The following is a 57,671-nucleotide window of genomic DNA, read 5'->3' as shown; positions in this document are numbered from 1 at the left end:
CGGGCCGCATCAGGCAGGCGTATTCGTCGTCCCACAGCTTGCGCTGGCGGATGTTGTTGAGCAGGTGCGGAAAGCGACCGATGGCCAGGTCGATATGGCCGCGTTCGAGCTGGGCCTCGAGCGAGCCGGGATCGATGTGCACGCTGCGCAGCTGCAGGCCGGCGGCGCCGTTCTCCAGCCTGGCCAGCCCGTCCAGCAGCTGGGGCAGGATATTCACCACCGCGCCGTCGACCATGTACAGGCCGAAGGAACGGGTGGCGCTGAGCGGATCGAAGGCGGCCGGGCCGCCTTCGAGCTGGCGCGCCGCGTCCAGCACGGCCGCCACCGGGCCGGCCAGTTCGAGGGCGCGGGAGGTGGGCTGCATGCGCTGGCCCGAGCGCACGAATAGCGGGTCGCCGAAATGGCGCCGCAGTTTCGCCAGCGCGCGGCTGACGGTGGGCTGGGTCATGCCGAGCAGTTCGGCGGTGCGGGTCAGGCTGCCCTCGCGCAGGAGGCTGTCGAGGATGAGTAAGTGGGAAAGGTCGGGGATCACGCCCGCATCATATCATTGCGGCAACTGGCATGTGATCCCCGGGGGCAGGATCAGCCGCCCAGCACCTTGCGCAGGGTGCGCGACAGGTCTTCGGCCGAGAACTTGGCCACGTAGGCGTCGGCGCGCACGTTCTTGACGTGTTCTTCGTTGGTGGTGCCCGACAGCGAAGAGTGGATGACCACCGGCAGGTTGCCGAAGCGGTTGCTCGACTTGATGTTGCGGGTGAGCGTGAAGCCGTCCATCTCGGGCATCTCGAGGTCGGTCAGCACCATGGCCACGCGGTCGTACACGGTGCGGCCTTCGGCTTCGGCCGCGGCGGCGATCGTGCCCAGCTGGTCCCAGGCTTCCTTGCCGCTCTTGGTCATGATGTAGGGCAGGCCCATCGCGTCCAGGCCCTGCTCGATCAGCGCGCGCGCCACCACCGAATCGTCGGCCGCCAGGATCACGGCGCCCGGCTTGATCGTGATCTTGGCGCCCACCGCCTGCTCCATGTTCTCGCGCTCCTGGTTCGGATTCAGGTTGCGCAGGATGGTCTCGACGTCCAGCACCTGGGCCAGGCGCGCCGGCTGGCCATCCTGCTCGGGCAGGCGCGCGATGCTGGTCACCATGCCGCTGCCGGCGCTGTGCTCGGCGGTCATGACCTGGCTCCAGTCCAGGCGCACGATCTCTTCCACGCTCTCGACGGCAAAGGCCTGGGTGGTGCGCGCGAACTCGGTCACCAGCATGATGTTCAGGCCGGTCTTGGGCTTGACGCCGGTGATGCCCGGCAGGTCGAGCACCTGGATGATCTGGCCGCGCAGGTTGACCACGCCCAGCACGTGCTGCGGCGCGCCGGCCACCGCCGTGATCTCGGGCATGGCGACGATCTCGCGGATCTTGAAGACGTTGATGCCGAACAGCTCGTTATGGTTGCCCTGCTCGTCACCGCCCAGGCGGAACAACAGCAATTCGAATTTGTTGGTGCCGGTCAGGTTGCTGCGTTCGTCGACTTCTTGCTGTACCGATTTCATGTTCCATCCTGGATTAATAGTGCTGCACGGAAACCATTGCGGAACTCATTGTAGTCGCGCGGCTCTTTCTTGGGTCAATACAAGCCATAAGCCTTGCTGATTTTGCGGGAACAGGTGCAAAAAAACCACGAATTGTCACGTGAGACCGAGGGCGTAATATACGCCGATGACAAAGAAGACAGCCGCCGTCTTGATCAGGGTGACGGCGAAGATGTCGCGGTAGGCCTCGCGGTGGGTCAGGCCGGTGACCGCCAGCAAGGTGATCACGGCGCCGTTGTGCGGCAGGGTGTCCATGCCGCCGCTGGCCATCGCCACCACCCGGTGCATCACCTCGAGCGGTATCCCGGCATTCCCGGCGCCGCGGATGAAGACGTCGGACATCGCGGCCAGGGCGATGCTCATGCCGCCCGAGGCCGAGCCGGTGATGCCGGCCAGCGCGCTGACCGAGACCGCCGCGTTCACCAGTGGATTCGGGATGCTGCGCAGCGCGTCGCTCACCACCAGAAAGCCGGGCAGCGCCGCGATCACGCCGCCGAAGCCATACTCCGACGCCGTGTTCATCGCCGCCAGCAGCGCGCCGCCCACCGCCGCCTTGCTGCCGTCGGCGAAGCGCCTCGCCACGCGCGTGAACGCGGTCGCGACCACGAACAGGATCCCCAGCAGCAGCGCCGCCTGCACCGCCCAGATCGCGGTCACGGTCTTGATCGTCGTCGTTACCGGCGTGGCGATGCCGGGCAGGATCTCGGGCGGCACCGTGTGGCTGTCGCCGCCATACCAGACCGGAATCATGCGGGTGAAGACAAAGTTGGCCACGCCCACCAGCAGCAGCGGCGCCACCGCCAGCAGCGGATGCGGCAAGCCGCCGGCGCTTGTCTCCACCCGCTCCGGTTCGTTCACCAGCGACGTGCCATAGCCCTCCCCCTTGGCGGCGGCCGCGCGCCGCCGCCACTCCAGGTAAGTCAGCCCGACCGCCAGGATGAACAGCGCTCCCAGGGTGCCCAGCACCGGCGCGGCCCACGAGGTGGTCTGGAAGAAGGTGGTCGGGATGATGTTCTGGATCTGCGGAGTGCCGGGCAAGGCATCCATCGTGAACGAAAAGGCGCCCAGCGCGATCGCCCCCGGCAACAGGCGCTTGGGGATGTCGCTTCGCCGATAGAGTTCGGCCGCGAACGGATAGACCGCGAACACCACCACGAACAGCGACACGCCGCCATAGGTGAGCAAGGCGCAGACGGCGACGATGACGGCGTTGGCGCGCGCGGCGCCGATGTAGCGGATCGCCGCCGCCACGATGGCCTCCGAAAAGCCCGACAGTTCGATCACCTTGCCGAACACCGCACCGAGCATGAACACCGGGAAGTACAGCTTGACGAAGCCGACCATCTTTTCCATGAAGATGCCGGAAAAGACCGGGGCCACCTGCGCCGGGTCGGTGAGCAGCACGGCGCCCAGGGCGGCAACCGGCGCGAACAGGATGACGCTGTAGCCGCGGTAGGCGGCGAACATCAGGAAGGCCAGAGCGGCCAGGACGATCAGGAAGGACAAGACGACTCCATGGCGATGGCGTGTAAGGACGTCATCATTATAGAAAGGGAGCGCGGCCGTGGGACAGCGTTTGCGCCGATGTCGCGTGCGTTTATGCAGGCGGCATCGGCACGCTGTGCTCAGGCGACGTTGTCCTCCACGCGCGGCGTCGTCGAGCCGTTTGCCAGCGTGATCCGGGTGCGCTTGGCCAGCGGCGCAGTCGGCGCCGCGCCATTGGCATCGAGCGGCTTGACCTTGGTGAACACGACGCTGAACGTCGCCGGCGTGACGGTTGCCACCGCATAGCCCTGGGCGTCGTGGTCGGCGTAGGCAAAGGCGGGATTGTTCATGCGCAGCACCTGGTCGAAGCCCTGCGGCGTGGCCACCAGCGGCGCCAGCGGCGTGTTGCCGGCGCCGGCGCGCAGGTACTGGTAGAACGAGGAACTGCTGATGCCGGCTGCGACGAAGTCGACCGCCACCGGCCGGCCGCTGCGCGGATCGTTGCTGTCGTAGATCACGCCGCACTGGAACGCGTGCAGGTCGCCGGTGATCGCCACCACGTTCTTGACGTCGTTGCTGGCCAGGTGGCCCAGCATCTCGGCGCGATAGGAAGGATAACCATCCCAGCCGTCGGCATTGACGATATAGAGGTTGTCGTACGGCGGCGGCGCCATGGTGCGCATGTCGAGCCACATGCGGTTGAGGGTCACTTCATTGCCCCATACCTTCCAGGTGGCCGTCGAGCCTTGCATGGTGTCCTTCCACCACTGCGTCTGCGTCGGTCCCAGCAGGCCCGGATTGCGGCCCAGCGCGGTCCTGGCGCCGGCCTCGAACCGGGCCAGCAGCGGCTGCGGCACGAAGTAGCGCGAGCCGATCGAGTCGTCACCGGCCACCGGGTCGCCCTGCAGCATGCCGGCGTAGGCCGCTTCATTGACCACGTGGTCATCGCGGTACAAACGTTGGTCGGTCATCACCAGGTGCATCAGGGCGCCGAAGCGGAAGTCACGGTAGATGCGGATATTGTCGTGGCCTGCCTTGTTCAGGTCGAACGAGACGTCGCCCCAGTCGACCGGCATGTATTCGGCCCAGGCCTGGGTCGCATTGCGGCGGCGCGACGTCTGCTGCTGGTTGGCGTTGTCGTAGGTCTGGTGGTCTTGCCAGCAATCGTCCGAGAACTCGTGGTCGTCCCAGATCACGATCATCGGGCATTTGGCGTGCAGCGCCTGCAGGCGCGCATCGCTGCGATAGGTGCGGTACAAGGTGCGATAGTCGGCCAGGGTATTGGCGTAGCGCGCGCCGCCTGCGATCGTCACGCCGTCGGGAAGGTCGATGCGCGTATGCGCCGGCTCGGCGCGTCCCGACTGGAAGTCGGCGCCGATCGTCTCGTAGACATAATCGCCCAGGTGGACGATGAAATCGAGTTCCTCGGCCGCCATCATGCCCATCGCGGCCCAGTGGTTGACGCTCCAGTCCTGGCAGGTCATCCAGGCGAAGCGCATCTGCGCCGGGGTGCTGGCGGCGGCCGGTGCGGTCCTGGCCCTTCCCACCGGGCTGAGGTCGGCGCCGGCGCGAAAGCGATAGTAATACAGGGTGGCTGGGGCGAGGCCGGTCAGCTTGGCGCGCACCGTATGGTCATAGGTCGGCAGCGCGTTCAGTTCGACCACGCCGGCGACCTGGGTGAAGGCGGCGTCCATCGCCACTTCGAGCCGCAGTTCGACCGCTTCGCTGCCGCTCTCCGGCGCGCAACGGGTCCAGAACACGACGCTGCCCTCCTTCGGATCGCCGCTGGCTACGCCCAGCGGGAAGGTGAAGCTGCCCAGCGGCGGCGTGTCGTCCGAACCGCCACAGGCGGCAAGCAAGCCGCCTGCGGCGGCGACGGTGAAGTATGCGCTGCTACGTAAAAAGCCCCGACGGTCCACGTGGTCCCCCTCCTGTTGAAAACGTGACGGCAGTCTAGCGAGCCGATGTTTCCAACGCGTGACAGGGCGACAAGAACTGCTAGAACAGCGTCTGCTGCGGGCTGGTGAGATTGGCGAAGCTGTCGCCCAGGAAGGGCAGGATGGCGTCGGCCACCGGTTCGAGCTGGCGCGTGAGGTAGTGTTCGTAGTCGATGGCGCCGTGGCGGGCTTCCATCGGCTCGGGGCCGTTCAAGGTCATCACATAGCGGATCCAGCCGCCCTTGCGGTAGAGCGCGGGGCGGCCCTGGCGCAGGTGGTGCTCGTCGGCCATGCGCGCGGCGCGCACGTGCGGTGGGACGTTGCGCTGGTACTCCTCCAGCGGCCGGCGCAGGCGCTTGCGGTAGACGAGATCGTCGTCGCATTCGCCGCGCAGCATGCGCGCGACCAGCTCGCGCACATAGTCTTCATAGGGCTGGCCCTTGAAGATGCGTTCGTAGAGCCCCTGCTGGAAGGCTTGCGCGAGCGGAGTCCAGTCGGTGCGCACCGTCTCCAGGCCCTTATAGACCATCTCTTCGCCGCCATCGGCGCTCGCGGCCAGGCCGGCGTAGCGCTTCTTGCTGCCTTCGTCCGAACCGCGCACGGTCGGCATCAGGAAGCGCCGGAAGTGCACGTCGTACTCCAGTTCGAGCGCGCTCTCGATGCCCAACTCGGCCTGCAAGTGACTGCGCCACCAGCCGTTGACGTGGTCGACCAGGGCCTGCCCGATGCGGCGCGCATCGCCTTCGGCGTGCTCGCGCCCGAGCCAGACGAAGGTCGAATCGGTGTCGCCGTAGATCACCTGGTAGCCCTGCTCCTCGATCAGCTCGCGCGTGCGGTGCATGATGTCGTGGCCGCGCATCGTGATCGACGAGGCCAGGCGCGGGTCGAAGAAGCGGCAGCCGGTGGTGCCGAGCACGCCATAGAAGGCGTTCATGATGATCTTCAGCGCCTGCGACAGCGGCGCATTGTGCTCGCGCTTGGCGGCTTCGCGGCCGGCCCAGACCTGGGTCACGATGCCGGGCAGGCAGTGCCTGGTGCGCGAGAAGCGCCCGCCGCGGTAGCCCGGCACCGTGGCGTCCTCGGGCTCGCGCAGGCCTTCGACCAGGCCGAGCGGATCGATCAGGAAGGTGCGGATGATCGAGGGATACAGGCTTTTGTAGTCCAGCACCAGCACCGAATCGTACAGGCCGGAGCGCGAATCCATCACGAAGCCGCCGGGACTGTCGGCGCCGGCGACGTCGCCGATGTTCGGCGCCACCCGTCCCTGGCGGTGCAGCAGCGGCATGTACAGGTGCTCGAAGGCCGCCACCGAACCGCCGCTGCGGTCGGCCGCCAGCCCGGTCACGCTGGCGCGCTCCAGCAGGAAGGCCATCAGCCTGGTTTTGTCGAAGATGCGCGTGACCAGCTCGCAATCCTTGAGGTTGTACCAGGCCAGCGCCGGCTTGTCCTCGGCGAACATGCGGTCGATCTCGGCCATGCGATCGTGCGGGTTGTCGATCGCCTTGCCTTCGCCCAGCAAGGCGCGCGACACGTTCTCGAGACTGAAGGACGGGAAGCTCCAGGTGGCCGAATGCAGCGCATCGATGCCGTCGATGACCAGGCGACCGGCGATGCAGATGAAGTAATGCTCCTGCTTGCCGCCATGTTCGCGCCACTCGATCGCGCTGCCGTCGCGGCCCAGGCGCAGCGGGCGGTTGAAACGATCGGCATGCTTTTGCAGCACCCGCATGTCGAACTGGATCAGGTTCCAGCCGATGATGGCGTCGGGGTCGTGGCGGATGAACCATTCTTCCAGGCGGTCGAGCAGTTCGAGCCGGGTGTCGCAGTAGTCGAGTTCAAAATCGCGTTCCCGGTCCTCGCCATTGGGCGGCCCGAGCATATAGACCTGGCGCTGGCCGCAGCCTTCGAGCGCGATCGAGCGCAGCTCGCCCTGGAAGGTGGTTTCGATGTCGAGCGACACCGTGCGGATCGCCGGCCGGTAGCCCGGCGCCGGCTTCAGGACGGCGTCGACCAGCAGCAAGGGATCGCCATCGACCGGCGTGCCGGCGAAGCCTACCTGCGCCGTGATGAAGCGCTCCATCAGGTAGCGCTCCGGCGGACGCACGTCGCCCTCGAACACGTCGAGACCATGCTGGCGCAGCTGTTTTTCGATGCGCAGCAGCTGGCGGTACTTGCGGCAGTACAGGCCGGCGACCGGCCGGTGGCGAAAATCGAGCAGGTCGAGCGGCCGTAGTTCCCATCCGCGCTCATCGACCAGCAACTGTTCGACGCTGGCGCGCTGCTCTTCCGGGATGAAAGCCACGGGCTTTTGCACCGGCAGCCGCAGGCGGCGCGGACCGGCATCGGTGGCGAGCCAGAACTCGACCTCGCAGCCGGCGGCGGTGTCGCGCCAGTGGCGCGTCAACAAGAAGCCTGTCTCCACACCAGTGTCCATCAGCGGTAGCGCTGCAGCTCGGCCTCGGTGAAGCCGGCCTGGCGCCGGCCTTCGATATTGAACGGTCCCTTGAGGACCGGCGCCTTGTAGCGCGCGGTCAGTTCGTCGTAGGTGGCGATCGGCTCCAGTCCCCGCTCATGACACAGGCTGAAGTACCAGCGGTTGCCGATCTCGACGTGCCCTACTTCGTCCACCAGCAGCCGGTCGAGGATCCGGGCCGCGGCCAGGTCGCCGGCCTGGGCGATCTTCTTGCGCAGTGGCGGAATCGCATCGAGCCCGCGCGCCTCCAGGGTGCGCGGCACCAGCGCCATGCGCGCCATGACGTCGTCGCCCGTCTTGGCCACCATCTCCCACAGGCTGTCGTGGCCGGGGAAGTCGCCGTAGGCGTGGCCAAGCGTGCCCAGGTGCGCGCTCAGCATCGTGAAGTGCAGCGCCTCTTCGTCGGCCACGCGCAGCCAGTCGAGGTAATACTGCTCCGGCATGCCATGGAAACGCCACAGCGCGTCGAGCGCCAGGTTGATGGCGTTGAATTCGATGTGCGCCAGGGCGTGGACCAGCATGGCCCGCCCCTCGGGCGTGGCCATCGAGCGGCGTCCGACCTGCAGCGGCGGCACCAGTTCGGGGCGGGCCGGGCGGCCGGGGATGCCGGCGGGCGCGGCGAGCGCGGTGGCGGTGTCGATGCGCACGGTCCCGGCCTTGCAGGCGGCGCTCAAGGCGGCGACCGCCTGGGCCTTGGTGGCAGGATCGGTTTCGAGCAGCGCGTGCAGCGCCGCGGCGCGGAGTTCCATGGTGCTATCTGTTCTGGCGAAAGACGGCATTTTACTCAATTCGTTTAGCGCCTGTGCCGCTGATTTCTGACGGTAGCGCCGGGCCAGCGTACGGATTGAGCATGACCAAGAGTGAATACGACAGAACATGAAACACTCTTACCGCCTATCATAGAAGGAAACTCATATGACAACGACGTATGCGGAACTGTTCCAGAAGCTGACGGCAAGTGAAAAAATTCATCTCGCCTTGTTTCCCGAGCAGGCGGCGGTAATCAAGCGATCCGCGCAGCGCGCACTGCTCGAAAGCGAACTGCGGTTTCCAGGAAGCCGCCGCAATACGCCGGGGGACGCGTTTCGACACTGTTTTTGGTCCGCACTTCTCGCGCGAGACATCGGGTATGCCAGCGCATTGCGGTACACGAATGCGCACGAAGCTTTTCCGGATAATCCACCGGATGAGAAGGCGATGGATCTGCATAATAACGCCGTCGGACTGAGTATCGGCCGCTACGGAGGTCCGAATCAGATACTGATCTTGCGATGCGTCGATGCACTCCGCACCGGCCGACTCAAGATCATCGAACGCTAGGATGAAACCATGCGACCCTTCCTCACCGCGCTTTCTGCAGTGCTTTTCCTCTCAGCGTGCTCGCCGGACGTAGCCCTTGATCAAGCAATCAAACTGGGAGAGCGAGAGTTCACGCGCGAATCATGGGCCACTGCATCGCGGATCGAGCGTGGCCGGATGACCGCGTCATTCTTGCGCCAGTATGATGCTACCACCCTCGACCGGCGCCAGATCGAAAAGATACTGGGTCCATCCACAGGCTACTACTACTACGATAATAATCCGGCCTATTTTGTCGGGCCAGATACCGTCACCAGTATTCATGGAAAAGGCTATTTATGGGTATTTGAGGCAAACAAGAATAATGGTCGGATCGAACGCGTTCATTTCGTTCCCGATGTGAAGTGAGGTAAATCAAATACAGTCGCACCAAAATCGGTGGCGATCCAGAAGTCGACCTCGCAACCGGCGGCGGTGTCGCGCGAAAAGGTATATTTGTTGATGTATCCCGAGCACGTGTCGTTGATCAGCGACGCCGCTGAGCAAGCTTCTAACGAGACCAAACGACGCTTCGGTAGGCACGATCATAATGGTCACGGCGATGCATTCCGGCATTGCTTATGGTCCGCCATGCTCTGCAGAGACATCGGTTATATGGGAGCCCTGCGATACACCTCGGCTCACGAGGAGTTCTCTGATAACCCACCGAATGAGAAAGCGATGGATCTGCACAATAATTCGGTTGGATTGAAGCTAGGCAGAACATTGAGCTCGAATGCAATACTCAGTAACCTTTCCGTTGCAGCTTTACGTTCGGGCCAGCTCAAAGTCATCAAACCGTGAGGCAAGAGTGCGAGCTTTATTTATATTGACACTGTTGGCAGCATCCCTCGCGAGTTGCTGGAACACTGTCGAGGACCAGGCCCGGAGGCTGGGAACGCGCGAGTTCACCCCTGAAACGTGGGCCAAGGCCACGGACCTGCAGCGCGGAGAAATGACTGCATCGCTGCTGAAAAAACACGATGTGACCTCGTACCATAGAAAAGAGATTGTAGCGCTGCTGGGTGAACCCACCGGCTACTACGACTACGATACCAACCCTGCCTATTTCGTTGGACCCACTACGGTCGAAAGTATGTATGGCAAGGGTTATCTACTGGTCTTTTTGACAGACAAGAGCAATGGTGACGTCGACAGCGTGATGTTCTTCCCGGAGGTCGAGTAGCGTCACAAGTAGCCGACATCTGCCTGAACAAATGCGCATACACCGGACTCACCCGCGGCTTGTCCGCCCGCCCGCGCAGGTTCAGGGTCACCTTGCCCATGTCATCCCGCACCGCACTCAGCACGCACGCCATATTCACCACCATGCTGCGGCTGACCTGTCGGAACCGGTCCGGATCGAGCTGCGGCAGCAAATCCTTCAGCGGCACCCGAATCAGCGCCTCGCTGTCCGCCGTCGCCACGTTCACGTACTTGTCGACCGCCTGGAAGAACACGATGTCGGCCACCGGGATCATCCGCACCACATTACCGACCGCCGCCCGCACCGTCGTCAAGCGCTCGATCGATGCTGCCGCCGGCAGCAGCGCCTGGAGCTGGCCGAGCAGTTGGCCCAGCGAGTCCGTGCCCCCCCACGCCCGCTGCCTGCTCCCGGCGCGCCTCAACCAGCGCGCGCAGGCGCTCCACCGTCTTGCCCAGTCGGCCCGCGCTGACCGGCTTGAGCACGTAGTCCACTGCGGCCCGCTCGAAAGCCTCGACCGCATAGTCAATGAGGGGGCGAGCGCCCGGCAAGCCGTCCTGCGACGAACCGGAGAAAGCACGGTGCGAAGCGGCTACGGGGGCGGCCGAAACCGCTTCGCGGCAGCGCTTAGAAGCGGTAATTGACCTTCACCGACGCCACCCGGCCGCGCGGATCGCCCTGGGTGTAGTCGAAGAAGGCGGTCGACGAATCCCATGACGGACGCTTGTCGCCCAGGTTGTGCACGATGAAGCTGACGGTGGCCGCCTGGGTCGCCTTCCAGGCCAGGTTCAGGTCGAAGGTGCCGTACGGCTTGACGCGCTCGCCCGGACGGGTGGTCTGGTCGTAGCCGTCGACATAGTTCCACACCAGCGTATTGCTCCAGTCCTGGATATCCCAGCTCAGGCCGGTCACGCCGCGCCACTTCGGAATCGAGCCGAAGTAGTTGTTGCCGGCGCCTTCCGTGAGCGGCAGGCCGACCGCCAGCGGCTGTTCGAACGACAGCACCCGGCTCAGTTGCGCGTTCAGGGTCAGCTTGCCGTAGGCGGCCAGCGGCTGCACGTGGCGCAGGTCAATGTCGAAGCCCGACACCACGCGGTTGCCCTGGTTGGCATACTGGCGGTACAGGGTCAGGATGCGGCCCTGGGCGTCGCGCACGATCTTGCCGGGCGCCGACGCTTCGTTGGCGATGATGTTGTCGGCCGATTCGGTGCCGATCACGCCCTCGGTACGGATGCGGTAGAAATCCAGGCCCAGGCTCGTGCGGTTGTTCGGGGCCAGCACGATGCCGAAGTTGGCATTGGTCGAGCGCTCAGGCGACAGGTCGGGGTTGGCGATCGTCAGGTTGGTGATGCCGCGCGCCTGGGTCGGCGAGATCGGATCGCGCGGATCGACCACGTTGCCGTAGCTGACCGAGGTCGAGTTGGTGATCTCGGGCAGCGACGGCGCGCGGAAGCCCCGCGACAGCGTGCCGCGCACCAGCAGCCACGGCGCCGCCTGCCAGCGCACGCTGGCCTTGGGCGAGAAGGCGCTGCCGAAGTCGTCGTAATGGTCGCCGCGCCCGGCCAGGTTGACGCTCAGGTCTTTCAGCACCGGCACGTTCAGCTCGGCGAACAGCGCCGCCACGTCACGGCTGCCATCGATGATGTTGATCGCCGGGCGCAGCTCGGTGCCCGACAGCACCGCGGTCGAGGTCTGCGAATCCATCTCTTCGCGCCGCCACTGGGCGCCGGCGGCGAAGCCGAGCGCCCCGGCCGGCAGCTGCACCAGTTCGCGGGTCGCGCTCAGGTCGACCGTGGTGAGCTTCGACTCGGCCGGGCGCAAGGTCGACAGGCGCAGGCGGTTGCGCACTTCCTCGCTGTTATTGGCCTGGTTGACGAAGTCATAGCTGCCGTCCGCGAGCACCTTCTCGAACTCGTAGCGGTTGACGAAGTTCTGCACGGTTTCCTTCAGCTCGCTGCCGGAGTGGCCGACCGAGGCGTCGTATTCCCAGCCGCCGGCATAGCCCTTCACGCCTGTCAACACGCGGAAGAACTCCACACGGCCCTGCTTCATGCGCGGGCCCAGGTCGAACAGGGTGGCGTTGAACGGCAGCGGCGTGGCGCCGGGATTGTTCGGATGGCCGACCGGCAGCACCACGTTGATGTTGTCGAGCTGCTGGGTGGCGTCGTTCCAGGCGCGCAGGCCGGTGCCGACGGTCAGCGGTGCGCTGAAGGTCTGGTCGGCGCGCGAGCGGCCGTACAGCACCTCGGCATAGGCCTCGTGGTCCTGGCCCAGCTTGACGGTGCCGCGCAGCGAGGCGTGGGCGCGCTGGATGCCCGGAATCAGGGTCTTGTAGGTGGCCGGGTTGTAGGCCAGGACGTTACCACTGCGGCCAGGCGTGATCTCGCCGTAGGGCTGCACCGCCAGCGGACCCGCATTCGCGCCGGATGCGCCGCCCAGCCACTGGGTCGGGTCGTTGTTGACGTAGTTGGTCGGCACCCAGGCCAGGGTCCCGTTCGGATTGCCGCGGAAGTCGCTGCCGGCGATCCAGCCCACCTGGTCCTGCTGCAGCTTGTCGCGCCACTGGGCATCAAGCGAGAACACGACGCTGTAGCCATCCTCGACCAGCGAACCGAAGCCGGACTGCAGGGTCACGCTCTTGTCGTCCTGGCCGGTTCCCTCGGTGGAGCGTCCGGCCTGGGCGCTGATCTCGGTGCCCTTGAACTCCTTGTAGAGAATGATGTTGACCACGCCGGCGACGGCGTCCGAACCGTAGACCGACGAAGCGCCGTCCTTCAGCACCTCGATGCGCTGCACCGCCGCCATCGGCAGGCTGTTCAGGTCGACGAAGACTTCCTGCAGGTTCTGGGCGGTGGCGTAGGGGCTGACGCGCTTGCCGTTCACCAGGATCAGCGTGTTCTTCTGGCCCAGGCCGCGCAGCGACAGGCCGGCGGTGCCGGCCGAAAAGCTGCCGGTGAACTGTTCGTTGTAGCTGTTGCCGCTGTTGGCCGAGATCGAACGGATCACGTCGGCGATGCTGGCCTTGCCGGTGGCGGCCAGCTCCTTGGCGGAGATGACCTGGACCGCGCTGGCGCCTTCCTTTTGCGTGGTGCGGATGTTGGAGCCGGTGACGACGACTTTTTCGATGTCCTGGGCGACGGCGTGTTGCGAGAATGCGGCGGCGAGCGCCACGACGATAGCGAGTGGTTTGTGCATGGTGTTCCTGGTAGTGGTCTTCCCGCGGCGGCGCTCCAGGCGTCGCAGCGGGCGTGCGCTTCCTGCCCCATCCTCGAGGGACGGGTGCGGAAGACGGCGGTATGGATCAGGCGATCAGTTGCGCGACATTCGACAGCACGACCCGGCCTTGCCCGGCAGGTGCGCCGTGCGGGTTCGTGAAGCAGGATGCTGCGAATGTGTCATGACCGAATAATCGTTGAATTGCTGTGGAAGACGCATAATACCCGGCGGAAATGGCATGCCAAACGAATAAATAAATACAAGCTTATGCAAATCGCCATCGAAACGCCCTGTCGACCGGGCGATTGACCGCACTAGCCCGACATGTCATATTGCCATTTTTTCCACCCAAGGAAGTCAACGCATGCGTCACCTTGTCCCTGTCCTCGGCCTCAGCCTCGCCCTCGCCGGCTGCGCGACCCAGCTTGACGCGCCCCGCGCGTCCGCCCCTGATGCGCTCACCAGCCACATCTCGGCCGACTCACTGCGCGGCCACCTGTCCTTCCTCTCGTCCGACCTGCTCGAAGGCCGCGGCACGCCGTCGCGCGGCGTCGACCTGGCGGCCGAGTACATCGCCGCCCAGTTCCGCCGCGCCGGGCTCGAGGCGGCCGGCGACGACGGCTACTACCAGACCGCCCACTGGCAGTACGCGAAGCGCGGCGAAAAGGACATCACGCTCACGGTGAAGGCTGGCGGCAAGACGATCGAGGTCCCGGTCGGCGGCGCCTCGGCCAATTTCGTCGACCCGGTCACCCTCGGGAACACGCCGGCCGTGTTCATGCCATGGCAGGCGGCGCTGGACGACAAGGGCGCGGCCGACGGCAAGGTGCTGGTCGTGCCCGCGGCGGCGATCCCGGGCGCGGCCGGCGTGCTGAAATCGAAGCTGCAGAGCAAACCCGCGCTGGTCTTGATGATCGACCGCGAACGCCGCCATGGCCGCACCCAGGGCGGCTGGTTGATCGACCCGAGCCAGCCGGTGGCCAAAAACGGCCCGCCGGTCGTGCTGCTGCACGCGGCCGACGTCGCCGCCACGCTCGAACAGGGCGGCGCCAGCATCGCGGCCAAGGTGGTGGCGCCAACCGTCAGCCCGGTCAAGCTGCGCAACGTGATCGGCGTCCTGCGCGGATCGGATCCGCAACTGAAGAACAGCTACGTCATGCTCAGCGCCCACTACGACCACCTGGGCATCCGCGACGGCGAGATCTATAACGGCGCCAACGACGACGGCAGCGGCACCGTGTCGATGATCGAGATCGCCGCCGCCATGGCCGCGCAGAAGGAACGCCCGCGCCGCAGCATCGTGTTCGTCGCCCTGTTCGGCGAAGAGCTCGGCCTGCTGGGTTCGCGCTACTATGCGAAGCACCCGGTGTTCCCGCTGAAGGACACCGTGATGAACCTGAACCTGGAGCAGCTGGGCCGCACCGACGACAGCGAGGGCCCGCAGGTCTCGTCGGCGACCATGACCGGCTTCGACTACTCCACCGTGGGCACGACGCTGCAGCGCGCCGCCGGGCGCACCGGCATCCGCTTCTGGAAGCATCCGACCAACAGCGACCGCTATTTCGCCCGCAGCGACAACCAGGCCCTGGCCGACGCCGGCGTGCCGGCGCACACGCTCGCAGTGGCCTTCGGCTTCCCCGACTACCACGGCAAGGACGACACCTGGGACAAGATCGACTACGACAATATGGCGCGCGTGAACCGCATGATCGCCCTGGCCCTGCAGGACATCGCCAACGACGCGGCCAAGCCGGCGTGGACCGACGTTCCCAACGCCGCCAAGTACCGCGAGGCGGCGCGCGCGCTGCACGCGGCGCCGTGATGTCGGCGTCCGCGTTGGCGCCGGCCCTGTGATCGCCGCCCTGTCGATCCGCCCTCCCGGCGCGCCCGCGCCGATGCGGGTCGACGGCATGCGGCTGATCGCGGGCAGCGGCGCCGAAGGCGACCGCCATCTCGATCCGCTGTCCCCGCGCCAGTTGCTGCTGGCTTCGCGTGCCGGCTATGCCGCCCTGGCGCTCGCGCCGCAGGCGCTGCGCGAAAACCTCCTGCTCGACGACGACGTCGAACGTCTGCCTTCCGGCACCGTGCTGCAGATCGGGGCCGAGGCCAAGGTGCGGCTGATGTTCGCCTGCGAAGCCTGCGGCCGGCTCGACCTGCACGCCGAGCGGCTGGCGGCCAGGATCGGCGCCCGGCGCGGCGTGCTGGCGCGCGTGGTCGAGGGCGGGGTCATCCGTCCGGGCGATCCGGTGCGCAATCTCGGTCAAGGCTTCGCGTCGTGGCCGGACGACTGGCGCCTGCGCATCGCCCAGGTGCTGGACGCCGTCCCGCCTGGCGCCGTGGTCGAGTACGCCCAGCTGGCGCGCCTGGCGGGCGTTCAGTCCAGTTATTGCCGGGCCTTTCCGCGCCTCTTGCGCGCACTGGGATCAGGCCATGCGGCCAAGGCCGTCCCGGCGCGCGCCGCCTGCCCGCTTCCGCGCTGGAACGGCGCCGGCCTGTTCGACTAGGCAGCGACCTTTTTCGGGGCCGGCTTGAGCCGGGCCACCCCGAGAATCACCAGCGCCAGCCCGCCCAACTGATATAACGACAGCGGTTCGCCCAACAGCAACCATGAAGCGAACACGGTCAGCACCGGCCCCAGGTTGCCCACCGCCGCCGCCTGCGGCGCGCCCATGCGCCCGATCGCCAGCGCCAGCCAGTAGATCGGCAGCGCGGTCGACACCAATGCCATCAGGCCGGCATTGAGCCAGACCGCGGGCGGCAGCGCCGGCAGCGCGGCCGGGTCGCCAGCCGCCACGAAGTGCCCCAGCACGAACGCGCAGGACGCGCTGCCGGCCAGGCCGGCCAGGCGCATGGAGCCGATCCGGCCCACGAGCGCCCCGGTGCCGAGATAGTACATGGCGTAGGTGACCGCGCTGGCGAACACCCAGGCCGATCCCACCATCACCTCGCGGCTCCAGCCGGTCACCTGCAGGTCGTGCACGAAGCCGATGCCCAGGCCCAGGTAGCAGATCGCGAGCGCCTGCAAGGTGCGGCCCGATGGCCGCTGGCGCGTCAGGCAGACCTGGAACAGCAAGACCAGGGTCGGGTACAGGTAAAGGATCAGCCGTTCCAGCCCCGCCGTGATGGTTTCCAGGCCATAGAAGTCGAACAGGCTGGAAAGATAGTAGCCAAGAAAACCCAGCACGGCGATGTGGAGCCCGTCCTTCACCGACAGCGGTTCGGCGGTGCGGTCGCGCGCCAGCCAGGCCAGCCACAGGAACAACGGCAGCGCGAAGCCCATGCGCAAGGCCAGCAGGGTGAGCGCATCGACCGGCGCCGCCGCATAGCCCAGCTTGACGAACACCGCCTTCATGCTGAAGCCGGCGGCGGCGAGCACCGCGTACAGGCGGCCATCCTGGGACCAGCTGCGAAGAACTGCTTGGGTTGAACTCATGATCGGATGTTGGCGGCAAAGACCTTATTCTGCCGCGAAAGCATCCGCGCTAGAATACGTCACTCCTGGACTCTGCCTTCGCGATACGAGAAACCCCATGCACGTCGACCTGACCGATCTCCGCCTCTTGCTGGCCATCGCCGACGCCGGAAGCCTCAGCAAGGCGGCCGAGCGTTTCCCGATCGCCCTGTCGGCCGCCAGCAACCGCCTGCGCGGCTTCGAGGAAGATTGCGGCATCGTGGTGTTTACCCGCTTGGCCGGCGGGATGGCGCCGACGCCGGCCGGCCGCTTCATCCTGGAGCGCGCGGCGCGCGTGGTCAGCGAGGTCGAGCAGTTGCGCGATACCGTGCGCGAGCTGCGCGGGCCGCAGCGCGGCGCGGTGCGCCTGGCCGGCACCACGGTGGCGATCAGCACCTTCCTGCCGGCCGCGCTGGGCGTGTTCCTGGGCGACCATCCAGAAGTCGACCTGCAGCTCGAGGAACGCACCAGCCGCGACATCCTGCAGGCGGTGCGCGCCCGCGAGATCGAGATCGGCATCCTGGACGGCAACGTGGCGACCGGCGACGTGATCTCGCTGCCGTTTCGCACCGACCGCCTGGTGCTGCTGGTGCCGAACGGCCACCCGCTGGGAGCGCGCCCTGCCACCCGGCTGCGCGACGCCTTCGAGTTCGCCTTCGTCTGCCTGCCCGCCGAGCGCCCGATGCAGCACTTCGTCGAGTCGCGCGCAGTGCAGAGCGGGCGCCCGCTCAAGGTGCGGGTGCGCGCGCCCAGCTTCGACGCCATCGCCCAGCTGGTGGCGCAGGACGCCGGGATCGCCATGCTGCCCGAGGCCGCCGCCAGCCGCTTCGCGCGCGAGCTGCCGGTCGGCATCGTGTCGCTCGACGACGCCTGGGCCAACCGGGAACTTCGGGTGTGCTTCGCCGATCCGAATACCCTGAGTCCGCATGCGGAAACGTTGTTACGTTATCTAGCGCACAGCGGATGAGTGTTGGAAATGTTGTAATGGCTTCGTCGCGCACGATTGCGGTCGTGGCGTGAGTCAAAAAATTAGCAGCAGGTGTAAGCTAAACGACAACATTTATTTTAAGGAGCACACCATGAAAACCACCTTCGCCCTGTCCGCCATCATGCTGTCCGTCGCCGTCCTGGCCACCGGCTGCAACAAGAACGACAATATGGGCCCAGCGCAAGAAGCCGGCGCCGCTGTCGACAATGCCGGCCGCGCCGTGGCCGAAGAAACCCGTGAAGGCGTGGCCGCTGCCGACGCCGCCGCCGAACGTGCGGGCGACCGCATCGAAGCCGCCGGCGACCGCGCCGAAGCCGCTGCCGAGCGCGCCGGCGACCGCATCGACAACGCCACCGCCGAAGTGCGCCAGGAGTCGCGTGAAGCCGCCGCCGAAGCCAAGGAAGCCGTCAGCGACACCACCGCCGCTGCTGGCCGCAGCGTCGAACGCGCCGGCGAAAAAATGCAGGACGCTTCGAAATAATCGTCCAGCGTCATCGTTTCAGACTAGCCGCGTGGCCGGGTAACCGGCTGCGCGGCTTGTTCTCGTCCGTCCAGGCGATCCGTCTCGCCTGTCTCTGCGTTATCTCCCTCGCGTCCGCGCACGCTGCCTCGCAGCTGCTCTCGCACCGTCTCGACAATGGCGTCGTCCAGGCGCGAATCGCCGAGTCGGCCGGTGGCCGGCTGCTGTCGTTCGCACTGGCAGGCAAACCCAATTTCCTGCTCGTCGACGAAACCGCCGGCGCACCCGACGCCATACCCAATGCGGCGTCCGGCCACGTGCCTTACCAGGGACACGAAGTCTGGATCGGGCCACAAAGTGAGTGGTGGGTGCATCAGGACGTCAATCCGGCGCGCGCCGCCGCGAAGGCGGCCTGGCCTCCGGACCCTTGGCTGAGCCTTGCGAAGTACACGCTGGCGGAAAGCAAGCGCGACGAAATCGTGCTCGACAGCCCGGCCAGTCCCGTGTCCGGCATCCAGCTGCGCAAGCGCTACGCCCTGGTCGCGGACAAGCCGCACAGCCTGCGGCTGGAAGCCGAAGCAACCAACCGCAGCGGCAAACAGGCGGGACGCGACATCTGGTTCAATACGCGCGTGCCGGCGCACACGATGGCCTATGTGCCGGTGGCGGCGCCGGACGATGTCCGGATCGAGCCGGCCGGTGCGTTGCGCTACACGCTCGAAGGCGGCCTGCTGTCGCTGGACCTCCCGGCGCCGGGTGACCCCGCGCGCAAAGGCAAGCTGTTCGTCCAGCCCTCGAGCGGCTGGCTGGCGGCATTCCGCGACGGCCAGCTGCTGGTGATCCAGTTCGCCCACCAGCCGCGCGCCGCGATCCACCCGGCCCAGGGCCAGGTGGAGCTGTACCAGGACATCGACGCCGCAGCCCCGGCCAAGGGCATGCTGGAGCTGGAAGTGCATGCGCCCCATGTCGAACTGGCGCCGGGCCAGGCGATGCGGGCGTCCGAGCTATGGACCATCATCCCTTACGACGGTCCCGCCACCCGCGACGGCCACCTGGAATTCCTGCGCCGGCAAGCGGCGCAGCTCGGAATATCAGGCATCCGGTGAGAACGGCGTCTCGGCCACGCCCTTGACGCCAGGGCGCAGCACCACCACGGCGCCGGCATCCCCGCCCGGGTTGCCGCCGCCTGCGGGGTCGATCGACGTCACCAGCAGCAGGTCGAGATCCGGCCCGCCGAAGGCGCACATCGACGGCTTGGCCATCGGCAGTTCGATCTCGCGATCGAGCCTGCCCGCCGGGGTGTAGCGCTGCACCACGCCGCCATCGTTGGCGCAGGTCCAGTAACAGCCGTCGGCGTCGACCGCGGCGCCATCCGGCCGGCCCTTCTGGCCGTTCAGGTCGAGGAACACCCGTTGGCCATGCGGCAAGCCCGCGTCGACGTCGTAGTCGTAGGCCCAGACCATGCGGCGCAGGGGATGGGAATCGGACAGGTACATCGTCTTCCCGTCCGGCGACCAGGCCAATCCGTTCTGGGTCAGCATGTTCGACACCACCGGCCCGTGCAGGCCGCCACGGCCGGAATAACGATACAGGCCGCCGATCGCGCGCGCGGCGCCCATGTCCATGAACATGGTGCCGCTCCAGAAACGCCCCTGGCGGTCGCAGCGGCCGTCGTTGAAGCGCATGCCCTCACCCAGCTCGCTTGCCGCCGGCGCGGCCAGCCGGCGAGCGCCGACCGAACCATCGTCGTGCAGGTCGAGGTGGAAGATCCCGCTCTCCATCCCGGCCACCAGCCCGCCGCCGCCGCTGGCCGCGATGCAGGCCACCATCTCCGGCGCCAGCCAGCGGCGCAATTCCCCGCTGGCGTGGTCACGCCGCCAGATGCGGCGGGCGGGAATGTCGACCCAGTACCAGGCCTGCTCCCCCGCATGCCACATCGGGCTCTCACCGGTCGCGCAGTGCACGCCGGCGACGATGTCCATTTCCATCGACATCCTTACAGGTCCTTGATTTCACGGTGCTGCGGCACCAGCGCCTTCATCACGCACCAGGCCACCAGATAGGCCAGCGCGCAGATCGAGAACATGATCATGTAACCGGTCGACAGCTGGCCCAGGGCGCCATAATAGTCGAACAGCCAGCCGCCGAGCTTGGTCAGCAGCACGCCGCCCAGGCCGCCGGCCATGCCGCCGATGCCGACCACCGAGCCCACGCTGTGTTTCGGGAACATGTCCGACACCGTCGTGAACAGGTTGGCCGACCAGGCCTGGTGGGCCGAGGCGCCGATGCCGATCAGGATCACCGGAATCCAGAAGCCCAGGTAGCCCAGCGGCTGCGCCAGCAGCACCACCAGCGGGCACAGGGCGATCAGGAGCATGGCGCGCATGCGGCCGTGATAGATGTCGGCGCCGCGGTTCAGGAAGTAGGTCGGCAGCCAGCCGCCGCCGATGCTGCCCACCATCGTCATGCTGTACAGGACCGCCAGCGGCAGGATCATGGCGGTGGCCGACATGCCGTATTGCGCCGACATGTATTTCGGCAGCCAGAACAGGAAGAACCACCACACGCCGTCGGTCAGGAATTTACCGGCGACGAAGGCCCAGGTCTGGCGGTAGCCGAGCAGCTTGAACCACGAGGTCCTGGCGACCCGGGTGTTGTCGATCGCGGCAGGGCTGACTCCGGCGTCGCTGTTGATATAGGCCAGTTCGGCCGCGCCGACGCGCGCCGAACGCTCCGGCACGTCGTACAGCCAGATCCAGGCGCCCATCCAGACGAAGCCGATGGCGCCGATCACGATGAAGGCAGCCTGCCAGCCCCAGAACTCGGCGATCACCGGCACCGTCAGCGGCGCCAGGATGGCGCCGACGTTGGCGCCCGAGTTGAAAATGCCGGTCGCGAACGAGCGCTCGCGCTTGGGGAAGTATTCGGCGGTGGCCTTGATCGCGGCCGGGAAGTTGCCGGCTTCGCCGATGGCGAGCACCGCGCGGCCGATCATGAAGCCGGCGATCGACACCGGCACCACGGCCAGCCCGATGGCGGTGAACACGGTGTTGACCGCCTCGCCGAGCCAGATCGCGTAGGCGTGGGCGACGGCGCCGAGCGACCAGACCACGATGGCCAGCACGTAGGCGCGCTTGGTGCCCATGCGGTCGATCACGCGGCCGGCGAACAGCATCGAGATGGCGTAGACGAACTGGAAGGTGGCCGCGATGTTGGCGTAGTCGGTGTTGGACCAGCCGAATTCGGCGGACAACATCGGCGCCAGCAGGCTGAGGACCTGGCGGTCCAGGTAATTGATGGTGGTGGCGAAGAACAGCAGTGCGCAAATCGTCCAGCGATATTTGCCCACCACCGTCTGTGCCGGTGCGAGGTCGATGACTTGCTGATTCATGGTGATCAGTTCTTTACAAGTTAAGACAGCCGGTGTCTCCCCCGGCTGGTGCTGCGACAGAAACTTACGGCGTTACGCATTCCCTCCAGCTTGCAAGGCGCCGTCCAGCAGGCGCGCGAGACCCAGCGGATTCTCGTCGCGCAACGCTTCCGGCAGCAGGTTGGCGGGCACGTTCTGGTAGCACACCGGCCGCAGGAAGCGGTCGATCGCGCTGGCGCCGACCGAGGTCGTGCGGCTGTCGCTGGTGGCCGGGAACGGGCCGCCGTGGACCATCGCGTGCGACACTTCGACGCCGGTCGGGAAGCCGTTGAACAGCACCCGGCCCGCCTTGCGTTCCAGGATGGTCAAGAGCGCGCCGGCCAGGCCGTGGTCGGCGGCTTGCGCATGGACGGTGGCGGTCAGCTGGCCGTGCAGCGCCTCGGCCGCCCGCAGCAACTGATCGGCGTCCTTGAAGCGCACCAGCACCGCGGCCGGGCCGAACACTTCGTCTTCGAGCGCCGCATTGCCCAGGTAGGTGTCGGCGTCGCACAGGTACAGCGCGGCGCGCGCCGCGCAGCCCGCGCCCTGTTCACTTCCTTGCGCCACCAGCTGCAATCCCTCGACCTGGCCGAACTTCGCCACGCCGCTGTTGTACGCCTCGTGGATGCCGGCGGTGAGCATGGTGCCGGCGCCCTTGCCCGCCAGCGCCTCGCCGGCCGCCTTGACGAAGGCGTCCAGGTCGGCGCCTTCGAGCGCGAACACCAGGCCCGGGTTGGTGCAGAACTGGCCGACGCCAAGCGTCAGCGAATCGACGAAGCCCTGCGCCAGGCCGGCGCCGCCGGCCTGCAGCGCGGCCGGCAGCAGGAACACCGGGTTCACGCTGCTCATTTCGGCGTAGACGGGAATCGGCTCGGCACGGCCGGCGGCGGTGCGCATCAGCGCGGTGCCGCCCTGGCGCGAACCGGTGAAGCCCACCGCCTTGATCGCGGGGTGCGCCACCAGTTGCTGGCCGACGGTGCGGCCATCGCCATACAGCATCGAGAACACGCCTTCCGGCATGCCGGCTTCCCTGGCCGCGCGCTGGACGGCGCGGCCGACCAGTTCCGAGGTGCCCGGGTGGGCGGCGTGGGCCTTGACCACGACCGGGCAGCCGGCCGCCAGCGCGGAGGCCGTGTCGCCACCGGCTACCGAGAACGCCAGCGGGAAGTTGCTGGCGCCGAACACGGCGACCGGGCCGAGGCCGATCTTGCGCAGGCGCAGGTCGGGACGCGGCGGCGCACGGTCCGGCAGCGCGCTATCGATGGTCGCATCCAAGAAGTAACCGTCGCGCACCACCTTGGCGAACAGGCGCAGCTGGTTCACGGTGCGCATCCGCTCGCCTTCCAGGCGCGCCTGCGGCAGGCCGGTCTCGAGCATGGCGCGCTCGATCAGTGCCGGGCCGACGGCCAGGATCTGTTCGGCGATCGCTTCCAGGAAGCGCGCGCGCTGCTCGAGCGGCAAGGCGCGGTAAGGGTCGAAGGCCTGGGCCGCCAGCGCGCAGGCGCGCTCGACGTCGTCGCCGGTCGCCTGGCCGAAGCCCGGCTCCAGGTTGGCGCGGGTGGACGGGTTGAAGCCGAAGGCCTCGCCTGCAGTGCCGCGCACGCACTGCTGGCCAATGATCATTTCACCGAGGATCGTCATGATTACAGCACCCCGTTTTTCTTCAGCAGGTCGAGCAGCATCGCGTCTTCTTCGGCGGTCAGGTCGGTCAGCGGCGGACGCACCGGGCCGGCGCCGTGGCCGACCAGGCGGGCGCCGGCCTTGATGATGCTGACGGCGTAGCCGGCCTTGCGGTTGCGGATCTCGAGGTAAGGCAGGAAGAACTCGTCGATCAGGCGGTTGGTGGTGTCGGTGTCGCCGGCGGCGGTGGCGTGATAGAAGTCCATCGCCAGTTGCGGCACGAAGTTGAACACGGCCGACGAGTAGACCGGGGTGCCCAGGGCCTTGTAGGCGCCGGCATACACTTCGGCGGTCGGCAGGCCGCCCAGGTAGCTGAAGCGGTCGCCCAGCTTGCGCCAGATCGCGACCATCAGTTCGATGTCGCCGTTGCCGTCCTTGAAGCCGATCAGGTTCGGGCAGCGGTCGGCCAGCTTGGCCAGCGAATCCGGGGTCAGGCGGCAGTTGGCGCGGTTGTAGACCACGACGCCGATCTTGACCGAGCGGCACACCGCCTCGACGTGGGCGATCAGGCCGTCCTGGCTGGCTTCGGTCAGGTAGTGCGGCAGCAGCAGCAGGCCTTTGGCGCCCTGGCGCTCGGCTTCCTGGGCGTGCGCGATGGCGGTGCGGGTCGGGCCGCCGCAACCGGCCAGGATCGGCACCACGCCGGCGCAGGTGTCGACCGCGGTCTTGATGATCTGGCCGTACTCCTCGCCGTGCAGCGAGAAGTATTCGCCGGTGCCGCCGGCCGCGAACAGCGCGGTCGCGCCGAACGGCGCCAGCCATTCGAGGCGCGCGGCATAGCCTTTCGGATCGAACTCGCCCTGCGCGTCGAAGTCGGTGATCGGGAAGGACAGCAGGCCGTGCGACAGGACTTGCTTGAGTTCATTTGGTTGCATTGCTCGGGTCTCCGTGGGTCTAGGTGTTGGACGAAAAAGTGCTATGACTCGTATGTCAGAATCAAGTTGTAAGTCATCGTACAACCTAAGTCGGGCGACCGCAAGCAAAATGTGCCGGAAAGATTCAGTTCAGCGATCCCTCCAGGCGGCGCTGCGCCTGCACCAGGCGTTCGCGGCTGTTGGACAGGTGGGTGCGCATCGCCGCGCGCGCCGCTTCCGGATCGCGCCGCTCGATGGCGCGGAAGATATCGTCGTGCTCGCGGCTGACGCGCTCGAGGAAGTCGGCCGGCTTGTCCTGTTCCAGCTTCGGCGTGTCCAGCCGCGCGCGCGGGATGATGGCGTTGCCCAGCTGCTCGAGGATGTCGACGAAATAGCGGTTGCCGGTCGCCTGGGCGATCAAGAGGTGGAAGCGCTTGTCGGCATCCACCGCCGACCTGCCCTCGGCCATCGCCTGCTGCATCTCGAGCAGCGCGCCGGCCAGCTCGTCGACCTGGTCTTCACTGCGCCGGCTCGCTGCCAGGCCCGCCGTCTCGGTCTCGACGCCGATGCGCAGCTCGAGGATGGACAGCACGTCGCGCAGGGTCAGGATGTGCTCGGCGTCGAGTCCGAGCCCGGCCTGCGCCCGCTCGATCACGAAGGTGCCGATGCCGTGCCGGGTCTGCACCAGGCCGGCCGCTTGCAGGTGCGAGATCGCTTCGCGCACCACGGTGCGGCTGACGCCGTGCTGCGTCATCAGCGACGATTCGGTGGGCAGCTTGTCGCCCGGCTTGAGCGCCCCCTGGCGGATGGTGCCGCTGATATGCTCGACCACGCCCTGGGCGAGGCTGCGGTGCTTGCGTTGGGGAAGAGTCATGGTCATTCGATGGATTGGATGGGATGGCGCGATTATACGCGAAGGGTGGGTTGCCACCTATATCAGTTGTCTGACATCCTATCTGCATAGCGCCGTGCACGACCGGCTCGTGGTACAACCACCTTGCGATATTGGTCCGACCAAACTAGAATCGGGTATCAAAAAAAACTGGAGACTCCATGCCGTCGATCCGCCTGCTCCCCCTGCTTACCCTCTTGCTGGCCGGCGCCGCCTGGTCGGCGCCTCCGGCGCACGACCGCGTGATCCTGATCGGCGACTCGACCATGGCCAGCAGCACCGGCTACGGCGATGCGTTGTGCGCCCGCCTCACTCCCGAGACGGCCTGCCTGAACCTGGCGCGCGGCGGGCGCAGCTCGGGCAGCTTCAGGGCCGAAGGCCGCTGGGACGAGGTGACCGGCCTGCTGCGCCAGGGGGCCGGCTACCGCCGCACCTATGTGCTGATCCAGTTCGGCCATAACGACCAGCCGGGCAAACCCGGGCGCTCGACCGACTATGCGACCGAGTTTCCTGCGAATATGACCCGCTACGTCGAGGAAGCGCGCGCACTCGGCGCGGTGCCGGTGCTGGTGACCCCGCTCACGCGCCGCAGCTTCAGGCAGGGCTATGTACAGAACGACCTCGCGCCATGGGCCGGCACGGTGCGCAGGATCGCCGCCGCCACCGGCACGCCGCTGGTCGACCTGAATGCGCTGTCGCTGGCCGCGGTCCAGGCCATGGGGCCGCGGGAAGCGGACAAGCTGGCGCGCGCCGGCGCCAATTTCGACCATACCCACGTCGGCCCGCTGGGCGCGCAGCGCTTCTCCGACATCGTCGCGCGCGAACTCCTGCGGCAAGTGCCAGACCTCGCCCCGGCGTTCGCGCCGGGCGTCCGCACCGCCGCGCGGGGCGCGCAATGAGCGGCGCGCGCGCACTTTCCCCGGCCTTTGCCTCGGCCCTCGCCCTCGCGTTCACCTCGCTGACGCCAGGCGCCGCCTCCGCCGCAGCCCCCATGCCGGGCCCGATCGCCGAGCGCCAGCACGCTCCTGCGGACGGCTGGGCCGCCCAGCAAGGCGGCACCCGCGGCGGCGCCCTCGCCAGCCCGGCCCACGTCTACACGGTGACCGACCGCGCGCAGCTGGTGGCCGCGCTGGAGGCATCGGCGCCGGCGCGCATCGTGCGCGTGGCGGCCACCATCGACATGAGCGAGGGCCGCCCTTTCCGCGACCACGATGAACAAGCCCGGCGCGGCGCGGTGCGCATCCCATCGAACACCACCCTGCTCGGCGTGGCGCCGGGCGCCGGCTTCGTCAACGCCAGCCTGATCGTCGCCGGCGTCGAACAGGTGATCGTGCGCCACCTGGCGATCCGCAATCCCTGCGACGTGGCGCCGCAATGGGATCCGCAAGACGGCGCCAAGGGCAACTGGAACTCCGAATTCGACGGCATCACGGTGCGCGACGCGCGTCACGTCTGGATCGACCATAACAGCTTCACCGACGCGCCCGACACCGACGACCGCGCCCCGGTCGAGAACGGCAAGCGCAAGCAGTGCCACGATGGCGCGCTCGACATCACCCAGGGATCGGACCTGGTCAGCGTCACCTACAACCATTTCGCCCAGCACGAGAAGAACATGCTGATCGGCGCCGGCGACCGCTTCACCGGCGACCGGGGGCGGCTGCGCATCACGCTCAAGGGCAATCTGTTCGAGCACGTCGCCGAACGCGCCCCGCGGGTGCGCTATGGGCAAGTCCACCTGCTGAACAATTACTATGTGGGCGAGCGCGGTCGCGCGGTCTATGGCCACGGCTACAGCATCGGCGTGGCGCATGCCTCGCGCCTGATCTCCGACGCCAATGCCTTCGACGTGGCCGGCGCGAGCGCCTGCAGCCAGCTGGTGCGCGACCCGGCGCACAGCCCCGGCGTCTTCGTCGACACCGGCTCCCTGCTCAATGGCCAGCCGCTGGATGGCTGCCCTCACGGCGGCGAAGCCGGTTGGCGCGTCCCGTATTCGTACACGGCGCTGCCGGCGTTGCAGGTGCCCGCCCACGTGCGCGCCAATGCCGGCCCGCGGCCAGGCGCCAGCGACGCCGCCGGCGCCCTCGTGGAGGCGCGCATCGCGCCGTCGACCGGCGCGCCATTCGTGCTGCGCGCCCGACGCGCCGCCAACGGCGACTGGCAAGGCGCCAGCCTGCAATTGCTCGACGGCGGCAAGACGCTGCAGGTCGAGCTGCTCGCCGCACGCGGCGGCCAGGTGCAGCGCCTGAAGCAGATACGGCGCCGCACCGTGCCGAGCGGCATGCCGCTGGTGCTGGGCTTTGCCGCCGACGCCGGCCAACTGGCGGCGCTGGTCGATGGCGAGCGCGTGACCACCGCGCTGGCCGAGCCGTTGGCGGCCACGCAAGCGCTTGACTGGGAGGCCGGCGCGCACCGGCTGCTCGACCTGCGCGGCGGCCCCGTTGACGCGGTCCCGGCGCGCCTGAGCGCCCAGGTCGCCGAACGGCGCATCCTGCTGCAGGCCGGCGACCCGGCGGCCACCGTACCCATTGGCGGCGCACTCGGCATCGAGGTCGTCAGCGACGATCCGCGCATCGCCACGGCCAACGTCGTCCACGGCGCCGTGCGCGTGACGCCGCTGGCGGCCGGCCGCACCGCGGTGACCGTGCGCAGCGCCGGCGATCCGTGGGCCCAGGCCAGTTTCGCCGTCGTGGTCGGCGAACGCTTCGTCGCGCCGCGCGGCGCCACGAGCGTCGCCACGCACCCACGGGCCGAAGAGCGCGGCGTGCCGCCCGATACGCCGCTGCGCCTGGCCCTGGCGCCTGGCGCCGAACTGACCGGGGAAGGCAGCATCCGGGTGCTGCGCAAGCGCGACGGCCTGCTGGTCGCCGTGGTGCGCCCGGGCGAGACGGTGGCCGCCATCGGCCCCGCGCCGCGCCGGCGCCTGGTGCGCCAGCACGATCTGCGGATCGTCGACGGTGAACTGCGCGCCCGCCTGCCGCAGGCGCTCGAGTACGACACCGAGTACGAGGCGCTGGCCGAGGCGCGCCTGGTGCGCGGCGCGGCGTTCCACGGCGCGCGCTGGCGCTTTCGCACCACGCCGCACCGCCCGGTCGGCGACAGCGTGACGGTGGCCGCCGAGGGACGGTCGCATTTCCGCACCGTGCAGGGCGCGCTCGATTACGCGATGTCGCTGCCGCGCGCGCAAGCGCTCACGGTCAATGTGGCCGACGGCGTCTATCCCGAATTGCTGTACCTGCGCGACAAGGACAACCTCGCCCTGCGCGGCGCCAGCCGCGAGGCGACCGTCATCCGCGCCGCCAACAGCGACACCCTCAACCCCGGCTCCGGCGCCGGGCAGGAAGCAGGCACGCCAGGGCTGCTGGGCGGACGCGCGCTGTTCCTGGCCCAGGACAGCGACCTGCTCGACCTGCGCGACATCGCCCTGCACAACAGCACCCTGCGCACCGACGGCCACTCGCCGCAGGCCGAGACGCTGTTCTTCAGCAGCCGCGACGGCCGCCTGATGGCGCGCAACGCCCACTTCCTGAGCGAGCAGGATACGCTGCAGCTGACCGGTTATGCCTGGTTCCACAAGTCGCTGGTGGAAGGCAACGTCGACTTCATCTGGGGGAACAACCGCGCCGCGCTGTTCGAGGACAGTGAAATCCGCAGCATCGGCGACAGCGCCCGGCCGGACAGCGGCGGCTACATCGTGCAGGCGCGCACGATCGGCGCCGCCGAACCGGGCTTCGTCTTCCTGCGCTCGCGCCTGACCCGCGGCGCCGGGCCGGCCGGCAACCTGCCGGCGGACGGCAGCGCCTACCTGGCGCGCTCGCCCGGCACCGCCAACACCTGGGACAACGTCGCCTTCATCGATTGCAGCGTCGGCCCGCACATCGCCGCCGACGGCTGGCTGCGGCGGCCGGCGCCGAATCCGGCCGCAGGCGGATGGCGCGAATACGGGAACCGTGGACCGGACGGCGAGGCGCGCAGCTACGGCGGCTTCATGCTCGAGCGCGAACAGGCCGCGCACCTGTCGAACCGCGCCGCCGTGTTCGCGGGGCGCGGCTGGAACCCGCAGCCCTAGGCGGCCGGCGCGCGCCACAATATCTGCCCGTCCACTTGCAACATTAACCATACCAAACTAAGATTCGCTAGTTTTGGCGCCCGCTGCCAATAATCCAGGACGAACCGATCGATGAAGAAGACCCCAGCGCTGAATGAACCTAGCACTACCGAGCCGCGGCTGTATCGGGTCGTTTCGGCCAGGATCGAGGAGCTGATCCGCGCCGAGAACATCCGCGCCGGCGAACGCCTGCCGGCCGAGCGCGAGCTGGCGGCCAAGCTCGGGGTCAGCCGCACCTCGCTGCGCGAGGCCCTGATCGCGCTCGAATTGAGCGGCAAGGTCGAAGTGCGCGGCGGCTCGGGAGTTTACGTCAGCGAAGACGTCGCGCCGAAGGCCGACGTGCCGACCGCCGGCCCCGGCCCGTTCGAAGTGCTGGCCGCGCGTCGCCTGATCGAGGTCGAGGTCGCGGCGCTGGCCGCGAAGCACGCCAGCGATTCGGCGATCGACGCCATCCTGGTGGCGGTCGAAGAGATGGAGCAGCACCATGAAGACCGCAGCGGCAACGAATCGGCCGACCGCAACTTCCACCTGGCGATCGCGCGCGCCACCGGCAACAGCGCGATGGTCGGCGTGATCGAATACCTGTGGAGCCAGCGCGGCTCGCTGTGGCACAAGCTGAAGGAACACTTCCAGACCGAGGAACTGCGCCAGCAGACGCTGATCGACCACCGCAACATCTTTGCCGCGATCGCCGCCCACGACGTCGCCGGCGCGCGCCAGGCCATGCGCGCCCACCTCGACCGCGTCACCCGTACCTTCTCGCGCGGCTGACCCGCCCTTCCCCACCCTTACCTGCGCCGCCCTTTCCTGCGCGGCCACTTCCTGCCCCGCGCGCTCCGCGCGGGCCTGCGCTCGCCCATCTCACCCACAAAGGTTAGACCGGATTAAATTTCGGCACGTCCAGATTGCCAAAGTGGTCCGACCAAAGTAGAATTGTTTCCATACCAATCATCGACGACCCGGCGGAACCGGGGCACACATGCGGGCGAGCCGGGGGCACATCCGGACGCATTCGACGACTACAGGCAGGAGACACGCAGTGAACAACCTTCGCACGACCAATCAACCCCGCTTCATCCTTTCAGCCGTCGCGCTCGCCGCGATGACCCTGGCCAACCTCGCCACGGCGCAGGAAGCGCCGATGCAGCGCATCGAGGTGACCGGCTCCTCGATCAAGCGCCTGGCGACCGAGAACGCGCTGCCGCTGACCACCTACAAGGCCGAGGAACTGGTCAACCAGGGCTTGACCACGATGTCCGAAGTCGCGGTGGCCCTGACCGTGGCCGCGACCAACGAACCGGTGGGCGGCGGAGGCGGCGGCACCATGATCAATATGCGCGGCCTGAACACCAACCGCACGCTGGTGCTGCTCAACGGCCGGCGCCTGGCCAACGAGGCGCTGGGCGCGAGCTCGGTCAACGTCGACGTGATCCCGATGGCCGCCATCGAACGGGTCGAAGTGCTGCGCGACGGCGCCTCGGCCCTGTACGGCACCGACGCCATCGCCGGCGTGGTCAACTTCATCACCAAACGCTCGGTCCAGGACGTGACCCTGCATGCCAGCACCGTGCAGCCGCAGGAATCCGGCGGCGGCGACCAGAAGCGCGTGACCATCGTGGCCGGCAAGGGCGACATCGCCAGGGATGGCTGGAACGTCTATACCGCATTCAGCGCCCAGCGCCGCGACTCGCTGCTGCAGCGCGACCGGCCGCAGATCTGGGACGCCGCGAAGCTCGCTTCGCTGGGCGGCACGCCGTTCAATTCGAACACCTCGGGCGGCTCCGCCTCGCCGGCCAACTTCACCATCTATCGCAACGGGCGCTCGGCCAACATCACGGGCAACCCCTATTTCGCGAACGGCTGCGTGGCGCCGGGCCTGGCCCAGACCACGGTGCCGTCGACCCGCACCAATGCCAACGGCGGCAACACCTGCATCACCGATCCGAGCATCTACCCGGAGCTGCTGCCGGAGAACCAGCAGGTCACCCTGTTCACCAAGGCCAGCCTGGCGCACGGCGAAGGCAAGATGCTCACCGTCGAGCTGAACCTGGCGCGCTCGTACATCGATGCCGTCAGCGGTCCCCAGCCCTTCGGCAACAATACCGACTATGACCGCCTGACGGCCTCGCGCCGCCCGCTGATGATGACGTCCGCCAGCAAATGGTATCCGGGCGGCAGCGGCGGCGTGCCGGCGGTGGCTGGCCTCAACGGCGAAGACCTGGCGCTGACCTGGAGCCTGGACGAACTCGGCCCGGTCAAGCTGCACGACGTGCAGACCAACCACCGCCTGGTGATCGCCGACGAGGGCCAGGTCGCGTCCTGGGATTACCGCGTGGGCGCCTCCTACGGCTACAGCCATCGCGACAGCGGCTTCAAGGAAAACTTCGTGCGCACGCCGGCCGTGTATGCGGGCGTCGCCAACGGCATCCTGAACCCCTTTGGCGCGCAGGACGAGGCCGGCCGCGCCTACCTCGAGAGCATCTCGGCCGACGGTGAAGTCTTCCGCAAGGCCGACGTGCGCTACTACGGCCTCGACTTCAACCTGAGCCGCACCCTGATGGACCTGCCGGGCGGCGCCCTGGGACTGGCGGTCGGCGGCGACTGGCACCGCGAGACCTACGAAGAGAACGTGCCGATGATCGGCGACGAGGTGGTATGGCGCGTCAATGGCACGCCGGGCAACAACCCGAGCGGCGCGCGCCGCGTCTCGGGCCTGTACGCCGAACTCGATGCGCCGGTCACGAAAGCGCTCAACCTGAACTTCGCGGTGCGCGGCGACCATTTCAGCGACTTCGGCTCGACCTTCAATCCGAAGGCCAGCTTCCGTTACCAGCCGATGAAGGAACTGATGGTGCGCGGCACCGTCAGCACGGGCTTCCGCGCCCCGACCCTGCCCGAATTGTACGGCGTGCCGCGCAGCCTGCAGCCGTCGACTTCGAGCTGGGACGACCCGCTGCTGTGCCCTGGCCCGACCCCGAACGTGGCCGGCTCCGGCTCTCTTACCACCGATCCGCGCTTCGCCGGCCTGGGCCTGGACGCGGAACGTGTCTGCAACACGCGCCTGACGACGCTGGTCGGCGCCAATCCGGACCTGGAGCCGGAGAAGTCGAAGACCTACACGGTCGGCTTCGTGATCGAACCGGTCAAGAACTTCGTGGCGACCGTCGATTTCTGGAAGATCGACATGAAGCGCACGATCGCCCAGATCAACGAGGACTCGATCTTCGACAACCTGGACCGCTACGGCGACCTGTTCGTGCGTAATCCCGACGGCACGCTGGCGTACATCACGAAGACCCGCCTGAACATGGGCGGCCTGAAGACCCAGGGCGTCGACATCGGCCTGAACTACCTGGTGCCGACCGCGAACTGGGGCCGCTTCGGCTTCTCGATGGACGGCACCTACACCGACCGCTACGAGGGCCAGAACGACGAAGGCAGCCCATGGGTCGACAGCGTCGGCCGCATCGGCGCCCTGTCCACCGGCTCGACCTCGGCCAACACGTATATCTTCAAGTGGAAGCACCAGGCGCGCGTGAACTGGAGCTACGGCCCGTTCTTCGCCCAGTTGACGCAGCAGTACACGTCGAGCTACGAAGACACCAACGCCCTGCCGACCCAGCAACCGGGCCAGCCGTTCTACAACGTGATCGAGCCCTATCGCGTGTACAACCTGTCGACCACCTACAAGGTGTCGAAGAACTTCAAGCTCGGCGCCGGCGTGAACAACCTGTTCGACACCGATCCGCCGCTGTCGAACCAGCGCCTGTCCTCGCGCGTCGTGTTCGCGCAGAACATCGCCAAGCCGATCGGCCGCGCCTTCACGCTGCGCGCCGACTACACGTTCTAAGCCCGTCGTTCTCGCCTGCGCGAAAAGTCGTTACCTCCGGTGGGGGTAACGACGTATCCTGGAGCGCCATGAAGCACCTGTCCAAGTTCCTGATCCTGTGGCTCGCCGCAAGCAGTGCCGGCTGCGCCAGCGACGCGCCGCGCGCCGCTTCTTTCGCCCCCATGTCGCGCCAGGCGGCGCCGCCCGACGGCTGGGCGGCCCAGGCCGGCGGCACCCGCGGCGGCGCCGACGCACCGACCGCCAACGTCTTCACCGTCACCGACGCCGCCCAGCTGCGCCGGGCGCTCGGCAAGTCGGTAGAAGGCAGCCGCATCGTGCAGGTCGACGGCGTGATCGACATGAGCGAAGGCCGGCCCTTTGCCGACCATGCGGACCAGTCCAGGCGTGGGCGGGTCGCGCTGCCGGGCGACACCACCCTGGTCGGGCTCGGGCCACGATCCGGCTTCGTCAACGCCCACCTGACGGTGACCAGGGTGTCGCAGGTCATCATTCGCAACCTGAACCTGCGCAATCCCTGCGACGTCGCGCCGCGCTGGGACCCCAAGGACGGCGACGGTAACTGGAATGCCGAGTTCGACGCCATCGCCATCGTCGCCTCCACCCACGTCTGGGTCGACCGCAACAGCTTCACCGACGCCCCGCTGACCGACGACACGCTGCCGGTCGTGGACGGCAAGACCCGGCAGTGCCACGATGGCGCGCTGGACATCCGCGACGCCAGCGACTACGTCACGGTCTCGTACAACCACTTCGCCCTGCATGCCAAGAACACGCTGATCGGCGCCAGCGACCGGGCCGAAGGCGATGCCGGCCATCTGCGCATCACCGTCAGCAACAACCTGTTCGAATTCATTGCCAGCCGCGCCCCGCGGGTGCGCTTCGGCCAGGTCCATTTGTTCAACAACTACCACGTCGGCGACCGCAAGCATGCGGCCTACCGCCACGACTACAGCGTCGGGGTGGCCCGCCAGGCGCGCATCGTTTCCCACGCCAACGTCTTCGAGGTGACCAATGCGCGCGGCTGCACCGACGCCGTGAAGCCGTTCGCACAGGGGCCGGACGCGGGGAGCTTCAGCGACACAGGCTCGCTGCTGAACGGCGCGCCGCTGGCCGGCTGCGGCGTGGATGCCGCGCCAGCGTTCGAGGTGCCCTATGCGTTCGCGCCGCTGCCCGCGGCCGCCGTCCCGGCGCATGTGCGCGGGCGCGCGGGCGCCGGCAAGTGATCAGGGATTGATGCGGAAGTAATCCAGGTCCGCGTAGGCGCCCGGCGTTCCGGTCGCGAACACGCCGACCTGGGCGCCGACCCAGCGGCCCATGGTGGCGTCGAAAGGTTCGCCCAGGAACGTGTACTGGAGGCCGTCCGCGCTGTACGAGAACGATACCCGGGCGCCATGCGTCACGTGCATGCGCAGCGTGACCGCGTATCCGGGCAATACGGGTCCGACCGTCTCGGCGCAGGCGCCGTCCTGGCCGCAGCGCACGCCGACCATGCGCGGCTGGCCGCCGACGCGGCGCACGCCGAACCAGTCGCTGGCCAGGCCCATCACGCCGAGCCCCACCTGGTCGCCGTCCTGCTGCGCGCGTAACTCCACCCTGGCCGTCACGCCGAACGCCGGCGCTGGAAACTTCTGGGTCAGCACCGACGGCAGTTGCCGCACCGGCGCCGCCGCTTGCGCGTGCAGGCGCAGGAAGCCGGGGCGCGCGTCCAGCGCATGCCAGCCGGCTTGCGGGTTGGCCGTCCATTGCCATTGCGGGCCGAGGGCCGGGCCGTCGAATTCGTCGCCGACCGCCGGCTCGCGCCGGGCGAAGACTCCCGGCACCGGCTTGGCGTGCTCGCGCAGCGGCTGTCCCACGCCCGGCTTGGCGGACGGCTCGCCGATCAGGGGCCAGCCGTCCATCCAGCGCAGCGGCTGCAGGTGAACCACGCGGCCATAGGCGCGCCGGTCCTGGAAGTGGAAGAACCAGTCGACTCCCTGCGGCGTCGTGACCCAGGCGCCCTGGTGCGGGCCGTTGATATCGGTGGCGCCCTGCTCCATCACGATCCGGTCTTCGTACGGGCCTTCGATGCGGCGCGCACGAAACACCGACTGCCAGCCATGCTCGACGCCGCCCGCCGGCGCGAACACGTAGTACCAGCCGTCGCGCTTGTACAGCTTGGGACCCTCGAGGGTCCGGTAGCCCGGCAGGCGGTTGCCGTCGATGATCACCCGGCCCGCCCCGTCGAGCAGGCTGCGGCCGTCCGGCGCCATGCGGCGCAGGGTCAGCACGTTGTTGAAGCCGGCCCGGCTCCTGGCCCAGGCGTGGATCAGCCATGCGCGGCCATCGTCGTCCCACAGCGGCGCCGGGTCGATGATGCCCTTGCCGGGCAGTAGCAGGTGCGGCGTGCTCCAGGGTCCGGCGAAGTCGGTCGCGGTGCTGACGTAGACGCCATGGTCCGGATCGGGATGGAAGATCCAGAATTTCCCGTCGTGGTGGCGCAGGCTCGGCGCCCACACTCCCGTGCCGTGCTGCGGCGTCGCGAAAGTCGCCTGCGGCGCCAGTTGCGGCAGCGCATGCCCGACCAGCTCCCAGTTGACCATGTCGCTGGAGGTCAGCAGCGGCAGGCCGGGGGCGTTGGCGAAGCTGGACGAGACCATGTAATAGCGTTCCCCGACCCGGATCGCGTCCGGATCGGAATAATCGGCATGCAGGATCGGGTTGCGGTAGCGGCCGTCGCCCAGGTCGGCCGACCACGGCGCACGCGCCGGCATGGGGCCCAGCTGCTGGCCCAGGAAACGGTCCATCGCGTCGACCGTCGGCGCCAGCCAGGGATCGAACAGCCAGAACGAATGCGGCGCGCCGGCCAGCGCCACGGTGTCGGTCGCGATGCCGTGCGCGGCCAGCCTGGCCGCCAGCGCCTCGCGCCCGCTGGAAAAGCGCGGCACGCTGCTGACGATGAACTGCACCGGCGGGCTGTCCTTGCCGGCGTGGGTCAACGGCGAGGCGGCGCGCCACAGCGCGGCTTTCTCGGCGTAACGGCCGCCGAACCAGGCGCCGGCTGCCGACGGTTTCTTGGCCGGATCGTCCTCATGGCGCAGCGCCTCGGGCGAGGTGAAATCGGACAGGCCATCGATATTGACCACGGCGCCCACGTGTTGCGGACGCGTCATGCCGACCAGGGCGGCGATCTGGCCGCCGGCCGAACCGCCCGCCAGCGCGATCCGGTCCGCGTCGACGCCGAACTCGCCCGCGCGCGTGCGCAGCCAGTCCAGCGCCGCCTTGACGTCGTCGATCGCGGCCGGATACCGGGCCTGGCCCGACAGGCGGTAGCTGACGGTGGCGGCGGCATAGCCGCGCGCCGCCAGGCGCGCCGCGAGCGGCGCCATATTCGTGCGCTCGCCGCCGCCCCAGCCGCCGCCGTGCACCAGCAGCACCAGCGGCGCGGGCTTTGCATCGGGTGCCGGCAGGTAGAGGTCGAGCGCCAGCGCCAGGTCGGCGCGGCGCGCATAGACCAGGTCCTTGCGGACCCGCACCGGCGCCGGCGCCTCGGCGCTGGCGATGCGGATCTGCGGGTAGTCGCGCACCAGCTTGCGGTAGGTGGTTTCGGCGTTATAGGGAGACTGCGCGCTGGCCGGCGTCAGCACCGCGGCCAGCGCCAGTGCGGTGGCACGGGAAGTTTGTCTCATAGGGACGAGCCGCGGAAGGCGCAGCGCCGCCGCAACGTCGCACCAGGCGCCACCACGGTCAGGCCGGGCCGGCCCGGCAGATTGTGCGCGTTGATCGGGTGATCCACCGGCTCGAAGCAAAAGAAATCGCGCCCCGGCGGAACATACAGGATGAAGTAATCCATGTCGGCGTCGAGTTCGAGCGCCACGCCGCGCGCCGGCCAGGCGATGCGCGCCTGCCCCGGCCAGCCGTCGAACACGTGATCGACGCCATCTTGCGGCAGCGCGGCCGGCGTGTCGAAACGCCAGTTACCAGGTATGTCGCTGCGGGTCAGCGGCAGCCTGTCCGGACCACTCGACCACACCCCGTCAGCGCACGCTTCAAGCCGCGCGCCCTGTGGATCGGGCATCCAGGGATGCAGGCCGATCCCGAACGGCAGCGCCGCGGCGCCCGTGTTGCGCACCTCGACCTCGACCAGCAGCGCGGCGCCATCCAACGAGTACCGCAACCCGGCCTCGTACGAGAATGGCGTTGCCCCGGGCCGCGCCAGCGTCAGCCGCACGGCCGTGTCCGAGCGTTCGGCCACCTGCCAGGCCTGCTGCCAGGCGTCGCCGTGAATCGGGCACGGCTCGCCGGCGCGGTTCGGCGCCGGCACATATTGCCGGCCTTCGAACGCGAAACCCGACGGCGCCATGCGGTTGGACCAGGGCAGCAGCGGGAAGCAGGCCAGCTGCGACGGCGTCGGCGCGCCGGGCGCATCGGGCGGCAAGGCGCGCAGCAAGGGGGCCGGTTCGCCAGAGCCGAGCCAGTCCAGCCGCGCCAGTCCGCCCCCGACCTGGGGGACGATCTCGGCCAGCAGGCTGGCGTTGCGCATGACGATGCGCTCGACCATTCAGTACTGCGGACCGTCGAGCAGGAACTTGCCGCCCTGGTACATCGTGGTCACGTCGTCCTTGGCCGGGAACTCGGACGAATCCGGGAACAGGTGGGCGAACTTCGCCGAGCTGTCCTTCGGCTTGTAGCCCAGGTGCGAGGCCAGGCGGTTGTCCCACCAGGTGCTGTCGTTGTCGGACACGCCATACACGATGGTGTGGCCGACGCGCGGGGCGAACAGCGAGCAGCGCAGCAATTCGGTCAGGTCGTCGTACGACAGATAGGTGCTCATCATGCGCTTGTTGGCCGGCTCCGGGAAGCTCGAGCCGATGCGCACGCAGACGGTCTCGATGCCGAAGCGGTCATAGTAGTAGCGGGCGATCTGCTCGCCGAAGACCTTCGACAGGCCGTAGTAGCTGTCGGGACGGGTCGGCGAATCGGCGTCGAGCACCGTGGTCACCGGGTGGTAGCCGATCGCGTGGTTCGAGCTGGCGAACACCACGCGCCGGGTGCCGGCCTTGTGCAGCGCTTCGTACAGGTTGGCCACGCCGAGGATATTGGCCTGCATGATGGGTTCGAACGGCTTCTCGGTCGAGATGCCGCCGAAGTGCAGCACCGCATCCACGCCGTCGAGCAAGGCCAGCACGGCCTCCTTGTCCGCGAGGTCGCACTGGACCACCTCTTCGCCGGGGCCGGCGGGGGCCATCTCGGCCACGTCGGACAGGCGCACCACCTCGGCCCAGGGCTTGATGCGCTCGCGCAGCACCTTGCCCAGGCCGCCGGCGGCGCCGGTCAGCAGGATGCGTTTGAAAGGCTTGCCGGTCTTGTTTTGTACTGCAGCGGTCATTCGGGTCTCCAATAATAGGTGTTCAGGTCACGGGCGCCGGATTGAACAGCGCAAGCGCATTATGCAGCTTCCAGTGCTCGGCCCAGGTTTTACGGCCGCTGGCCACGTCCAGGATCAGGCGGAACAGCTCCCAGCCGACGTCCTCGATGGTGGCGTCGCCGCTGGCGATGCTGCCGGCGTCGAGGTCCATCAGGTCGTGCCAGCGGCGCGCCAGCTCGGTGCGGGTGGCCACCTTGATGACCGGAACCGCGGCCAGGCCGTAGGGCGTGCCGCGCCCGGTGGTGAAGATGTGGACATTCATCCCGGCGGCCATCTGCAGCGTGCCGCAAATGAAGTCGCTGGCCGGCGTCGCGGCGTAGATCAGGCCCTTCTGCTGCAGCCGGTCGCCCGGCGACAGCACGCCGGTGATGGCGGTGCTGCCCGACTTGACGATCGAGCCCATGGCCTTTTCCACGATATTCGACAGGCCGCCCTTCTTGTTGCCGGGGGTGGTGTTGGCGCTGCGGTCGACGCCGCCGCGCACCAGGTAATCGTCGTACCACTGCATCTCGCGCACCATCGCCTGCGCTACCTCGGGGCTCGACGCGCGCGCCGTCAATTGGTCGATGCCGTCGCGCACCTCGGTCACTTCGGAAAACATCACGGCGCCCCCGGCGCGCACGATCAGGTCGGTGGCGAAGCCCACCGCCGGGTTGGCCGTCACGCCCGAAAAGGCGTCGCTGCCGCCGCACTGCACGCCGACCACCAGGTCGGACGCCGGGCAAGTTTCGCGGCGGCGCGCGTTGAGCTCCTGCAGGTGCTGCTCGGCGGTGCGCATCAGCGAATCGATCATCGACATGAAGCCGACGTGCTGCTGGTCCTGCAGGGTCACCACCGACGGCGCGGCGTTGCCGATCGGGATCGCGCCGGCCGGGAACAGGCGCGCCGGCGGCAGCTTCTCGCAGCCCAGGCTCACGACCATCACGCTGTCGCCGAAGTTCGGGTTCCTGGACAGGTTGCGGATGGTGCGGATCGGGATGTCGGCGCCGGGGGCGTCGATCGCCACGCCGCAGCCATACACGTGCTCGAGCGCCACCACGTCCTCGACGTTCGGGTAGCGCGGCAGCAGTTCTTCGCGGATGCGCTTGACGGCGTAGTCGATCACGCCCGAGACGCACTGCACGGTGCTGGTGATCGCCATCATGTTGCGGGTGCCGACCGAGCCATCCTTGTTGCGGTAACCCTCGAAGGTGAAGCCTTCCAGGCGCGGCCCGGCATCGACGGCGTGGGTGCCGATCGGCAGGTCGTCGAGCGAACGCGCGGCCGGCATGCGCAGCACGCGTTCCGAGACCCAGCTGCCGCGCGCGATCGCACCGTCGGCATAGCCGATGGTCACGCCGTAGCGGATCACGGCGTCGCCATCCTGCAGGTCCGCCAGCGCCACCTTGTGGCCTTGCGGGACGCCTTCGAGCAGCACCAGGCCGTCCGGGAATGCGGTGCCGGCGGGCAGGCCGCCGTCGTTAACGACGATCGCGACGTTGTCGCTGGCCTGCATGCGGATGGTGCGCGGAACTTGGTGGTTCATGTCTCTTTGCCTGTCTTTTGGCTGATTGGGGAGGGTCATTTTTAGTATGCCATAAATAAATCGCATGCGGCTAGTCCACCTTGCGATTTTGGCCGGACCAAATTAGAATGGCCTGACCAAAACGCAAGATAAGCAGTGCCAGGACGATCACGCAGTCCTGGACCTGCACCATGCAAGCCAGCAATACTAGAAGTACGGTAGCTGAAGCACATGCCGATATCCGGTAATACAACAAAGCGATTGGAGACACATGAAAGGCCACACCCTGCACCTGCTTGCAGCGCTCTTGGGCTGCGCGCTCGCCTGCGGACCCGCCCTGGCAGAGGGCAAGTACCGCAACCCCGACAACGGCAACCTGGGCGATCCGGGCGAAGGCACCTACCCGATTCCGTATAAGAAGCCGGTGGTGGCCGAAGTCACCGCCCAGTTGCAGTCGATCCGGGCCTTCATGGACCGCGCCACGCCGACCCGCATCGTCAGCAAGCGCACCGGCCAGCCGATCACGGACATGAAAAACCCGGTCGCGGATGCCATCTTCGAGCGCAGCGCCGGCGACTACGGCATCCAGGTGTACGAGATGGGCGTGGTGCATTCGGGCCTGCTCAAGGCGGCGCAGGTCACCGGCGACGCCGGCTTCACCAGCATGACCCGCCGTCACTTCCAGTTCTTCAGCGACACCCTTCCCTACTTCCGCGCCCAGGAACAGAAGTTCAAGCTCGAGCGCGCCAACAGCTTCTCGCGCTTCCTCGATCCGCGCTCGCTCGACGACAGCGGCTCGATGTGCGCGGCCCTGATCCGCGCCCGCTTCGCCAGGGTCGGCCCCGACCTGAAGAACATGATCGACACCTGCAGCGACTGGGTCTATAAACGCCAGTTCCGCCTGGAAGACGGCACCATGGCGCGCAAGCGTCCGCAAGAGGTTTCGCTGTGGGCCGACGATATGTACATGAGCATCCCGGCGCTGGCCGAGATGGGCCGCCTGACCGGCGAGCGCGCCTACTTCGACGATGCCGTGGGTAACGTGATCGGGATGTCGAGCCGCATGTTCAACCCGCAGCTCGGCCTGTACACCCACGGCTGGCACGCGAATCACCCCGACGCGCCGCGCTTCTACTGGGCGCGCGCCAACGGCTGGGCGGTGCTGGCGATGTCCGACCTGCTCGACGTGCTGCCGAAGGACCACCCCGGCTATCCGAAGGTGCTGGCCCAGCTGCGCGCTTCCTTGAGGGGCATCGCCGAGCTGCAAAGCGGCAGCGGCCTGTGGCACCAGATGCTGGACCGGAACGACTCCTACCTCGAGACCTCGGCCAGCGCCATCTTCACCTATGTGTTCGCGCATGCGGTCAACGAAGGCTGGATCAGCGCCACCACCTATGGCTCGATCGCCCAGACCGGCTGGAACGCGCTGTCGACCCGCATCAATTCGCTGGGCCAGGTCGAAGGCACCTGCGTCGGCACGACCCTGGCCAGCGACATGGTCTATTACTACCATCGCCCGACCAGCGTCGACGCCCTGCACGGCTATGGTCCGATGCTGCTGGCTGGCGCCGAGATCATCCGCCTGGTGAGCAACCCGGCGTTCGAGATCCAGCACAAGGTCCGCACCTACCACTACCTGCCCAAGGGCGGGAAGACCGATTACCGCGAACACCACTGATCCGGGAGACACCATGAAACGACTCGGACTGGCAAGCCTGCTGGGGGCGCCGCTCGTCCTGTCCACCTGCGCCGCGCAGGCGGCCGACAAGGTCAGTGTCAGCGTGCAGCACGACCTGGCGATCGCGCGCCCGTCCGAAACCATCGCGATCGCCTGGAAGGACGTCAACGCCGCCCTGCCCGGCGCCATGATCCAGAAGATCGCGGTCAAGGACGCGCGCGGCCGGGTGCTGCCGCACCAGGTGACGAATATCGCGCCGCAGGCGAAAGACCCGAACAACGAAGGCATCGCCTATGGCGAGCTGCTGTTCCAGCACAGCTTCGCCGCCGGCGAGAAGAGCGCCAGCTTCACCATCGAGCGCATCGACGGCGTGGCGCCGCCGTTCCCAGTCAAGGCCTTCGCGCGCCACGTCCCGGAGCGCCTCGACGACTTCGCCTGGGAGAACGACAAGGTTGCGCACCGCACCTATGGCCCGGCGCTGGCCGCGCCGGCGCCCGCGGGCGTGGTCAAGGAAGTGCTGGTGACCAGTGGCCTCGACCTGTGGTTCAAGCGGGTCGACTATCCGATCGTCGACCGCTGGTACAACAAGGGCCATGACCACTACCACAAGGACCAGGGCGAAGGCATGGACATGTACAACGTCGGCAAGTCCCGCGGCGCCGGCGGCGCCGGCATCTGGGATGGCAAGACGCTGCACACTGGCGTGAACTGGGCCAGCTACAAGATCCTGGCCAACGGCCCGATCCGCGCCGTGTTCGAGCTCCACTACGCGCCATGGGATGCGGGCGGCCGCCAGGTCAGCGAAGTCAAGCGCTTCACGGTCGACGCCGGCCACTGGCTGGACCGGATCGACAGCACCTTCACCACGGCGCCCGGAGACACCGCTGCGCTCACCGTCGCCATTGGCCTGAACAAGACGCCGGGCGACAAGGGCCAGGATCCGAAGATCCAGGTCGGCCGCGACGGCAAGGTCTTGCTGCAGTGGGTGGAGCAGAAGAGCAACGACGCCTTCGGCACCGCCGTCGTGCTGCCGGCGGCCGAGGGCTTCGCCCAGGACCCGCTCAATGAACTGATCTACGCCACGGCCACGCCCGGCCAGCCGCTGCGCTACTACGCCGGCGGCGCCTGGAGCCGCGCCGGCGAGATCACCACCCGCGCCAGGTGGCAGCAGGTGGCGCAAGACCAGGCCGCGCGCGACGCCAGCCCGGTGCGCGTGAACCTGGCAAAACAACGATAAGGAGCGACATGCCATTCCAAGCCAAACGACGCGCACTGCTGCGCACCGTCCCCGCCGCCTCGCTGATGATGACCGGCCTCGGCGCCGCCAGCTTCGCCCGTGCCCACCAGGATGGCGCAGCCCGTGCCCTGCCCGGCGCTGCCCGCCCCGACCCATGGCGGCGCGCGGCCGACATCGTGGCCCGCTTCGCCACGCCGCTGGCGTTTCGCGACGAGGACTTCCCCATCACGGCGCATGGCGCCAGGCCCTGCGCGCTGGTGAAGGTGAAGGGCCAGACCGAATCGCTGGTCGAGGGGACCCTCGACACGCCGGCGCCGGGCTCCCCGGACTGCTATCCCGCGATCGCCGCCGCCATCGCGGCCTGCCACGCCAAGGGCGGCGGCCGGGTCGTCATCCCCAAGGGAGAGTGGTATTGCGCCGGGCCGATCGTGCTGCGTTCGAACGTGCACGTGCACCTGGCCGCCGGCGCGCGGGTGCACTTCGCCGCCAATCCGGCCCACTACGCGCGCCACGGCGAGCATGACTGTGGCGAGAACGGCAAGCTGGTGCTGTCGCGCTGGCAGGGCAACGACTGCCTGAACTATTCGCCGATGGTGTATGCGCTCAACCAGACCAATATCGCCCTCACCGGCGAGGACTGGACCAGCATCCTCAACGGCCAGGGCGGCGTGCCGTTCGAGGCGGGTTTTGCCGACCAGCCGGAATGCTGGTGGGACTGGAAGGGCCGCGGCAAGCCGGTGCGCAAGCGCACCGAGGTCCATGCGAACCCGAACAACCCGCCGCTGGACCAGGTGGTTCCCGGCATCGATGCGCAGCGCCAGGCCGCCATCCAGGGCGAAGGCGGCCGCTGGCAGACCGACTCGCGCTACCTGCCCGCGCTGTCCGAAGCAGGCGTGCCGGTCGAGCAGCGCGTGTTCGGCCACGGCCACTTCCTGCGTCCGTGCATGATCGAACTGATCGGATGCAGCAAGGTGCTGCTGCAGGGCTACCAGGTGAACGCGGCGCCGTTCTGGCTGCACCATCCGGTCGATTGCCGCGACCTGTTGATCCGGCGCGTGAACATGGAGAGCCTGGGACCGAACAGCGACGGCTTCGACCCGGAGTCCTGCGACGGCGTGCTGGTCGACGACTGCCTGTTCAACAACGGCGACGACTGCATCGCGATCAAGTCGGGCAAGAACCTCGACACAGGCCACGGACCGACGCGCAATGTGGTGATCCGCAACTGCGTGATGAACAGCGGCCATGGCGGCGTGACCCTGGGCAGCGAGATGGCCGGCGGCATCGAACACGTGTATGCCGAGAAGCTCGAGTTTCGCAACATCCACTGGAAGGACGACCCGCTCAACACCGCGATCCGGCTCAAGACCAATATGAACCGCGGCGGCTTCCTGCGCCACCTGTACGTGCGCGACGTCACGCTGCCGCATGGCGTGGCGACCGAGCCGATGCTGTACAAGCCGCTGCCCGGCGCGCGCGAGATCAGGGAACCGGTGGCCTCGACGGCGGGCGCGATCATCACGATCGACTGCGACTACGTGCCGGGCGACGACACCATGCGCATCCGCCCACCGCAAGTGTCGGATATCGAGATCAGCAATGTGCGCACCTCCAACGTCGATACCGGCAAGGGCAGCTTCTCGTGCTACCAGGCCTTCGTGCTGCTGGGACCGGTCGCGTCGAGCTTCAACGGCAAGCCGGGCACCGCCATCCCGCCGATCGCCCGCGTGCGCATCAGCGACTCGGACTTCGGCACGCCGCGCAATACGGCCAAACCGTGGTTCCTGCACAACGCCGTCGCCATCACGCTCGATAACGTCACCATCGCAGGCAAACGCTACAAGCAAACCCTATCCACTCGGGGTTAAGTGTCATCAGGTCAGGCCAATTCGTAAATATTTTTGATTTGGCCTGACCAAAAGTCGTTAAGTTGCCATAGAATTACAAAACTGGCCTGACCAGATCCCAGATGCAACACCGGCCGATCACCTGAACGCGCCGCTATAAAAACGCACGGAGACAAGATGAATCACACCCCGCACCGCGCAGTCCTGCGCAAACTGACCCTGTGCCTGCTCGGCACCGCCTCGGTATCGGCGCTCTCGCTCGGCCCGGCTTTTGCCCAGGAGGTGGCCGCGACGCCGACTGGCGCCGACACCGTCAACGCCCAGACCGTGGTCGTGACCGGCCTGCGCGCCTCGCTGGAGAGCGCGCTGAACGCCAAGCGCCAGGACAATGGCATCGTCGACGTCATCAAGTCGGAAGACATGGGCAAGTTCCCGGACACGAACCTGGCCGAGTCGCTGCAGCGCGTGCCGGGCGTCGTGATCGATCGTGACGCCGGCGAAGGCCGCAGCATCACCGTGCGCGGCCTGGGCCAGGACTTTACCCGCGTGCGCATCAACGGCATCGAAGGCCTGGCCACCACCGGCGGCACCGACAGCTCGGGCGGCACCAACCGCGGCCGCGGTTTCGACTTCAACGTGTTCGCGTCCGAACTGTTCAGCGCCCTGACGGTGCGCAAGAGCTCCTCGGCCGACGTCGATGAAGGCTCGCTCGGCGCCACCGTCGACCTGCAGACCCTGCGCCCGTTCGACCTGCGCGGCTTCAATGCCACCGTCGCCCTGAAGGGCAAGTACAACGACGGCTCGGAAAAAACCGACCCACGCGCGGCCTTCATGCTCTCGAACACCTTCTTCGACCGCAAGGTCGGCGTCCTGTTCTCGGGCGCCTACTCCAAGCGCCGCGTGCTGGAAGACGGTTTCAGCACCGTGCGCTGGGATAACGGCCCTTCCTCGGGCGGCTGGTGCGCGCCGCAAGGCGTGGCCGCCAATCCGAGCAACTCGACCGCGACCACCTGCGGCCCGGCCGCGCAAGGCGCCGATCGCCTGCCCGGCACGCCAGAGAACATCGCCGCCTACAACGCTGCCAGCGACCCGAACAACTTCCATCCGCGCCTGCCGCGCTACGGCCGCCTGACCCACGACCAGGACCGCCTGGGCCTGACCGGCTCGGTGCAATGGCGTCCGCAACGCGGCACCTTGCTCACCTTCGACATGCTGTACTCGAAGCTCGATGCGACCCGCCAGGAAGACTTTCTGCAGGCGACGTCGTTCAGCCGCAGCGCCAGCCAGGGCGGCAAACCGCAGGTCGGCGTGCTCGAAGCGCAGTACGCGCCGAACGGCTCGCTGCTGTACGGCCGCTACGACAACGTCGACATCCGCTCCGAGCAGCGCTTCGACGAGCTCAAGACCACCTTCACCCAGCCGACGCTGACCCTGGAACACAAGCTGAGCGACACCTGGAGCATGAGCGCCAGGTACGGGCGCGCCGAATCCAAGTTCCGCAATCCAGTCCAGACCACGGTCACGCTCGACGCCCTGAACGTGGATGGCTACAGCATCGACTTCCGGGGCGACAGCCGTCGCCCGGTCATCAGCTATCCGTTCGACGTCAACGGCAGTCAACTGGGCCTGATCGGCGTGCCGCAGGTCGCCAGCGGCGCCCAGCCGACCACCGTGCCGAACACCACCACCAGCGAGATCCGCATCCGTCCGCAAGGCACCGACAACGTCAACAACGTCGCCCAGTTCGACCTGGCGTGGGAAGCGAGCGACAACCTGACCTTCAAGGGCGGCATCAACAGCAAGAAGTACACGTCGGACACCTATGAGTTCCGCCGCGTGAACCAGAACGACACGATCTTCGCGCCGCCGGCCGGCGCGACCGGCCTGACCACCAATATGACCGGCTTCGGCAGCCAGCTCGGCATGCCGGCCGGGAACGCGACCGGCTGGGTGGTGCCGAACCTGCAGGCCATCGCCGCCGCCTACGACATCTACTGCAACTGCATCAAGAGCGGCCCTGCCGGCGGCCCGGGCGACTTCACGCTGTCGTCGATCGAGAACGGCAATGCGCGCGGCAACAACCGCTCGGTGACCGAGAAGAGCGACGGCGTCTACCTGATGGGCGAGTTCCGCCACGACCTGTGGAATATTCCGGTGCGCGGCAACATCGGCGTGCGCTACGTGAAGACCGACCTCGAAACCATCGGCTACCAGGCGGCCGGCGGCGGCACCGCGGTCAAGGTCAACCACGACTACACCGACACCCTGCCATCGTTCAACCTGACCGCCAACGTGACCGACGAGTTCATCGTGCGCTTCGGCGCGGCCAAGGTGATGACCCGTCCTCAACTGGGCTTCCTGTCGCCGGGCGGCAGCATCGCCACCACCGGCAACCTGTCGATCAACTCGGGCAATCCGTTCCTGAAGCCGTTCCGCGCCAAGACCTTCGACAGCAGCTTCGAGTACTACTTCGCCAACAAGGCCTTCGTCGGCCTGGGCCTGTTCCAGAAGAACATCGACACCTACATCCAGAGCCTGCGCACCAACGTGGCGTTCAAGGATTCGGGCCTGCCGCTGTCGCTGCTGCCGGCGAACTTCACGGGCGAGGAAGTCTTCCAGCAGACGCTGCCGGTCAATACCGATGGCGGCAAGCTGAAAGGGTTCGAGCTGAGCTACCAGCAGCCATTCACCTTCCTGCCGGGCTGGGGCAAGAACTTCGGCACCCTGCTGAACTACACCAAGGTGAGCTCGAAGATCGAATACCTGGTCTCGCCGACCGGCGGCGCCACCATCACCGACGACCTGCTGAACCTGTCGCCCAAATCGTGGAACGCCACCTTCTTCTATGACGACGGCAAGTTCAGCGCGCGCATCTCGGGCGCCAAGCGCTCGGGCTTCGTGACCCGCGTGCCGGGCCAGAACAACAACGACGTCGAGGGCAAGAACGAAACCTTCAACGTCGACCTGTCGCTGTCGTACAAGGTCAACGAGAACCTCGAGTTCACGCTCGAAGGCGTCAACCTGACCAATGAGGAAAACGACCAGTTCATCAGCCGCGCACGCGACAGCGTGGTGGTGAACAACGTGACCGGCCGCGAGTACCTGTTCGGCCTGCGCTACAAGTTCTGAGTCCTGCATCCTGGTGGCTTTGCGGCCCGCGCTTGCGCGGGCTTTTTTTCGGCGCTGTTCGCGTTATTTCGTCACATGGTTCTGCTCAGTCTGCTTTGACGGCTGCCACCAATAATTGAGTCGGCGTCACTAAACTGCCCGCATCGAGTACCCGCCGCCAGCCCGAGTAATGGATCAGATAACGGCTGGCGATGCCATGAAAACGCACAAGCCAACGCTTGAAGCGGCTGTGCCAGCCGTTTACGTGGTTCAGGTGGAGCGCGCCGCGCGCCCGTTCGCCGGCGCGCAGGTTGATGAACTCGTGGGAAATGCCATGGCGCTTGGCGAAACCGCGATAGACGATGGCGCCGTCGCTGATCAGGAGCGAATCCGGCGCCAGCACCGGCCCCAGGCAGCGATCGAGCCAGGCTCCTGAGACCGGACCGCGTCCGCAATGAAAATCGAGCGCTGCACCGCCGCGTTCGCAAGCAACCAGCAGGCAATCATGGTCGCGGCCGATGCCGCGGTGGCTGGCCACGCCACCCCGCCGCCGCGCCGGCCGGGTCAGCTTGCGTGATCCTTTTTGCGATTCAAGCAGGTATGTTTCATCCGCTTCGACCACGCCCGCCAGGCGCGCCGCGCGCTCGTGCGTGAACCCGGCCACCATCCGGTGGCGCCAGCGAAAACTGGTGGTGCGGTGCACCTGGACCGCCTCGGCGCTGGCGCGCACAGTCCGAGAATCCAGCAGGCACTGAAGATAAGTGAGCCAGTGCTCTTTCTTGCGCAAGTGGGCGAGCCGGGTGCCGCTCAGGGCGTTATAGCTGCGCCCGCACGCCAGGCAGCGCCAGCGCTGCAGGCCGCTGGCGTGTCCGCAGCGGTGGGAACGCGTCCCGCCGCAGCGAGGACAGCACTTCCCGACCGCCGCCCGTTCGATGAGCGCGATGCAATTGGCTGCGGCATCGGCTGCATCGTCGACCATGGCCAGGAATGCGCGCAGCTGGGAGCGTGCTTGGTGGTCCAGCGGGATGCCGCGTAGGGCGGCAAACAATGCATCGAAATCCAGACTGTCCACGGCCGCCTCTTCGGAATGACTCGACAGTACTGAGACCGGGCCGGACAGACAGGGTTCGCAGAAATAACGCGAACAGCGCCTTTTTTTCATTCCGCCGTTCGTTCACCCAACGGCGAAGGCAAGCTTGCCGCTTTTACCAGACTTTATTCGGCCATGTAGGCTACAATCAAAGACCATTTCAGGCGAGCGCACGACGCAAGCGATCTATACAACCTGTCAGCGAAAGAGACATGAGCACCTCGAACGAGCAAGATAACGGCCTTCCCCTCGACATGACCATCTTCGGCGGCATGGGCGACCTTGCCATGCGCAAGCTGTTGCCCGCCCTGTACATGGCCTTCCTGCACGGTAACCTGCCGCCCTCGACCCGCATCCTGTCGACCGGCCGCCAGGACTACGATCGCGCCGCCTATCTGGCCTTCGTCGAGGAGCATTCGCGCTCCTTCATCAGCGCCGCCAATTTCAACGAAAAGAGCTGGGCCGGCTTTCTCGACCTGCTGGTCTACGTGCGCCTGGACGTCTCGAACGCCGAGATCTTCGACACCCTGCGCGATGCGTCGCGCGACGGCGCCCAGCGCGTGTTCTACCTCGCCACCGCGCCGGCGCTGTTCACCACCATCTGCGACAAGCTGGCCGCCACCGGCCTGGTCGACGCCAATGCGCGCGTGGTGCTCGAGAAACCGCTGGGCCGCGACCTGGCCTCGGCGGTCGAGATCAACGAGGCGGTCGGCAAGCACTTCGCCGAATCGCAGATCTACCGCATCGATCACTACCTGGGTAAAGAGACGGTGCAGAACCTGATGGTGCTGCGCTTCGGGAACTCGATCCTGGAACCGCTGTGGCGCGCGCCGAACATCTCGAGCGTGCAGATCACGGTGGCCGAAGAAGTGGGCGTGGGCAGCCGCGCCGGTTTCTACGACAGCGCCGGCGCGATGCGCGACATGGTGCAGAACCACCTGATGCAGCTGCTGTGCATCGTCGCCATGGAGCCGCCGACCTCGTTGTCGCCGGACGCGGTGCGCGACGAAAAGCTGAAAGTGATCCGCTCGCTGCGCCGCATGACGCTGGCCGACATCGCGCGCGACACCGTGCGCGGCCAGTACACGCGCGGCGTGAGCGGCAACCAGGAGGTCAAGGGCTACCACGAAGAGAGCAATGTGCCGGCCCAGAGCCACACCGAGACCTTCGTGGCGCTGCGCGCGCACATCGACACCTGGCGCTGGTCGAAGGTGCCGTTCTACCTGCGCACCGGCAAGCGGATGGCCCGCCGCTCGTCCAAGATCGTCATCGAATTCGCCAATCCGCCGTTCCCGCTGTTCCCGGAAACCCCGGGCGGCGTCGCCAACCGCCTGGTGATCGAGCTGCAGCCCGAGGAAGCGATCAAGCTGCAGATCTTCGCCAAGCAGCCCGGCAGCGGCATGCAGATGCAGCAGGTCGCGCTCAACCTCGACCTGCAATCGGCCTTCCAGCAGCGCCGCGCCGAGGCCTATGAACGCCTGCTGATCGACGTGGTGCGCGGCCGCCTGACCCACTTCATGCGCCGCGACGAACTGGAAGCGGCCTGGGAATGGGTCGAGCCGATCATCAACGGCTGGGAAACCCTGAACGAGAAGCCGCATCCGTATGCGGCCGGCTCGTGGGGTCCGGCCGAGTCGTTCGCCCTGCTGGCGCGCGACGGCTTCGGCTGGGTCGAGTAATCGCCGGACGACCGGGCGGGCTAGTCCGCCCGCTGTTCTTCCAGATTGGCGCGCACCCGCGCCAGCAGCGCCATCAGCTGGGCCTGTTCATCTTCGGACAGGCCGGCAAGCGCCGCCTCCCCCAATGCGCCGCTCTGGCGGTGCAATCCTGCGAACACTTCCTGCCCGGCCGCGCTGAGCGTCAGGCGCGTGCTGCGCCGGTCCTGCTCGTCGGCGGCGGCCTCCAGCAGCTGCGCTTCGCGCAGCACCCGGATAAGACGCGCCACCTGGGCCTTGTCTCTTCCCGAATGCGCCACCAGATCACTCTGTGTGGCGCCGGGATGGCGGGCAAAATAGCCCAGCGCCTTCATCTCCATATGCGCCAGCTCGTGCGGCCCGCTGCGCAAACCGCGCAACTGCCGTGAACGGTAGAGATGCACGATCGCGTGCATCGCCTCCAGGGGATCGTCCGCACGATTGCCGTGGTTTTGGTTGACTCTATCAACTTCTTTTTGCATAATGGTGGATACTATCAACTAATTCTGGAGTGTAGCATGTCTGAATCCCACATTCCCGCGATCGAGCGTGTTCGCCACGACCTCAAGATTCGCGAGGTCGAGGTTGCGCGCATCGAGCAGCTCAGCCCCGGCTTTGCGAGCATCACCTTCAAGGGCGCCGCACTCTCGGATTTCACGTCGCTGTCCTTCGACGACCACGTCAAGTTCATGTTCGACGATGCGGGCGGCCAGCAGGTTCGGCGCGACTATACGCCACGCCGCTTCGACCGCCAAGCCTGCGAGGTCGACCTGGAGTTCGCCCTGCACGGCCATGGCGGCGCGGCCGAGTGGGCGCGCAATGCCACGGTCGGCGCGAAGGCCGTCATCGGCGGTCCGCGTGGCTCGATGATCCTGCCGCTGGAGATGGACTGGCACCTGCTGGTGGGCGACGCCAGCGCGCTGCCGGCCGTAACGCGGCGCCTGGAAGAACTGCCGTCGGCGGCCCGGGTCCAGGCCGTGCTGCTGGTCGATGCGGCCGACCGCCGCGAATTCGCCACCCAGGCCAACGCCGACGTCCACTGGGTCGCATCGAACGAAGAACTGCTGCAGGCGCTGAAGGATCTGCCGTTGCCAGGCGGCGCCGGCCTGGCCTGGGGCGGCGGCGAGGCCTCGCTCATGGCGCAAGTGCGCCAGCTATTGATCGAGAAGGGCCTGCCGCGCCAGGCGGCGCGGATCTCGGCATACTGGAAGCGGGGCGTGGCCGATCACCACGAACATCTCGATTAAATCACTGGCGTCGGCAGTGGCTCGCCATCGAAGTGGGCCAGCAGATTGGCCACCGCCAGCCGCCCCATCGCGCGCCGGGCCTCCACGGTGAAGCTGCCGACGTGGGGCGTGAGCACCACGTTATCGAGCGCGAACAGCGCCGCCGGCACGTTCGGCTCATCCTCGAACACGTCCAGCCCCGCCGCGCCGAGCCGGCCGTCCCGCAGGGCCGCGACCAGCGCCGCCTCGTCCACCACCGAGCCGCGCGCGATGTTCACCAGCGTGCCTTCCGGCCCCAGCGCCTCGATCACGTCCAGCCCGACCATGTGCCGGGTCTCCGGGCCGCCCGGCATGCACAGCACCAGCATATCGCTTTCGCCTGCCAGAGCCAGCAGCGAGGCGCTGCGCCTTTCCGGCGCCGGCCCCGGACTGCGCTGGTAGTAACGGATCTCCATTCCGAAGCCCTGCAAACGTTGCGCGACCGCCTGGCCGATGCGGCCGAAGCCGACGATGCCCGCCACCTTGCCTTTCAGGCTGCGGGCCTGGGTCAAGGGCGCCTTGGCCGGCCACGCGCCGGCGCGCACGTAACGATCCAGCAGCGGCAGGCGGCGCACGGCCGACAACAGCAGGGTGACGGCGAAATCGGCCACGTCGTCGGTCAGCACGTCGGGCGTGTTGGTCACATGGATGCCCTTGTCCGCCAGCAGCGCCAGCGGCACCGCATCGACGCCGACACCGTGCACCGACACGATCTCCAGCGCCGGCAGGCTGGCCACCAGCTCCCGCGTCACACCGAGCGTGCCGGTGGTGAGGACGGCGCGGATACCGCCCGCGATCGCGTCGAAGGCCGGCTGGCCGGCTACCGGAATCCCCGGCACGAAATGGCACTGGAATGCCTGCTCTACCTGCGCGCGCACCTCTGGCGACCACACGCTGCCCAACACGAGAATCTCTGGTTTCATCGATGAATACCCTGCCCTGTGACTGAATATGGATGGGTCGAGTATGCCAGAGGAGCAAGCCCCACGCCGGTCGCCGGTCTTTTTCCGGCGGACGGCTTCCCGTACAATCCCGACCGATATGAATATTCGCACCTCCCCCATTCCGCTCCACGGCGCGAGCAAGCGCATCGCCTCCATCGACGTCGCCCGTGGCCTGGTCATGCTCCTGATGACGGTGGACCACGTCCGCGAGACCTTCTTCCTCCAGCACCAGGTCAGCGACCCGATGGACGTGGGCGCGACCGATCCCGGCCTGTTCTTCTCGCGCCTGGCCGCCCATTTCTGCGCCCCGATGTTCGTGTTCCTGACAGGCCTGTCGGCCTGGCTGTACGCCAACCCGGCGAGCGGGCCACGCAGCGCCACGGGATTTCTGGCCAAACGCGGCGCCTTCCTGATCCTGCTCGAGATCGTGGTGATCAACTTCGCCTGGACCGGCAGCTTCACGCCGCACACCGTCTACCTGCAGGTGATCTGGGCCATCGGGCTGTCGATGCTGGCGCTGGCCCTGCTGCACCGCCTGCCCCTGGCGCTGCTGGCGGCAACTGGCGTCGCCATCGTCGGCGGCCACAATGCGCTGGCCGGGCTATCGTTCGAACCCGGCTCCTGGCTTGCCGCCGCCTGGACCATCCTCGAGCAGCGCGGGTACCTAGCGGACGACCCGGTACGGGTGCGCATCAGCTATCCGCTGCTGGCCTGGATCGGCGTGATCCTGCTGGGCTATGCCTGCGGCCCGCTGTATGCGCGCGCCACCGCGCCCGCGCTGCGCCGGCGCTGGCTGGTCGCCGGGGCCCTGGCCTGCCTGGCGCTGCTGCTGGTGCTGCGCACCTGGAACATCTATGGCGAGAACCTGCCGTGGGCGCCGCAGGGCGAGCTGTTGCGCAGCGCGATGTCGTGGCTGAATTTCACCAAGTACCCGCCGTCGCTCGACTTCCTGCTGTTGACCCTGGGCGTGGGCTTGCTGGTGCTGGCCTGGATCGAGCAGGTCGACGCTGGCTGGGCGCGGGTGGCGGCGGTGTTCGGCGGCGCGCCGCTGTTCTTCTACATCCTGCACCTGTACCTGCTGCTGGCCGCGCAAAGGATCGCGGCGGGCATGCTGGGCGTGCCGCGGGCGGATTTCTCGCAGGTATGGCAGGTATGGCTCGGCGCCGTCGTGCTGGCGGCGCTCCTGTACTGGCCGACGAAACGCTTCGGCCAGTACAAGCGCGCGAGCGGCAAGGCTTGGGTGAAGTATCTGTGAGCACAGTTCGATTCCGCTCGGCTATATCTGTTTGTCCAAAGTTTTACCTAGCGCAAACTGGCTCGCGATTCGAAGCGTGCGCGGTTGGAGCCCGGCAGTAGTTGGCGTAGAGTCTCGTGATCGCCAATTCGACGGGATCGCCATCCATGTACGCCAGCAACTGGAACAAGCTCGGGGCCTTCGGAGACCTCGGCACACAGGCCCTCAAGCAAATGGACCGCAGCCGCCAGGCCCGCGGCAAGATGCTGGACCGCGCCGGCTACGGGCCGCAGCAGACCCCGTCCACCGTGATCATCGAGCAGCCCGGCCTCAATCTGCACCGCTACCAGGACGCTCCCGCCGGCGGCCCGGCGGTGCTGCTGGTGCCGGCGCCGATCAAGCGCGCCTATATCTGGGACCTGGCGCCCGACATCAGCGTGGTGCAGCGCTGGAGCGAGCGCGGCTACCGCGTCTACCTGGCCGAATGGCTGCCGATGCCCGACGGCGACGGCGACGTCGGCCTGGACGACTACGGCGACCGCATGCTGTCGGCCTGCCAGCAGGCGATCATGGAGGACAGCGGACAAGAGCGGCTGACGATCGTCGGCCACTCGCTGGGCGGCATCCTGGCCGCCATCTACAGCTGCATGCACCCCGAGCGCGTCACCGCGACCATCCTGCTCGAGTCGCCACTGCACTTCGAACAGGCCAGCTGCTGCTTCTCGCCGCTGGTCAACGCCACCCCGCACGCGCGCGGCATCGCCGACGCCTTCCGCCACGTGCCCGGTGTTTACCTGAACATGATGAGCGCGATGGCCGAACCGCAGGCCTTCCAGTGGGAGCGCATCGCCGACCGCTGGCTATCGCTGCTCGACCCGAAGGCGCTGGCCACCCATATGCGGGTCGAGCGCTGGACCCATGACGAATTCCCGCTGCCCGGCCGGCTGTTCACCGAGATCGTCGAGTCGCTGTACCGCAACGACGACTTCATGCAGGGCCGGCTCGACGTCAAAGGCCGCACGATCGGCCCGCACGACCTGCGCGCGCCGCTGCTGTGCGTGGTCGACTTCCGCAGCAAGGTGATTCCGCCCGAATCCGTGCTGCCCTTCCACGAGGCCGCCGGCAGCGAACGCAAGCGCGTGCTCGAATACCAGGGCGACGTCGGCGTCAACCTGCAGCACGTCGGCGTGCTGGTCGGCCGCAGCGCGCACGCCGCGATCTGGCCGGCCATCTTCGAGTGGCTCGGCTCGCCCGCGCCGGCGAATGCATCCAACAATGGACACAAGCCGGCCTTGCCGGCGGTCGTGGACGGCGCCGTGACTGACACCAGGGCATCCCCGGCTGCGGACTAGCGGCACGGCACGGCGCCCTGCCGCGCCAAACTGTATTTATCTTTATAGCAATTCAATCGCGCGCCATCTGCTCTGCGGTCTGGATAACATCCAGTACCGAAAAGCGGGTGAGCGAGAGTGTATTTATAGGCTCCCCATGTGTAACCAAGCGCGACCCGGCCCCCGGCCGCCGGCGTGCCCAACCGATCACGACATGGATGCCCTAGAAGCAGAACGCGCTATTTCAGCCCCTCACGACACCCGTCCCCGACCCACCATCGGCCTGCGCGAAGCGGTCGCCGTCATCGTCGGCGTCGTGATCGGCGCCGGCATCTTCAAGGCCCCGTCCCTGGTCGCCAGCATGAGCGGCGGGGCCACGGCCATGTTCACGCTGTGGATCATGGGCGGCGTCGTCTCGCTCATTGGCGCCCTGTGCTATGCCGAACTGACCACCTCGTATCCGCATGCCGGCGGCGACTACCACTACCTGCACCGCGCCTACGGCCGCTCGGTCGCCTTCCTGTTCGGCTGGGCGCGCTTCTCGGTGATCACCACCGGCTCGATCGCGCTGCTCGGCTTTGTCTTCGGCGACTACATGCAGCAGGCGATTCCCTTGAGCATGCTGCCGGCCGGCTGGGGCAGCACCGCGTACGCCGTCGCCGTGATCGCCGGCCTGTCGGCGCTCAACCTGCGCGGCATCCGCACCGGCACCGGCGCCCAGACCTTCCTGACGGTCGCGGAAATCCTCGGCTTGCTGCTCATCGTCGGCGCCGCCGCGCTGTTCACCGATCCGGCGCCCGCATCGGCGGCCGCCGCAACGACCGCGGGCGCATCCGCCCCGGCCACCGCCGCCCTCGGCATGGCGATGGTCTTCGTCCTGCTCACCTATGGCGGCTGGAACGAAGCCGCCTACATCAGCGCCGAGATGCGCGGCGGTCCGCGCGACATGGTCAAGGCGCTGACCATGGGCATCGTCATCATCACCGTACTCTACCTGATGGTCACCTGGGCCTACTGGAAGGTGCTGGGCATGGAAGGCATGTCCGCCTCCGAGGCGGTCGCGGCCGACGTCATGAAAGTCGTCTTCGGCCCGGCCGGCGAAAAAATCATCTCCGTGCTCGTGGCGGTTTCGGCCCTCACCTCGATCAACGCCACCATGATCGTCGGCGCCCGTACCAGCTACGCCATGGGCCTCGACTGGAAAAAACTGGGCCGCCTGGCCGAGTGGGACAGCGAGCGCGGCACGCCGACGGTCGCCATGACGGTGCAATGCGTGGCGGCCCTGGCGCTGGTCGCGACCGGCGCCGCGTTGGGTGGCGGCTTCAAGGCCATGGTCGAATTCACGGCGCCCGTGTTCTGGCTGTTCTTCCTGCTCACCGGCATCTCGCTGTTCGTGCTGCGCCGGCGCGAGCCGCGCGCGCCGCGGCCGTTCGAGGTGCCGCTGTATCCAGTGCTGCCGCTGCTGTTCTGCGCCAGCTGCGCCTATATGCTGTGGTCGAGCCTGTCATACGTGTACAGCCAGCAGCTGGGCGGCCTGAACGCCGCCTGGATCGGCGTCGCCGTGCTGGCCATCGGCGTCGTGCTTTTGCTGCTGCTGCGCGCGAAGACCGACCAATGAATGCCATCCGTTTTATCCCCCCAAGTCCAAACCCTGACCAAGGAGCTGTGCTGATGAACCCGCAACCTCGCCGCCGTACCCTGCTGCTGTCCACCGCCGCCGCCACCGGCCTGATGATGTTCCCGTTCGGCCGCGCGCTGGCCCAGGCAACTGCCGCCACCGCCGCCACGCCGCGCCTCGACGTGCCTTACGTCCCGACCCCGCAAGAGGTGGTCGACAAGATGCTCGACCTCGCCAAGGTCGGCAAGAACGACACCCTGTTCGACCTGGGCTGCGGCGATGGCCGCATCGTCGTCACCGCCGCCAAGGAACGCGGCGCGCGCGGCACCGGCATCGACATCGATCCGACCCGCATCGCGGAAGCCAAGGAAAACGCCAAGAAGGCTGGCGTGTCCGATCGAGCGCAGTTCCGCGTAGGCGACCTGTTCAAGACCGATTTCTCGACGGCCACCGTGGTGACCCTGTATCTGCTGCCGACCATTAATGCCAGGCTGCGCCCGCAACTGTGGAAGCAGCTCAAGGTTGGGACGCGCGTGGTGTCGCATGCCTTCGATATGGGATCGGAATGGCCGGCGGAGAAGACGGTCGAGGTGGATGGCCGGACGATTTATTACTGGACCATTACTGAGGCGAACAAGAAAGAGGTGGCCTGATGTAATTTTCAGAAGAGTGCCCTAATAATCGGACTGAGACCGCGAGCCTGTCAGAATTTCTGTGTGGAACCGGGGTCATGAAATAATCCCGAAAGGACTGTTCCATGACCGAAGTGATGACCACTAAGAAGCTCAAGA

46 protein-coding genes (1 of these 46 running past the window's edge) are annotated in these 57,671 nt (G+C 67.4%); 24 read left to right on the top strand and 22 right to left on the bottom strand.

Features of this window, described 5'->3' with window-relative positions:
* The 6 genes from ABIB42_RS06205 to ABIB42_RS06180 form a co-directional block, all read right to left on the bottom strand.
* A protein-coding gene (locus ABIB42_RS06205) for a LysR family transcriptional regulator (RefSeq protein WP_429248073.1) crosses the window boundary here: on the bottom strand, nt 1–532 show its 5' portion. 410 nt of this gene lie to the left of the window's left edge; only the first 532 of its 942 coding nucleotides appear in the window; the start codon lies at nt 530–532; the stop codon falls past the left edge of the window.
* 50 nt (nt 533–582) lie between these two features.
* A complete protein-coding gene (locus ABIB42_RS06200) occupies nt 583–1,542 on the bottom strand; it encodes a chemotaxis protein (RefSeq protein WP_219864186.1) in 960 nt (319 codons plus the stop codon).
* A gap of 135 nt (nt 1,543–1,677) precedes the next feature.
* Entirely contained in the window at nt 1,678–3,087 is a 1,410-nt protein-coding gene (locus ABIB42_RS06195; RefSeq protein WP_219864187.1) for a GntP family permease, read from the bottom strand.
* A 119-nt stretch (nt 3,088–3,206) separates the two neighbouring features.
* A complete protein-coding gene (locus tag ABIB42_RS06190; protein ID WP_429248072.1) occupies nt 3,207–4,985 on the bottom strand; it encodes an alkaline phosphatase D family protein in 1,779 nt (592 codons plus the stop codon).
* A gap of 79 nt (nt 4,986–5,064) precedes the next feature.
* Complete coding sequence (locus ABIB42_RS06185) at nt 5,065–7,437, bottom strand: DNA polymerase II (protein ID WP_429248071.1); 2,373 nt, start codon at nt 7,435–7,437, stop codon at nt 5,065–5,067.
* Nucleotides 7,437–8,225 carry a ferritin-like domain-containing protein gene (locus tag ABIB42_RS06180; protein WP_005670613.1) on the bottom strand — a complete coding sequence of 263 codons (789 nt, stop codon included), beginning with the start codon at nt 8,223–8,225 and terminating at the stop codon, nt 7,437–7,439. The genes ABIB42_RS06185 and ABIB42_RS06180 overlap by 1 nt, the downstream gene beginning before the upstream one ends.
* 166 nt (nt 8,226–8,391) lie before the next feature.
* On the opposite strand from ABIB42_RS06180, the gene ABIB42_RS06175 reads away from it, so the two are divergent.
* Together ABIB42_RS06175 and ABIB42_RS06170 are read left to right on the top strand one after the other, a co-directional pair.
* Nucleotides 8,392–8,796 (top strand): DUF6973 domain-containing protein, encoded by a 405-nt coding sequence (locus ABIB42_RS06175; RefSeq protein WP_005670612.1) that lies wholly within the window; start codon nt 8,392–8,394, stop codon nt 8,794–8,796.
* Nucleotides 8,797–8,805: 9 nt separating this feature from the next.
* Nucleotides 8,806–9,183 (top strand): hypothetical protein, encoded by a 378-nt coding sequence (locus ABIB42_RS06170; RefSeq protein ID WP_219864191.1) that lies wholly within the window; start codon nt 8,806–8,808, stop codon nt 9,181–9,183.
* On the opposite strand, the gene ABIB42_RS06165 is transcribed toward ABIB42_RS06170, so the two are convergent.
* Complete coding sequence (locus tag ABIB42_RS06165; RefSeq protein WP_370662450.1) at nt 9,159–9,338, bottom strand: hypothetical protein; 180 nt, start codon at nt 9,336–9,338, stop codon at nt 9,159–9,161. The two genes, ABIB42_RS06170 and ABIB42_RS06165, sit on opposite strands and share 25 nt — an antisense overlap.
* On the opposite strand from ABIB42_RS06165, the gene ABIB42_RS06160 reads away from it, so the two are divergent.
* A complete protein-coding gene (locus ABIB42_RS06160; RefSeq protein ID WP_373889472.1) occupies nt 9,277–9,618 on the top strand; it encodes a DUF6973 domain-containing protein in 342 nt (113 codons plus the stop codon). The two genes, ABIB42_RS06165 and ABIB42_RS06160, sit on opposite strands and share 62 nt — an antisense overlap.
* 34 nt (nt 9,619–9,652) lie before the next feature.
* Nucleotides 9,653–10,000: a hypothetical protein gene (locus ABIB42_RS06155; protein WP_184236572.1), complete on the top strand. Its 348-nt coding sequence runs from the start codon at nt 9,653–9,655 to the stop codon at nt 9,998–10,000.
* Here ABIB42_RS06155 and ABIB42_RS06150 read toward each other — a convergent pair.
* Together ABIB42_RS06150 and ABIB42_RS06145 are read right to left on the bottom strand one after the other, a co-directional pair.
* The gene (locus ABIB42_RS06150; protein ID WP_312183236.1) at nt 9,897–10,295 is read right to left on the bottom strand and encodes a LytTR family DNA-binding domain-containing protein; all 399 of its coding nucleotides are present in this window, start codon (nt 10,293–10,295) and stop codon (nt 9,897–9,899) included. The two genes, ABIB42_RS06155 and ABIB42_RS06150, sit on opposite strands and share 104 nt — an antisense overlap.
* Nucleotides 10,296–10,645: 350 nt before the next feature.
* The gene (locus ABIB42_RS06145) at nt 10,646–13,213 is read right to left on the bottom strand and encodes a TonB-dependent receptor plug domain-containing protein (RefSeq protein ID WP_429248070.1); all 2,568 of its coding nucleotides are present in this window, start codon (nt 13,211–13,213) and stop codon (nt 10,646–10,648) included.
* 385 nt (nt 13,214–13,598) lie between these two features.
* On the opposite strand from ABIB42_RS06145, the gene ABIB42_RS06140 reads away from it, so the two are divergent.
* Both ABIB42_RS06140 and ABIB42_RS06135 read left to right on the top strand, forming a co-directional pair.
* Entirely contained in the window at nt 13,599–15,056 is a 1,458-nt protein-coding gene (locus ABIB42_RS06140) for a M28 family peptidase (RefSeq protein ID WP_429248069.1), read from the top strand.
* A gap of 28 nt (nt 15,057–15,084) precedes the next feature.
* Entirely contained in the window at nt 15,085–15,738 is a 654-nt protein-coding gene (locus ABIB42_RS06135; RefSeq protein WP_051205178.1) for an MOSC domain-containing protein, read from the top strand.
* On the opposite strand, the gene ABIB42_RS06130 is transcribed toward ABIB42_RS06135, so the two are convergent.
* Entirely contained in the window at nt 15,735–16,667 is a 933-nt protein-coding gene (locus ABIB42_RS06130; RefSeq protein ID WP_429248068.1) for a DMT family transporter, read from the bottom strand. The genes ABIB42_RS06135 and ABIB42_RS06130 overlap by 4 nt on opposite strands.
* Nucleotides 16,668–16,764: 97 nt before the next feature.
* Here ABIB42_RS06130 and ABIB42_RS06125 point away from each other — a divergent pair, with 97 nt between their 5' ends.
* From ABIB42_RS06125 to ABIB42_RS06115, 3 genes are all read left to right on the top strand, one after another.
* Nucleotides 16,765–17,652, top strand: coding sequence for a LysR family transcriptional regulator (locus tag ABIB42_RS06125; RefSeq protein ID WP_005670601.1), 888 nt, complete (start codon nt 16,765–16,767; stop codon nt 17,650–17,652).
* Nucleotides 17,653–17,764: 112 nt separating this feature from the next.
* The gene (locus ABIB42_RS06120; RefSeq protein WP_005670599.1) at nt 17,765–18,154 is read left to right on the top strand and encodes a hypothetical protein; all 390 of its coding nucleotides are present in this window, start codon (nt 17,765–17,767) and stop codon (nt 18,152–18,154) included.
* Between the two features lie 56 nt (nt 18,155–18,210).
* On the top strand, nt 18,211–19,239 hold the full coding sequence (locus tag ABIB42_RS06115; protein WP_312485064.1) for a DUF4380 domain-containing protein: 1,029 nt from the start codon (nt 18,211–18,213) through the stop codon (nt 19,237–19,239).
* Here ABIB42_RS06115 and ABIB42_RS06110 read toward each other — a convergent pair.
* The 5 genes from ABIB42_RS06110 to ABIB42_RS06090 form a co-directional block, all read right to left on the bottom strand.
* Nucleotides 19,225–20,121 (bottom strand): SMP-30/gluconolactonase/LRE family protein, encoded by an 897-nt coding sequence (locus ABIB42_RS06110; protein WP_429248067.1) that lies wholly within the window; start codon nt 20,119–20,121, stop codon nt 19,225–19,227. The two genes, ABIB42_RS06115 and ABIB42_RS06110, sit on opposite strands and share 15 nt — an antisense overlap.
* 8 nt (nt 20,122–20,129) lie before the next feature.
* Nucleotides 20,130–21,524, bottom strand: a complete 1,395-nt coding sequence (locus ABIB42_RS06105; RefSeq protein WP_429248066.1) for an MFS transporter — start codon at nt 21,522–21,524, stop codon at nt 20,130–20,132.
* A gap of 72 nt (nt 21,525–21,596) precedes the next feature.
* Nucleotides 21,597–23,183, bottom strand: coding sequence for an aldehyde dehydrogenase (NADP(+)) (locus ABIB42_RS06100; RefSeq protein ID WP_429248065.1), 1,587 nt, complete (start codon nt 23,181–23,183; stop codon nt 21,597–21,599).
* Nucleotides 23,184–23,185: 2 nt separating this feature from the next.
* Entirely contained in the window at nt 23,186–24,097 is a 912-nt protein-coding gene (gene kdgD, locus ABIB42_RS06095) for a 5-dehydro-4-deoxyglucarate dehydratase (RefSeq protein WP_429248064.1), read from the bottom strand.
* A gap of 124 nt (nt 24,098–24,221) precedes the next feature.
* Nucleotides 24,222–24,950, bottom strand: a complete 729-nt coding sequence (locus tag ABIB42_RS06090; RefSeq protein ID WP_273028788.1) for a FadR/GntR family transcriptional regulator — start codon at nt 24,948–24,950, stop codon at nt 24,222–24,224.
* 179 nt (nt 24,951–25,129) lie between these two features.
* On the opposite strand from ABIB42_RS06090, the gene ABIB42_RS06085 reads away from it, so the two are divergent.
* The 5 genes from ABIB42_RS06085 to ABIB42_RS06065 all read left to right on the top strand — a co-directional run bounded on the left by ABIB42_RS06085 (nt 25,130) and on the right by ABIB42_RS06065 (nt 34,149).
* Nucleotides 25,130–25,867 (top strand): rhamnogalacturonan acetylesterase, encoded by a 738-nt coding sequence (locus ABIB42_RS06085; protein WP_184235936.1) that lies wholly within the window; start codon nt 25,130–25,132, stop codon nt 25,865–25,867.
* The gene (locus ABIB42_RS06080) at nt 25,864–29,037 is read left to right on the top strand and encodes a pectinesterase family protein (protein ID WP_429248063.1); all 3,174 of its coding nucleotides are present in this window, start codon (nt 25,864–25,866) and stop codon (nt 29,035–29,037) included. The genes ABIB42_RS06085 and ABIB42_RS06080 overlap by 4 nt, the downstream gene beginning before the upstream one ends.
* Before the next feature lie 111 nt (nt 29,038–29,148).
* A complete protein-coding gene (locus tag ABIB42_RS06075) occupies nt 29,149–29,847 on the top strand; it encodes a FadR/GntR family transcriptional regulator (RefSeq protein ID WP_005670584.1) in 699 nt (232 codons plus the stop codon).
* Between the two features lie 268 nt (nt 29,848–30,115).
* Nucleotides 30,116–32,926: a TonB-dependent receptor plug domain-containing protein gene (locus ABIB42_RS06070; RefSeq protein WP_429248062.1), complete on the top strand. Its 2,811-nt coding sequence runs from the start codon at nt 30,116–30,118 to the stop codon at nt 32,924–32,926.
* 68 nt (nt 32,927–32,994) lie between these two features.
* On the top strand, nt 32,995–34,149 hold the full coding sequence (locus tag ABIB42_RS06065) for a pectate lyase family protein (RefSeq protein ID WP_005670581.1): 1,155 nt from the start codon (nt 32,995–32,997) through the stop codon (nt 34,147–34,149).
* Here ABIB42_RS06065 and ABIB42_RS06060 read toward each other — a convergent pair whose 3' ends face one another.
* Genes ABIB42_RS06060 through garD form a run of 4 tightly spaced genes read right to left on the bottom strand, consistent with a single transcriptional unit; the run spans nt 34,150 to nt 39,855 of the window.
* A complete protein-coding gene (locus ABIB42_RS06060; protein ID WP_429248061.1) occupies nt 34,150–36,591 on the bottom strand; it encodes a family 43 glycosylhydrolase in 2,442 nt (813 codons plus the stop codon). It abuts the gene before it with no gap.
* A complete protein-coding gene (locus ABIB42_RS06055) occupies nt 36,588–37,463 on the bottom strand; it encodes an aldose 1-epimerase (protein ID WP_005670578.1) in 876 nt (291 codons plus the stop codon). Before ABIB42_RS06055 ends, ABIB42_RS06060 begins: the two co-directional genes overlap by 4 nt.
* The gene (locus tag ABIB42_RS06050) at nt 37,464–38,291 is read right to left on the bottom strand and encodes an NAD-dependent epimerase/dehydratase family protein (protein ID WP_219864202.1); all 828 of its coding nucleotides are present in this window, start codon (nt 38,289–38,291) and stop codon (nt 37,464–37,466) included.
* Nucleotides 38,292–38,313: 22 nt separating this feature from the next.
* Entirely contained in the window at nt 38,314–39,855 is a 1,542-nt protein-coding gene (gene garD, locus ABIB42_RS06045; protein WP_429248060.1) for a galactarate dehydratase, read from the bottom strand.
* Nucleotides 39,856–40,105: 250 nt separating this feature from the next.
* Here garD and ABIB42_RS06040 point away from each other — a divergent pair, with 250 nt between their 5' ends.
* The 4 genes from ABIB42_RS06040 to ABIB42_RS06025 all read left to right on the top strand — a co-directional run bounded on the left by ABIB42_RS06040 (nt 40,106) and on the right by ABIB42_RS06025 (nt 47,725).
* The gene (locus ABIB42_RS06040) at nt 40,106–41,512 is read left to right on the top strand and encodes a glycoside hydrolase family 88/105 protein (protein WP_429248059.1); all 1,407 of its coding nucleotides are present in this window, start codon (nt 40,106–40,108) and stop codon (nt 41,510–41,512) included.
* 13 nt (nt 41,513–41,525) lie between these two features.
* Complete coding sequence (locus ABIB42_RS06035; protein WP_429248058.1) at nt 41,526–42,749, top strand: DUF4861 family protein; 1,224 nt, start codon at nt 41,526–41,528, stop codon at nt 42,747–42,749.
* Nucleotides 42,750–42,757: 8 nt separating this feature from the next.
* Nucleotides 42,758–44,617, top strand: a complete 1,860-nt coding sequence (locus ABIB42_RS06030; RefSeq protein ID WP_429248057.1) for a glycoside hydrolase family 28 protein — start codon at nt 42,758–42,760, stop codon at nt 44,615–44,617.
* Between the two features lie 156 nt (nt 44,618–44,773).
* Nucleotides 44,774–47,725, top strand: a complete 2,952-nt coding sequence (locus tag ABIB42_RS06025; protein WP_429248056.1) for a TonB-dependent receptor — start codon at nt 44,774–44,776, stop codon at nt 47,723–47,725.
* Between the two features lie 85 nt (nt 47,726–47,810).
* On the opposite strand, the gene ABIB42_RS06020 is transcribed toward ABIB42_RS06025, so the two are convergent.
* Complete coding sequence (locus ABIB42_RS06020; RefSeq protein WP_005670565.1) at nt 47,811–48,776, bottom strand: IS1595 family transposase; 966 nt, start codon at nt 48,774–48,776, stop codon at nt 47,811–47,813.
* 230 nt (nt 48,777–49,006) lie between these two features.
* Here ABIB42_RS06020 and zwf point away from each other — a divergent pair, with 230 nt between their 5' ends.
* Nucleotides 49,007–50,473 carry a glucose-6-phosphate dehydrogenase gene (zwf, locus tag ABIB42_RS06015; protein WP_005670563.1) on the top strand — a complete coding sequence of 489 codons (1,467 nt, stop codon included), beginning with the start codon at nt 49,007–49,009 and terminating at the stop codon, nt 50,471–50,473.
* Between the two features lie 20 nt (nt 50,474–50,493).
* On the opposite strand, the gene ABIB42_RS06010 is transcribed toward zwf, so the two are convergent.
* A complete protein-coding gene (locus ABIB42_RS06010; protein WP_005670562.1) occupies nt 50,494–50,970 on the bottom strand; it encodes a MarR family winged helix-turn-helix transcriptional regulator in 477 nt (158 codons plus the stop codon).
* A gap of 36 nt (nt 50,971–51,006) precedes the next feature.
* Between ABIB42_RS06010 and ABIB42_RS06005 the strand changes: the two genes are divergently transcribed.
* Nucleotides 51,007–51,735: a siderophore-interacting protein gene (locus ABIB42_RS06005; RefSeq protein WP_005670560.1), complete on the top strand. Its 729-nt coding sequence runs from the start codon at nt 51,007–51,009 to the stop codon at nt 51,733–51,735.
* Here ABIB42_RS06005 and ABIB42_RS06000 read toward each other — a convergent pair.
* Nucleotides 51,732–52,676 (bottom strand): 2-hydroxyacid dehydrogenase, encoded by a 945-nt coding sequence (locus ABIB42_RS06000; protein WP_429248055.1) that lies wholly within the window; start codon nt 52,674–52,676, stop codon nt 51,732–51,734. The genes ABIB42_RS06005 and ABIB42_RS06000 overlap by 4 nt on opposite strands.
* Nucleotides 52,677–52,794: 118 nt before the next feature.
* On the opposite strand from ABIB42_RS06000, the gene ABIB42_RS05995 reads away from it, so the two are divergent.
* The 4 genes from ABIB42_RS05995 (at nt 52,795) to ABIB42_RS05980 (ending at nt 57,533) form a co-directional block, all read left to right on the top strand.
* Complete coding sequence (locus tag ABIB42_RS05995) at nt 52,795–53,952, top strand: DUF1624 domain-containing protein (RefSeq protein ID WP_005670556.1); 1,158 nt, start codon at nt 52,795–52,797, stop codon at nt 53,950–53,952.
* Between the two features lie 146 nt (nt 53,953–54,098).
* Entirely contained in the window at nt 54,099–55,283 is a 1,185-nt protein-coding gene (locus tag ABIB42_RS05990) for an alpha/beta fold hydrolase (RefSeq protein WP_005670554.1), read from the top strand.
* Nucleotides 55,284–55,476: 193 nt separating this feature from the next.
* On the top strand, nt 55,477–56,880 hold the full coding sequence (locus ABIB42_RS05985) for an APC family permease (protein WP_051205177.1): 1,404 nt from the start codon (nt 55,477–55,479) through the stop codon (nt 56,878–56,880).
* A 53-nt stretch (nt 56,881–56,933) separates the two neighbouring features.
* On the top strand, nt 56,934–57,533 hold the full coding sequence (locus ABIB42_RS05980) for an SAM-dependent methyltransferase (RefSeq protein WP_005670549.1): 600 nt from the start codon (nt 56,934–56,936) through the stop codon (nt 57,531–57,533).
* Nucleotides 57,534–57,671: the final 138 nt, after the last annotated feature.

Source organism: Massilia sp. UYP32 (genome assembly GCF_050434365.1).
Lineage (GTDB): Bacteria > Pseudomonadota > Gammaproteobacteria > Burkholderiales > Burkholderiaceae_D > Telluria > Telluria timonae.
Note: the sequence above shows the minus strand (reverse complement) of the source record. Positions and strands in the feature narration are given on the sequence as shown.

Excerpts from the sequence above, each read along its gene's own strand:
- ABIB42_RS06055 (WP_005670578.1), bottom strand. The coding sequence starts at position 37,463 with ATGGTCGAGCGCATCGTCATGCGCAACGCCAGCCTGCTGGCCGAGATC.
- ABIB42_RS06180 (WP_005670613.1), bottom strand. The coding sequence starts at position 8,225 with ATGGAACTCCGCGCCGCGGCGCTGCACGCGCTGCTCGAAACCGATCCT.
- ABIB42_RS06005 (WP_005670560.1), top strand. The coding sequence starts at position 51,007 with ATGTCTGAATCCCACATTCCCGCGATCGAGCGTGTTCGCCACGACCTC.
- ABIB42_RS06185 (WP_429248071.1), bottom strand. The coding sequence starts at position 7,437 with ATGGACACTGGTGTGGAGACAGGCTTCTTGTTGACGCGCCACTGGCGC.
- ABIB42_RS06035 (WP_429248058.1), top strand. The coding sequence starts at position 41,526 with ATGAAACGACTCGGACTGGCAAGCCTGCTGGGGGCGCCGCTCGTCCTG.
- ABIB42_RS06080 (WP_429248063.1), top strand. The coding sequence starts at position 25,864 with ATGAGCGGCGCGCGCGCACTTTCCCCGGCCTTTGCCTCGGCCCTCGCC.
- ABIB42_RS06010 (WP_005670562.1), bottom strand. The coding sequence starts at position 50,970 with ATGCAAAAAGAAGTTGATAGAGTCAACCAAAACCACGGCAATCGTGCG.
- ABIB42_RS06130 (WP_429248068.1), bottom strand. The coding sequence starts at position 16,667 with ATGAGTTCAACCCAAGCAGTTCTTCGCAGCTGGTCCCAGGATGGCCGC.
- ABIB42_RS06085 (WP_184235936.1), top strand. The coding sequence starts at position 25,130 with ATGCCGTCGATCCGCCTGCTCCCCCTGCTTACCCTCTTGCTGGCCGGC.
- ABIB42_RS06075 (WP_005670584.1), top strand. The coding sequence starts at position 29,149 with ATGAAGAAGACCCCAGCGCTGAATGAACCTAGCACTACCGAGCCGCGG.
- ABIB42_RS06025 (WP_429248056.1), top strand. The coding sequence starts at position 44,774 with ATGAATCACACCCCGCACCGCGCAGTCCTGCGCAAACTGACCCTGTGC.
- ABIB42_RS06000 (WP_429248055.1), bottom strand. The coding sequence starts at position 52,676 with ATGAAACCAGAGATTCTCGTGTTGGGCAGCGTGTGGTCGCCAGAGGTG.
- ABIB42_RS06030 (WP_429248057.1), top strand. The coding sequence starts at position 42,758 with ATGCCATTCCAAGCCAAACGACGCGCACTGCTGCGCACCGTCCCCGCC.
- ABIB42_RS06060 (WP_429248061.1), bottom strand. The coding sequence starts at position 36,591 with ATGAGACAAACTTCCCGTGCCACCGCACTGGCGCTGGCCGCGGTGCTG.
- ABIB42_RS05995 (WP_005670556.1), top strand. The coding sequence starts at position 52,795 with ATGAATATTCGCACCTCCCCCATTCCGCTCCACGGCGCGAGCAAGCGC.
- zwf (WP_005670563.1), top strand. The coding sequence starts at position 49,007 with ATGAGCACCTCGAACGAGCAAGATAACGGCCTTCCCCTCGACATGACC.
- ABIB42_RS06160 (WP_373889472.1), top strand. The coding sequence starts at position 9,277 with ATGTATCCCGAGCACGTGTCGTTGATCAGCGACGCCGCTGAGCAAGCT.
- ABIB42_RS06090 (WP_273028788.1), bottom strand. The coding sequence starts at position 24,950 with ATGACTCTTCCCCAACGCAAGCACCGCAGCCTCGCCCAGGGCGTGGTC.
- ABIB42_RS05985 (WP_051205177.1), top strand. The coding sequence starts at position 55,477 with ATGGATGCCCTAGAAGCAGAACGCGCTATTTCAGCCCCTCACGACACC.
- ABIB42_RS06120 (WP_005670599.1), top strand. The coding sequence starts at position 17,765 with ATGAAAACCACCTTCGCCCTGTCCGCCATCATGCTGTCCGTCGCCGTC.
- ABIB42_RS06175 (WP_005670612.1), top strand. The coding sequence starts at position 8,392 with ATGACAACGACGTATGCGGAACTGTTCCAGAAGCTGACGGCAAGTGAA.
- kdgD (WP_429248064.1), bottom strand. The coding sequence starts at position 24,097 with ATGCAACCAAATGAACTCAAGCAAGTCCTGTCGCACGGCCTGCTGTCC.
- garD (WP_429248060.1), bottom strand. The coding sequence starts at position 39,855 with ATGAACCACCAAGTTCCGCGCACCATCCGCATGCAGGCCAGCGACAAC.
- ABIB42_RS06065 (WP_005670581.1), top strand. The coding sequence starts at position 32,995 with ATGAAGCACCTGTCCAAGTTCCTGATCCTGTGGCTCGCCGCAAGCAGT.
- ABIB42_RS06125 (WP_005670601.1), top strand. The coding sequence starts at position 16,765 with ATGCACGTCGACCTGACCGATCTCCGCCTCTTGCTGGCCATCGCCGAC.
- ABIB42_RS06140 (WP_429248069.1), top strand. The coding sequence starts at position 13,599 with ATGCGTCACCTTGTCCCTGTCCTCGGCCTCAGCCTCGCCCTCGCCGGC.
- ABIB42_RS06100 (WP_429248065.1), bottom strand. The coding sequence starts at position 23,183 with ATGACGATCCTCGGTGAAATGATCATTGGCCAGCAGTGCGTGCGCGGC.
- ABIB42_RS06200 (WP_219864186.1), bottom strand. The coding sequence starts at position 1,542 with ATGAAATCGGTACAGCAAGAAGTCGACGAACGCAGCAACCTGACCGGC.
- ABIB42_RS06170 (WP_219864191.1), top strand. The coding sequence starts at position 8,806 with ATGCGACCCTTCCTCACCGCGCTTTCTGCAGTGCTTTTCCTCTCAGCG.
- ABIB42_RS06105 (WP_429248066.1), bottom strand. The coding sequence starts at position 21,524 with ATGAATCAGCAAGTCATCGACCTCGCACCGGCACAGACGGTGGTGGGC.
- ABIB42_RS06040 (WP_429248059.1), top strand. The coding sequence starts at position 40,106 with ATGAAAGGCCACACCCTGCACCTGCTTGCAGCGCTCTTGGGCTGCGCG.
- ABIB42_RS06150 (WP_312183236.1), bottom strand. The coding sequence starts at position 10,295 with ATGATCCCGGTGGCCGACATCGTGTTCTTCCAGGCGGTCGACAAGTAC.
- ABIB42_RS06145 (WP_429248070.1), bottom strand. The coding sequence starts at position 13,213 with ATGCACAAACCACTCGCTATCGTCGTGGCGCTCGCCGCCGCATTCTCG.
- ABIB42_RS05980 (WP_005670549.1), top strand. The coding sequence starts at position 56,934 with ATGAACCCGCAACCTCGCCGCCGTACCCTGCTGCTGTCCACCGCCGCC.
- ABIB42_RS05990 (WP_005670554.1), top strand. The coding sequence starts at position 54,099 with ATGTACGCCAGCAACTGGAACAAGCTCGGGGCCTTCGGAGACCTCGGC.
- ABIB42_RS06110 (WP_429248067.1), bottom strand. The coding sequence starts at position 20,121 with ATGGAAATGGACATCGTCGCCGGCGTGCACTGCGCGACCGGTGAGAGC.
- ABIB42_RS06050 (WP_219864202.1), bottom strand. The coding sequence starts at position 38,291 with ATGACCGCTGCAGTACAAAACAAGACCGGCAAGCCTTTCAAACGCATC.